Annotated in this window: 53 protein-coding genes (1 of these 53 only partly in view); 26 read left to right on the top strand and 27 right to left on the bottom strand. The window is 67.4% G+C overall.

All coding sequences use genetic code 11. The features are described from left to right. Positions 1–601 carry the 5' portion of an endonuclease V gene (locus ASE86_RS02980; protein ID WP_056422144.1) on the bottom strand. It extends 119 nt beyond the left edge of the window, so the window shows 601 of its 720 coding nt (coding positions 1–601); its start codon is at positions 599–601; its stop codon lies off the left edge, out of view. 161 nt (positions 602–762) lie between these two features. Here ASE86_RS02980 and ASE86_RS02975 point away from each other — a divergent pair, with 161 nt between their 5' ends. Both ASE86_RS02975 and glnA read left to right on the top strand, forming a co-directional pair. Then, positions 763–1,101 carry a P-II family nitrogen regulator gene (locus ASE86_RS02975; protein ID WP_056422141.1) on the top strand — a complete coding sequence of 113 codons (339 nt, stop codon included), beginning with the start codon at positions 763–765 and terminating at the stop codon, positions 1,099–1,101. A 96-nt stretch (positions 1,102–1,197) separates the two neighbouring features. Then, positions 1,198–2,610, top strand: a complete 1,413-nt coding sequence (gene glnA / locus ASE86_RS02970) for a type I glutamate--ammonia ligase (RefSeq protein ID WP_056422139.1) — start codon at positions 1,198–1,200, stop codon at positions 2,608–2,610. A gap of 134 nt (positions 2,611–2,744) precedes the next feature. Here glnA and ASE86_RS02965 read toward each other — a convergent pair whose 3' ends face one another. Together ASE86_RS02965 and ASE86_RS02960 are read right to left on the bottom strand one after the other, a co-directional pair. Then, entirely contained in the window at positions 2,745–4,040 is a 1,296-nt protein-coding gene (locus ASE86_RS02965; RefSeq protein ID WP_056422133.1) for a type II toxin-antitoxin system HipA family toxin, read from the bottom strand. Between the two features lie 4 nt (positions 4,041–4,044). Next, complete coding sequence (locus ASE86_RS02960) at positions 4,045–4,314, bottom strand: type II toxin-antitoxin system Y4mF family antitoxin (RefSeq protein WP_056422131.1); 270 nt, start codon at positions 4,312–4,314, stop codon at positions 4,045–4,047. 125 nt (positions 4,315–4,439) lie between these two features. Here ASE86_RS02960 and ASE86_RS02955 point away from each other — a divergent pair, with 125 nt between their 5' ends. Then, positions 4,440–5,738 (top strand): M20/M25/M40 family metallo-hydrolase, encoded by a 1,299-nt coding sequence (locus tag ASE86_RS02955; RefSeq protein WP_056422127.1) that lies wholly within the window; start codon positions 4,440–4,442, stop codon positions 5,736–5,738. A gap of 36 nt (positions 5,739–5,774) precedes the next feature. Continuing rightward, positions 5,775–6,386, top strand: coding sequence for a flavodoxin family protein (locus ASE86_RS02950; protein ID WP_056422124.1), 612 nt, complete (start codon positions 5,775–5,777; stop codon positions 6,384–6,386). Between the two features lie 126 nt (positions 6,387–6,512). On the opposite strand, the gene ASE86_RS02945 is transcribed toward ASE86_RS02950, so the two are convergent. From ASE86_RS02945 to ASE86_RS02925, 5 genes are all read right to left on the bottom strand, one after another. Next, positions 6,513–7,493 carry a quinone oxidoreductase family protein gene (locus tag ASE86_RS02945; protein WP_056422122.1) on the bottom strand — a complete coding sequence of 327 codons (981 nt, stop codon included), beginning with the start codon at positions 7,491–7,493 and terminating at the stop codon, positions 6,513–6,515. A 4-nt stretch (positions 7,494–7,497) separates the two neighbouring features. Then, positions 7,498–8,223 (bottom strand): hypothetical protein, encoded by a 726-nt coding sequence (locus ASE86_RS02940; protein WP_156347007.1) that lies wholly within the window; start codon positions 8,221–8,223, stop codon positions 7,498–7,500. Positions 8,224–8,381: 158 nt separating this feature from the next. Next, entirely contained in the window at positions 8,382–12,545 is a 4,164-nt protein-coding gene (locus ASE86_RS02935; protein WP_235523970.1) for a translocation/assembly module TamB domain-containing protein, read from the bottom strand. Further along, positions 12,542–14,512 carry an autotransporter assembly complex protein TamA gene (locus tag ASE86_RS02930; protein ID WP_056422116.1) on the bottom strand — a complete coding sequence of 657 codons (1,971 nt, stop codon included), beginning with the start codon at positions 14,510–14,512 and terminating at the stop codon, positions 12,542–12,544. The genes ASE86_RS02935 and ASE86_RS02930 overlap by 4 nt, the downstream gene beginning before the upstream one ends. A 40-nt stretch (positions 14,513–14,552) precedes the next feature. Then, a complete protein-coding gene (locus tag ASE86_RS02925; protein WP_235523969.1) occupies positions 14,553–14,786 on the bottom strand; it encodes a hypothetical protein in 234 nt (77 codons plus the stop codon). Between the two features lie 162 nt (positions 14,787–14,948). On the opposite strand from ASE86_RS02925, the gene ASE86_RS02920 reads away from it, so the two are divergent. Continuing rightward, positions 14,949–15,131 carry a hypothetical protein gene (locus tag ASE86_RS02920; RefSeq protein ID WP_056422113.1) on the top strand — a complete coding sequence of 61 codons (183 nt, stop codon included), beginning with the start codon at positions 14,949–14,951 and terminating at the stop codon, positions 15,129–15,131. Between the two features lie 37 nt (positions 15,132–15,168). Here the strand turns inward: ASE86_RS02920 and ASE86_RS02915 are convergent, their stop codons facing one another. After that, entirely contained in the window at positions 15,169–15,783 is a 615-nt protein-coding gene (locus ASE86_RS02915) for a helix-turn-helix transcriptional regulator (RefSeq protein WP_056422109.1), read from the bottom strand. A gap of 137 nt (positions 15,784–15,920) precedes the next feature. On the opposite strand from ASE86_RS02915, the gene ASE86_RS02910 reads away from it, so the two are divergent. Further along, a complete protein-coding gene (locus ASE86_RS02910; protein WP_235523968.1) occupies positions 15,921–16,061 on the top strand; it encodes a hypothetical protein in 141 nt (46 codons plus the stop codon). Then, entirely contained in the window at positions 16,058–16,372 is a 315-nt protein-coding gene (locus ASE86_RS02905) for a hypothetical protein (protein ID WP_056422102.1), read from the top strand. Before ASE86_RS02910 ends, ASE86_RS02905 begins: the two co-directional genes overlap by 4 nt. A 15-nt stretch (positions 16,373–16,387) precedes the next feature. On the opposite strand, the gene ASE86_RS02900 is transcribed toward ASE86_RS02905, so the two are convergent. Then, positions 16,388–17,179 carry a hypothetical protein gene (locus ASE86_RS02900; protein WP_156347006.1) on the bottom strand — a complete coding sequence of 264 codons (792 nt, stop codon included), beginning with the start codon at positions 17,177–17,179 and terminating at the stop codon, positions 16,388–16,390. Beyond that, complete coding sequence (locus ASE86_RS02895) at positions 17,149–18,387, bottom strand: TIGR04063 family PEP-CTERM/XrtA system glycosyltransferase (RefSeq protein ID WP_056422097.1); 1,239 nt, start codon at positions 18,385–18,387, stop codon at positions 17,149–17,151. The genes ASE86_RS02900 and ASE86_RS02895 overlap by 31 nt, the downstream gene beginning before the upstream one ends. A 179-nt stretch (positions 18,388–18,566) precedes the next feature. Here ASE86_RS02895 and ASE86_RS16280 point away from each other — a divergent pair, with 179 nt between their 5' ends. Genes ASE86_RS16280 through ASE86_RS02885 form a run of 3 tightly spaced genes read left to right on the top strand, consistent with a single transcriptional unit; the run spans position 18,567 to position 21,146 of the window. Beyond that, positions 18,567–18,722 (top strand): hypothetical protein, encoded by a 156-nt coding sequence (locus tag ASE86_RS16280; RefSeq protein WP_200911475.1) that lies wholly within the window; start codon positions 18,567–18,569, stop codon positions 18,720–18,722. Then, positions 18,715–20,070, top strand: coding sequence for a putative O-glycosylation ligase, exosortase A system-associated (locus tag ASE86_RS02890; protein WP_056422094.1), 1,356 nt, complete (start codon positions 18,715–18,717; stop codon positions 20,068–20,070). The genes ASE86_RS16280 and ASE86_RS02890 overlap by 8 nt, the downstream gene beginning before the upstream one ends. Continuing rightward, on the top strand, positions 20,067–21,146 hold the full coding sequence (locus ASE86_RS02885; protein WP_056422091.1) for an acyltransferase family protein: 1,080 nt from the start codon (positions 20,067–20,069) through the stop codon (positions 21,144–21,146). The genes ASE86_RS02890 and ASE86_RS02885 overlap by 4 nt, the downstream gene beginning before the upstream one ends. 71 nt (positions 21,147–21,217) lie before the next feature. Here ASE86_RS02885 and ASE86_RS02880 read toward each other — a convergent pair whose 3' ends face one another. Continuing rightward, positions 21,218–21,766, bottom strand: coding sequence for a type 1 glutamine amidotransferase domain-containing protein (locus tag ASE86_RS02880; protein WP_056422088.1), 549 nt, complete (start codon positions 21,764–21,766; stop codon positions 21,218–21,220). Positions 21,767–21,882: 116 nt separating this feature from the next. On the opposite strand from ASE86_RS02880, the gene ASE86_RS02875 reads away from it, so the two are divergent. Together ASE86_RS02875 and ASE86_RS02870 are read left to right on the top strand one after the other, a co-directional pair. Continuing rightward, on the top strand, positions 21,883–22,893 hold the full coding sequence (locus ASE86_RS02875) for a DNA topoisomerase IB (protein ID WP_056422086.1): 1,011 nt from the start codon (positions 21,883–21,885) through the stop codon (positions 22,891–22,893). Between the two features lie 4 nt (positions 22,894–22,897). After that, a complete protein-coding gene (locus tag ASE86_RS02870; RefSeq protein ID WP_056422084.1) occupies positions 22,898–24,142 on the top strand; it encodes a mechanosensitive ion channel family protein in 1,245 nt (414 codons plus the stop codon). Between the two features lie 282 nt (positions 24,143–24,424). Here ASE86_RS02870 and ASE86_RS02865 read toward each other — a convergent pair whose 3' ends face one another. Next, positions 24,425–25,336, bottom strand: a complete 912-nt coding sequence (locus tag ASE86_RS02865; protein WP_162233296.1) for a DUF2167 domain-containing protein — start codon at positions 25,334–25,336, stop codon at positions 24,425–24,427. 298 nt (positions 25,337–25,634) lie between these two features. Here ASE86_RS02865 and ASE86_RS02860 point away from each other — a divergent pair, with 298 nt between their 5' ends. From ASE86_RS02860 to ASE86_RS02840, 5 genes are all read left to right on the top strand, one after another. Continuing rightward, on the top strand, positions 25,635–26,090 hold the full coding sequence (locus tag ASE86_RS02860; RefSeq protein WP_056422082.1) for a MaoC family dehydratase: 456 nt from the start codon (positions 25,635–25,637) through the stop codon (positions 26,088–26,090). A gap of 14 nt (positions 26,091–26,104) precedes the next feature. After that, positions 26,105–27,280: an acetyl-CoA C-acyltransferase gene (locus ASE86_RS02855; RefSeq protein ID WP_056422079.1), complete on the top strand. Its 1,176-nt coding sequence runs from the start codon at positions 26,105–26,107 to the stop codon at positions 27,278–27,280. Between the two features lie 359 nt (positions 27,281–27,639). Then, a complete protein-coding gene (locus ASE86_RS02850) occupies positions 27,640–28,125 on the top strand; it encodes a pyridoxamine 5'-phosphate oxidase family protein (RefSeq protein WP_056422076.1) in 486 nt (161 codons plus the stop codon). A 63-nt stretch (positions 28,126–28,188) separates the two neighbouring features. Then, positions 28,189–28,662 carry a GreA/GreB family elongation factor gene (locus ASE86_RS02845; protein ID WP_056422072.1) on the top strand — a complete coding sequence of 158 codons (474 nt, stop codon included), beginning with the start codon at positions 28,189–28,191 and terminating at the stop codon, positions 28,660–28,662. Between the two features lie 36 nt (positions 28,663–28,698). After that, on the top strand, positions 28,699–29,859 hold the full coding sequence (locus tag ASE86_RS02840; RefSeq protein ID WP_056422071.1) for an alpha-hydroxy-acid oxidizing protein: 1,161 nt from the start codon (positions 28,699–28,701) through the stop codon (positions 29,857–29,859). On the opposite strand, the gene ASE86_RS02835 is transcribed toward ASE86_RS02840, so the two are convergent. Next, on the bottom strand, positions 29,846–31,300 hold the full coding sequence (locus ASE86_RS02835) for a GGDEF domain-containing protein (RefSeq protein ID WP_056422069.1): 1,455 nt from the start codon (positions 31,298–31,300) through the stop codon (positions 29,846–29,848). The two genes, ASE86_RS02840 and ASE86_RS02835, sit on opposite strands and share 14 nt — an antisense overlap. Positions 31,301–31,400: 100 nt before the next feature. Between ASE86_RS02835 and fsa the strand changes: the two genes are divergently transcribed. Next, positions 31,401–32,054: a fructose-6-phosphate aldolase gene (gene fsa, locus ASE86_RS02830; RefSeq protein WP_056422067.1), complete on the top strand. Its 654-nt coding sequence runs from the start codon at positions 31,401–31,403 to the stop codon at positions 32,052–32,054. Positions 32,055–32,257: 203 nt separating this feature from the next. Here fsa and ASE86_RS02825 read toward each other — a convergent pair whose 3' ends face one another. Then, positions 32,258–32,626: a hypothetical protein gene (locus tag ASE86_RS02825; protein WP_056426508.1), complete on the bottom strand. Its 369-nt coding sequence runs from the start codon at positions 32,624–32,626 to the stop codon at positions 32,258–32,260. Positions 32,627–32,689: 63 nt separating this feature from the next. On the opposite strand from ASE86_RS02825, the gene ASE86_RS02820 reads away from it, so the two are divergent. Next, positions 32,690–33,568, top strand: a complete 879-nt coding sequence (locus tag ASE86_RS02820) for a tyrosine recombinase XerC (RefSeq protein WP_056422065.1) — start codon at positions 32,690–32,692, stop codon at positions 33,566–33,568. A 3-nt stretch (positions 33,569–33,571) separates the two neighbouring features. On the opposite strand, the gene ASE86_RS02815 is transcribed toward ASE86_RS02820, so the two are convergent. The 4 genes from ASE86_RS02815 to rsmI are packed head-to-tail and all read right to left on the bottom strand — an operon-like array spanning position 33,572 to position 36,399. After that, complete coding sequence (locus ASE86_RS02815) at positions 33,572–34,177, bottom strand: DedA family protein (RefSeq protein WP_056422063.1); 606 nt, start codon at positions 34,175–34,177, stop codon at positions 33,572–33,574. Between the two features lie 40 nt (positions 34,178–34,217). Then, positions 34,218–35,183, bottom strand: a complete 966-nt coding sequence (gene gshB / locus ASE86_RS02810) for a glutathione synthase (protein WP_056422061.1) — start codon at positions 35,181–35,183, stop codon at positions 34,218–34,220. Positions 35,184–35,215: 32 nt separating this feature from the next. Beyond that, a complete protein-coding gene (locus ASE86_RS02805) occupies positions 35,216–35,569 on the bottom strand; it encodes a YraN family protein (protein WP_056422059.1) in 354 nt (117 codons plus the stop codon). Then, positions 35,566–36,399, bottom strand: coding sequence for a 16S rRNA (cytidine(1402)-2'-O)-methyltransferase (gene rsmI / locus ASE86_RS02800; protein ID WP_056422057.1), 834 nt, complete (start codon positions 36,397–36,399; stop codon positions 35,566–35,568). Before rsmI ends, ASE86_RS02805 begins: the two co-directional genes overlap by 4 nt. Positions 36,400–36,412: 13 nt before the next feature. On the opposite strand from rsmI, the gene ASE86_RS02795 reads away from it, so the two are divergent. Beyond that, positions 36,413–37,612: a penicillin-binding protein activator gene (locus ASE86_RS02795; protein ID WP_056422055.1), complete on the top strand. Its 1,200-nt coding sequence runs from the start codon at positions 36,413–36,415 to the stop codon at positions 37,610–37,612. Positions 37,613–37,744: 132 nt separating this feature from the next. Here ASE86_RS02795 and hemW read toward each other — a convergent pair whose 3' ends face one another. Next, positions 37,745–38,893, bottom strand: a complete 1,149-nt coding sequence (hemW, locus tag ASE86_RS02790) for a radical SAM family heme chaperone HemW (protein ID WP_056422053.1) — start codon at positions 38,891–38,893, stop codon at positions 37,745–37,747. 25 nt (positions 38,894–38,918) lie between these two features. On the opposite strand from hemW, the gene ASE86_RS02785 reads away from it, so the two are divergent. The 4 genes from ASE86_RS02785 (at position 38,919) to ASE86_RS02770 (ending at position 42,097) form a co-directional block, all read left to right on the top strand. Continuing rightward, entirely contained in the window at positions 38,919–39,476 is a 558-nt protein-coding gene (locus ASE86_RS02785) for a CAP domain-containing protein (RefSeq protein ID WP_056422050.1), read from the top strand. Between the two features lie 148 nt (positions 39,477–39,624). After that, complete coding sequence (gene purE, locus ASE86_RS02780; RefSeq protein WP_056422048.1) at positions 39,625–40,101, top strand: 5-(carboxyamino)imidazole ribonucleotide mutase; 477 nt, start codon at positions 39,625–39,627, stop codon at positions 40,099–40,101. A 39-nt stretch (positions 40,102–40,140) separates the two neighbouring features. Continuing rightward, on the top strand, positions 40,141–41,211 hold the full coding sequence (locus ASE86_RS02775) for a 5-(carboxyamino)imidazole ribonucleotide synthase (RefSeq protein WP_056422046.1): 1,071 nt from the start codon (positions 40,141–40,143) through the stop codon (positions 41,209–41,211). 37 nt (positions 41,212–41,248) lie between these two features. Next, complete coding sequence (locus tag ASE86_RS02770; protein WP_056422044.1) at positions 41,249–42,097, top strand: NYN domain-containing protein; 849 nt, start codon at positions 41,249–41,251, stop codon at positions 42,095–42,097. 182 nt (positions 42,098–42,279) lie between these two features. Here the strand turns inward: ASE86_RS02770 and ASE86_RS02765 are convergent, their stop codons facing one another. Together ASE86_RS02765 and ASE86_RS02760 are read right to left on the bottom strand one after the other, a co-directional pair. Next, positions 42,280–42,582, bottom strand: a complete 303-nt coding sequence (locus ASE86_RS02765) for a hypothetical protein (protein WP_056422042.1) — start codon at positions 42,580–42,582, stop codon at positions 42,280–42,282. A 9-nt stretch (positions 42,583–42,591) separates the two neighbouring features. Beyond that, positions 42,592–45,471, bottom strand: coding sequence for a M16 family metallopeptidase (locus ASE86_RS02760; RefSeq protein ID WP_056422040.1), 2,880 nt, complete (start codon positions 45,469–45,471; stop codon positions 42,592–42,594). Positions 45,472–45,632: 161 nt separating this feature from the next. On the opposite strand from ASE86_RS02760, the gene ASE86_RS02755 reads away from it, so the two are divergent. Together ASE86_RS02755 and clpB are read left to right on the top strand one after the other, a co-directional pair. After that, positions 45,633–47,264 (top strand): M28 family metallopeptidase, encoded by a 1,632-nt coding sequence (locus tag ASE86_RS02755; RefSeq protein WP_235523967.1) that lies wholly within the window; start codon positions 45,633–45,635, stop codon positions 47,262–47,264. Positions 47,265–47,349: 85 nt separating this feature from the next. Then, positions 47,350–49,929, top strand: a complete 2,580-nt coding sequence (clpB, locus tag ASE86_RS02750) for an ATP-dependent chaperone ClpB (RefSeq protein WP_056422039.1) — start codon at positions 47,350–47,352, stop codon at positions 49,927–49,929. On the opposite strand, the gene ASE86_RS02745 is transcribed toward clpB, so the two are convergent. The 5 genes from ASE86_RS02745 to ASE86_RS16410 form a co-directional block, all read right to left on the bottom strand. Beyond that, the gene (locus ASE86_RS02745) at positions 49,926–51,395 is read right to left on the bottom strand and encodes a tetratricopeptide repeat-containing sulfotransferase family protein (RefSeq protein ID WP_056422036.1); all 1,470 of its coding nucleotides are present in this window, start codon (positions 51,393–51,395) and stop codon (positions 49,926–49,928) included. The two genes, clpB and ASE86_RS02745, sit on opposite strands and share 4 nt — an antisense overlap. Before the next feature lie 134 nt (positions 51,396–51,529). Continuing rightward, the gene (locus ASE86_RS02740) at positions 51,530–54,691 is read right to left on the bottom strand and encodes a TonB-dependent receptor domain-containing protein (protein WP_056422034.1); all 3,162 of its coding nucleotides are present in this window, start codon (positions 54,689–54,691) and stop codon (positions 51,530–51,532) included. A 251-nt stretch (positions 54,692–54,942) separates the two neighbouring features. Further along, on the bottom strand, positions 54,943–55,773 hold the full coding sequence (locus tag ASE86_RS02735) for a M23 family metallopeptidase (RefSeq protein WP_056422032.1): 831 nt from the start codon (positions 55,771–55,773) through the stop codon (positions 54,943–54,945). Further along, a complete protein-coding gene (locus ASE86_RS02730; RefSeq protein ID WP_056422030.1) occupies positions 55,770–55,970 on the bottom strand; it encodes a DUF2093 domain-containing protein in 201 nt (66 codons plus the stop codon). Before ASE86_RS02730 ends, ASE86_RS02735 begins: the two co-directional genes overlap by 4 nt. 18 nt (positions 55,971–55,988) lie before the next feature. Next, positions 55,989–56,289 (bottom strand): exodeoxyribonuclease VII large subunit (locus ASE86_RS16410; RefSeq protein WP_414881250.1); only part of this gene is annotated, 301 nt, incomplete at its 5' end.

Genomic DNA, 56,289 nt, shown 5'->3' with positions numbered 1-56,289 from the left:
CGAGCGAAATGCGGTGGCCGCTGCCGATGTAGACGGGCGTGGTCTTCGGTCGCGTGCGCACCGCGTAGCCGACCAGTTCGCCACGATCGACTATGGGCGCGCGGTCACCGACGTTGGGGCCCAGTTCACCCTCGACCTCACCGCACAGGATCGACTTCGCACAGCCGATGCTGGGGATGTCCAGCAGCACGCCGACATGCACCGCGATGCCGCAGCGGCGCGGGTGCGGGCGGCCGTGGCCATCGACGATCAGCAGGTCGGGGCGGCGCTCCAGTCGATCGACCGCCTGGATGATCGCCGGGGCTTCGCGGAAGCCCAGATAGCCGGGGATGTACGGGATCGCCGGGATCATCGACACGCTCGCTGCCGGCCGTGGCGCCGCGCGGGGCCAGCCGATCGGCGCGGCGGCGGCGTGGATCGGCCCGCGGCTGTCACGCCATTTCATCGACGTATCGACGCCGGCGATCGTCGCGATCGTGCCGAATCGGTCGGCGTCCTCCGCCGCCTCGGCGATCTCGCGCTGCGCGACACCCGCCGCGCGCAGATCGTGCGGCGCGAGCCAATGGTCGGGACGGTCGATCACATGGTTACGGTGCCGCATATTCGGGCATGTGCGGGTGTATTGCCCGTTTTCAAGGCACGGCCGCGCGCGATCATCCCGGCAACATCCAGGGAATCGACCATTCGGCGTCTGGCACGCTTGCTGCAACGCGCGGGATCGGAGAGATTGGCGCCGGTCCGGCAGCCGGGGGTAGAATTCACGTGAAAAAGATCGAAGCCATCATCAAGCCGTTCAAGCTCGATGAAGTGAAGGAAGCGCTGCACGACGTGGGCGTCAGCGGCATCACCGTGACCGAGGCCAAGGGCTTTGGTCGGCAGAAGGGTCACACCGAACTGTATCGCGGCGCCGAATACGTCGTCGATTTCCTGCCGAAGGTGAAGCTGGAAGTCGTCGTCGAGGACGCGCTGGCCGACCGCGTGGTCGAAGCGATCGCCGCCGCCGCCCAGACCGGCCGCATCGGCGACGGCAAGATCTTCGTGATCCCGATCGAGACGGCGTTGCGCATCCGCACCGGCGAGCGCAACGAGAACGCGATTTGACGGCCAGCAACTTTCGGTGAAAAGCGCGGCGCTGCGGCGCAACATGATTCTGCCGTCCCGGCGGGCGGCGTTCCATCCAGAACGAAGGGCATAACCATGGCGAATACGGCCAGCGACGTACTGCAGAAGATCAAGGACGAAGAGATCGAGTGGGTCGATCTGCGCTTCACCGATCCCAAGGGCAAGTGGCAGCACCTGACCATGGTCGCGAGCGTGATGGGCGAGGACGAGTGGACCGACGGCCTGATGTTCGACGGTTCGTCGATCGAGGGCTGGAAGGCGATCAACGAATCCGACATGATCCTGAAGCCGGATCTGGACGCGGTCTACACCGATCCGTTCTCGGCCACCCCGATGCTGATCGTGTTCTGCGACATCCTGGAGCCGTCGACCGGCGAGGGCTATACCCGCGATCCGCGCACGACTGCCAAGCGCGCCGAGGCGTACGTCAAGACTCTGGGCATCGGCGACACCGTGTACGTTGGCCCCGAAGCCGAATTCTTCATGTTCGACGACGTGCGGTTCGAGAACACCTATTCGTCCAGCTACTACAAGCTCGACGACATCGAACTGCCGGGCAATTCGGGCCGCGAATATGAAGGCGGCAACATGGCGCACCGTCCGCGCGCCAAGGGCGGCTACTTCCCCGTCGCGCCGGTCGATAGCGCCGTCGACATCCGCGGCGAGATGGTGTCGACCATGCTCGAAATGGGTCTGCCCTGCGACAAGCACCACCACGAGGTCGCCGCCGCGCAGCACGAGCTGGGCCTGACCTTCGGCACGCTGACGACGACTGCCGACCGCATGCAGATCTACAAGTACGTCGTCCACCAGGTCGCGCACGCCTATGGCAAGACGGCGACGTTCATGCCGAAGCCGATCAAGGAAGATAACGGCTCGGGGATGCACACGCACTTCTCGATCTGGGAAGGCAAGACCCCGCTGTTCGCTGGCAACGGCTATGCGGGCCTCAGCGACATGTGCCTGTACTTCATCGGCGGCATCATCAAGCACGCGAAGGCGGTCAACGCCTTCACCAACCCGACGACCAACAGCTACAAGCGGCTGGTCCCGGGCTATGAAGCGCCGGTGCTGCTTGCCTATTCGAGCCGCAACCGCTCGGCATCGTGCCGTATCCCGTACGGCACGGGCGCCAAGGCGAAGCGCGTCGAAGTGCGCTTCCCCGACGCGCTGGCCAACCCGTACCTCGCCTATGCCGCGCTGCTGATGGCAGGCCTGGACGGCATCCAGAACAAGATCCATCCGGGCGAGGCGATGGACAAGAACCTGTACGACCTGCCGCCGGCCGAACTGGCCGAAGTGCCGACCGTCGCGGGGTCGCTGCGCGAGGCGCTCGACTGCCTGGAAGCCGACATGGACTTCCTGCTGAAGGGCGACGTGTTCACCAAGGACCAGATCGAAGCCTATGTCGAGATCAAGCGCGCCGACGTCGCCCGCTGGGAAATGACGCCGAGCCCGGTCGAATTCGACATGTACTACAGCGGCTAAGGTGCACGCGGATAGCGCAAGCTATCCGCGAGACACCGCCAGCCCGGCCGGCGTAGCCCAGCTACGACCGACAACGCGGCTTCGCCGCGGCGGGATTTGAAAAGGGCGTCCGGAGCGATCCGGGCGCCCTTTCTTCAACCCATCGCCGCGATCCGCTTCGCCCGATCCGTCAGGATCGTCGCCAGACGGTCGATCACCGGGTGATCCAACCCCTCGCCGCGCATCTCCGCAGCCACCCTATCGATTGCCGCCGGCAGAGATTCGGCCATGGCGAACAATCGGTTGAGCACCTCCCAGCTTTCCAGTCCCACCCGCTCCGACCATTCCTGCCAATGATGCGGCAGGACGCGCGCGACGGGATAGTCGTTGATCTTCATCGCCAGCTTCATCTTCTGCGGCGCGATGTCGGCAAGCCCGAAGGCGCTGGCGATATCATATAGCGGCGCCAGGACGACGGTGCCGAGCCCGCCGATCAACAGGCTGTAGTTCTTGGCATGGGCGTCGGTGCCGGCGATCAGCCAGTTGAACATCAGCGCATCGACGAAGCGATCGACATCGGCATCCGCCATGTCCCCGCCGTCCACAGCCATGGAGCCCTGCTCCCGCAGCAGCGCCACGATCGCCTCGGGACCGGGTCCGCCTTCATTCTGGTATTTCTTCTGCGGCAGCACGCCGAGCGCCTGGCACATATCCTCCTGATGGAGCCGCACCCAGGATTCGCCGGGAAGCCGTACGCGATCGTAGCGGGTAACGACGATGGCAAGTTGATCCTCGAACCCGCGAACCTGCGACCGCGCGGCCCGCAAGCCCATCCTGCGCGCAAGGTTAAGGCAGAAATGCTCGTTTTCGGCATGCCCGGGCAGCGCCCGTGCCGGGGGTTTCAGGATGTGCGTCGTCGGGATTCGTCCAGACGGGATGCCCCACCGGCCGTCTTCGAACAGCAGGGCGGTCTTCGGCTGGGCGCCGGCAAGGCTGAATTGCCCATTGTCACCCGCCGTCCGGCCACTGGCGGCATCGTCGAGGACCGAGCGCAGCCGTCGGGCGACCTCGGCTTCGTCGATCCAGGCAACGTCGCCGCTGTCCGGCCCCTCGGCTATCAGAACGTCGGCGCGCTCGGGCATCACGAACTGGACCGCCCCCGCACAATCCTCCCCTACCGCGGCGATCAGTCGGAAGGGATTTCGGGCAGAGACGTGAAACTGCCGCGCCCAGCGGTCGAGCGTCCGATCATTGTCGGGCAGCAGGTTCCAGATGAAGGCGCGGATCGGCAGATCATCATGATCGCGCAGCGCCAGTGGCATCGACAGGGACAACGGGTAGGCGTCAGGGTCGGCGCGCCAAGCGTCGTCATACGAAAACGACAGGCGATCGTTGGCGTAGCGGACAACCCCTGCGCGCTTCGCATCCAGCAGAACGACGAGTTCGTTCATCGCATCACAGATCCGACAGCGCGCGGCGGATAAGCGTGGCCGATCGACTCTCCTCCATCACCGGGCGGACACTGCCGATATCGACCGGCAGGTCGAGCACTGCCAGCGCCCGGAGGACGAGGTCGAGCTGAACGCGCGGCTTGCCATTCTCGACCTCGCTGATCCACAGCCGACTGACGCCGACCCGGTCGGCCAGCATCTGCTGATCCCAGCCCAGGGTCCGACGGCGATCGCGGATCAGGAGTCCGATGTCCTTGACGGTCTTCACCCGCATCACAGTCGCTCATCATGCCAGCGTTCGCTGTCATCAATGTCAATGTATGCGCTCGCTTGCAAGAAAAATCGTGAAAGCGATCGCTTTCATGTCGACAAGCGCTGTGATCGTGATAGCCTGTCGCCATGAAACACGCCGCCGCTTTCTTCGCTCTGGTCCTGACCGCCTCCCCTGCCGCCGCCCAGACCCCTGCGCAGGTCGCAACGATGCGCAAGACCATCGCTGCGGAGGACACCCGCACGATCGACCTGCTGACGCGCCTCGTGAAGCAGAACTCCGGCTCGTTGAACCTGGATGGCGTGACGAAGGTCGGGGCGATGATGCGCGCCGAGCTGGAGCCGCTGGGCTTCGCCGTCACCTGGGAGGACCAGTCGGCTGCCGGCCGTGCGGGACATCTGGTTGCGACCAAGCCCGGCAAGGGCGCGAAACTCCTGCTGATCGGACACCTCGACACCGTGTTCGAGCCATCATCGCCGTTCCAGAAGGCCGTGCGCGCGGGGACCAGGCTGACCGGACCGGGATCGGGCGACGACAAGGGCGGCCTGGTCGTCATCGTCGCGGCGCTGCGGGCGATGCAGGCGGCAGGCACGCTGAAGGATGCCGCCATCACCGTGTACCTGACCGGTGACGAGGAGAAGACCGGGACACCGCTCAGCGTTGCGCGCGGTGGCTTGGTCGCGGCGGGCAAGGCGGCCGACTATGCGCTGGAATATGAAGGGCTGTACGTCGAGGACGGCAAGGAATGGGGCACGATCGCCCGGCGGAGCGCGGCAAGCTGGGAACTGCGCACGAAGGGCAAGACCGGCCATTCGGCCGGCATCTTCAACGAGAAGATGGGATATGGCGCGATCTACGAGATGGCGCGCATCCTCGATCAGTTTCGCCGTGACCTGCCAGAGCCCAATCTGACCTATAATGTCGGCGTGCTGGCCGGCGGCACGCCGGCGACGATCGACGCGGCCGGGGTCGACGTGACCGCGACGGGCAAGACCAACGTCATCGCAGCCGACGCGATCGCCCGCGGCGACCTGCGCACGCTGACGCCCGAACAGGATGCGGGCGTGCGGGCCAAGATGGCGGGCATCGTCGGGCAACACCTGCCGCTCACGTCGGCGACGCTCAGCTTCTCCGACAGCTACCCGCCGATGGCGCCGACCGATGCCAACACCGCGCTGCTGGCCAAGCTGAACGCGGTCAACCGCGACCTGGGCCTGCCCGAGACGCCGCCGCTCGACCCGCTGAAGCGCGGCGCGGCGGATTCGGGCTTCGTCGCGGCCGATGTCGCGACGATCGGCGGACTGGGTGCCGCCGGCACCGGTGCCCATGCGGAGGGCGAATGGGTGGACCTCGCCTCGATCCCCCGCCAGGCACTGCGTTCGGCAGCGCTCCTTAGCCGGCTATCGAAGGAACGCTCGCGGCGGTGACGCGTCTGTCCGGGACCCTGCTCCCGGAGACATGACATGGCCAAGCTGAAGGCGATCGCTCTCAACTGTACCCTGAAGGCAAACGCCGCCGACAAGAGCTCGACCGACGCGATGATCGCGGTGCTGGAAAGCGCGTTCGCCGAACATGACGTCGAACTGACCGAGACGATCCGCGTCGCCGCCTGCGACGTGAAGCCCGGCGTCACCAGCAACGAAGGCCCGGGCGACGACTGGCCGCTGATGCGCAAGAAGATCCTCGACCACGACATCCTGATCTTCGGTGGCCCGATCTGGATGGGCCAGATCGGCAGCATCGCGAAACGCGTGCTGGAGCGGATGGACGCCTTCATCGGCGAAACCGACGACCAGGGTCGGATGCCGTCGTACGGGAAGGTTGCCGTCGCAGCGATCGTCGGCAACGAGGACGGCGCACATTTCAGCTCGGCGCAACTGTTCCAGTCGCTGAACGACACCGGCTGGACCATCCCGGCGGTCGCCGCGTGCTACTGGGTCGGCGAGGCGATGGGATCGGTCGATTTCCAGGACCTGCCGGAAACACCCGAAAAGGTGACGAAGACCGCGAAGATGGTCGCGTCGAATGCCGCGCATCTGGCGGGGTTGCTCAAGGGCGCGAATTACCCGGGTTGAGTGAAGGGCACACCAAAATCCGTTCGTGCTGAGCGTGTCGAAGCACTGCCCTTCTTTCTATCCGCAAGCACAGGGCGCGAAGAAAACGGGCAGCCCTTCGACAAGCTCAGGGCGAATGGACGGGGGTCAAGCCGGGATCAGCAGCGTACTCCCGCGCGTCTCGCCCGCCTCCATCGCGCGGTGGGCATCGGCGGCATCCTCCAGCGCAAAGGTCTGGCCGATCTCCGGCCGGATGTGGCCGTCGCGGACCATGCCGAATACCGCGTCGAACCCGGCCGCGCGTTCGTCCGGCGTGACATAATAATCGAACAACGTCGGGCGCGTGACGAACAACGATCCGTGCGCCGAGAGCGTGCCGAGGTTCACGCCGTCCACCGCGCCCGATGCGTTACCGAAGCTGACGATCAGCCCGCGACGCCTTGCCGACTTCAGCGATGTCTCCCAACTCGCCTTGCCAACGCCATCGAACACGACATCGACGCCGGCGCCACCGGTGATCTCGCGCACGCGCGCGGTGATATCGTCGCTGCGGTGGTCGAGCACATGGTCGGCGCCGGCACGCTTGGCGTCCGCGCCCTTTTCGGCCCCGCCGGCGATGCCGATGACGGTGGCGCCGCGCGCCTTCAGCCAGCCGACCAGCAGATGCCCGACGCCGCCCGCCGCGGCCCAGACCAGGGCGCTCTGGCCCGGCTGGACGTTTGCACAGCGGTCGACCAGGAATTCGGTCGTCCCGCCCTTCAACAGCAGCGCCGCTGCGGTGCGATCGTCGATGTCTTGCGGAAGCGGCACGAGGGCAGCGTCCTTCACAATCCGCGCCGTCGCATAGGCGCCGCGGGTCGGGCCGAACGTGCCGACGCGGTCGCCGGGCTTCACCGCGGTCACGCCCGGCCCGACCGCCTCGACCACACCCGCCGCTTCGCTGCCCAGGCCCGTGGGCAGGTCGACCGGATACAGCCCGCTGCGGTAATAGGCGTCGATGTAGTTCAGCCCGACAGCGGTGTGGCGCAGCATCACCTCGCCTTCGCCGGGTTCGGGCAGATCGACATCGACCCACTGGATCACGTCCGGTCCGCCGGTGCGCTCGATCCGTGCCGCGCGTGCCTTCATGTGTTCAGTCTCCGTTGCGCGCGGCAATGGCGAAGGCGCCGGCCGCTGCCAGCCATAACGTCGTGATGACCAGGGTGGCTCCGATGATGTCACGCGGATATATGCGGCTGCCCTCGCCCCAGCCCATCGCAAGCGCCAGGGCGCCGATCGCAAGCTGCACCGCGGCGGCGAGCGCGAAGGTACGGGCCATGCCCTTCGGGCGCGCATGGCTGACGATCGCCCCGCCAACCGCGATCGCGATGACCAGGGCGTAGAGCTGGTTGGCGGGATTATCCTCGCTGCCGATGATACCGACCGCCAGATTGACCCAGATGAGAAAGAAGCCTGCGAAAACGCCGATCGCGGCGCCGATCCGGTACGGCCATCCGCCCGCCATTCGCGTGAGCAGGTCGAAGGCGCCGCCCGCGACCAGCAGCATCGCGCCGAAGACGACGAAATCGAGCGCGGTCCATTGCACCTCGCGAGTGAACTGCATGGCGACGAACGGCAGCGCCAGCAGCGCGACGGCGCCGCTCCACGCGGCGATGCGTAGGCGTCGGCCGAGCGGATCTTGGGTGAGAATGGTCATGTCGGTTCTCCTGTTATCGGGATGACCCGGTGTGACAGGTGCCGGGGTGAGCGGCATGAGGCGGAGGTGAGGAAGTGGTGAAATCGTCGCGACACCTGTCCCGAAACTCTCCCCGTTCGTGGTGAGCTTGTCGAAGCACCCTTCTTCGTGCTGCGAGGACATGGCGTGCGTATCGCAGAGCGGTGCTTCGACAGGCTCAGCACGAACGGAAGAGAGATAGACGCCACGCTGTCAGACGGAGCCGGCTGCGCCGGCACCGCTGCCCGACGTGGCGAGTCCGCGATTTGCTTGGCGCAGATCGCTGGCCGCCCGCACTCCGCTCAGTAATCCTTGGTCACCCTCACGTTCACGCTCTGCCGCCCGATCGTCGACACCGACGACAGCAGCGACAGCCAGCGCGTGACCTGGAATTCCAGTCGCGTCGCCGAATAGCCCTGCCCGTCCGAGATGATCTCGGCATAGATCCGCCGCGTCAGGAACTTGCCCGCGGCGATCGATGTCGCCGCTCCCGTCTGCGGGTCCGCAGGCAGGATGCGCAGCCGGTCCAGGCCCGCGGCCCGGCGCACCGCGTTGATCGGGTTCAGCCCGTTGCCGCCGTTCTGCAACGCCGATACCGCGGCGGCGAGTTGCAACGCCTCGGGCGCCGACAGGCTGGTGATCGATGTGCCGAACAGCAGCCGCGACAGCAGTTCGTCCTCGGGCAGCGCGGGCACGCTGGTGAAGCCGATCTCGGGCCGCTCGGACGTGCCGGTCACGCGGATCGTCGCGTTCAGCCCTTGCGTGTTCGCGTTCGCTGCGATGTCGAGCGCGGGGTTGGCGGGGACGCTGCCGTCGAAGCGGATGTTGCCGCGGTCGATCTCGAATTCGCGGCCGGCGAATTCGTAATCGCCGCGGACCAGGTCCAGGCGACCGGTGATCTTCGGATTGGTCGGCTCGCCGGCGATCTCGAGATTGCCTGACCACAGGCTGTCGAGACCCAGCCCGCGCACGACGAACCCCTCGCCGATCCGCGCGTCGAGATCGAGCTGCCACGGCACGCTAGGTAAGTCGTCCTCGTCCCCGCCGCCGGGCACGTTGATCTCGCGGATGTTGAGCCGCGGGATCGGCACCGCCTGCGCCGCCTGCCCCAGCCGGTAGCGACCGCGGTCGACGACGACCTGGCCCGAAATCATCCCGCCCGCCCCATCGGAGCTGAAGCGCAGCGGACCGGTCACGGTCGCCGAGATATCGTCGCGACCGATCAGGCGCGCGCCGTCCGCCTGGACCGACAGGTCGATGCCCAGACCACGCGCCGCGGCGAAGTCGAATGTGCCGCTGCCCGACACGCGCCCCGTCCCGCTGTCCTGCGCGGTGAACTGGTCGATGACAAGGCGCGATCCGCCGAACCGGCCGCTCGCCGCCAGATTGCGCAGCACGGTGCCGGTCGTGCTGCTTTCGATCCGCGCGGTCTGGGTCCGCAGCGAACCCCGGATCTGCGGGCTCGCCAGCCGTCCGCTGACGTCCGCGCCGATCGCGACCGGCCCGGACAGGTCGAACAGCTCGATGCCGGTCAGGCGCCACAGCGTGTCGGCCGGTCCGGAATAGCGGATCTGCCCGAACAGCGGCGCATTGGTCAGCCGCGTCATCAGGTCGCCAGGGCCCAGCGGCGACAGCAGCATCTGCGCCCGGCCGATCGTCTGCCCGCCGCTCGCCATCACCGCGCGCACGCCCGCACGGGTGGCATCCAGCGTGCCGGCGATCCCGACGTCGATCGGACGCGACGACAGCACCAGGCCCGAGCGGGTGAGGCCGCGCACGGTCATGTCGATCCGGCCGGTCGGCGCGGCGCCGTCACGCGTGACATAGGCCATCGTCCCCGTCGCGCTGCCGCCAAGCCCCAGCCCCGGATAGCCGATGTCGAGCACCGACAGCGGCATCCGCGCGAGACTGGCATCGATCGCGGTCTCGGCACTGGAGAACCGCCCGCCGATCTGCGCCTCGCCGCCGGCAAAGGTCAGTTTCGCCGGCGCCAGCCGCCAGCCGTCGCCATCGCGCACGATCACGGCAGGCGTCGTCAGCGCGATCGGTCGGCGATCGACGGTCCCCTGCGCCTGCACCGTGTAGCGATCCGGCGCGACGGCGATCACCGACTGGATGGCAAAGGCGCGGCCGCGACTGCCGGCGATCGACGCGCGGATCTCACCCACCCCGCCGACCAGCTTCACGTTCGCTGCGGCCCGCGCGAGCGACAGCGTGCCCCGGCGCAACCCCTGCACGGTCATGGTCGCCTCGATCGACGTGCCGGCGGGATCGAGCAGGACCGCCGCCTCGACCCGCCCGCGACGGATGCGCAGGCCGTTCAGGTCGGCGGCGTCCGCATCGAGCAGGACGTCGATCCGCTGGACATCGCCCTGCGGCCGGAAGGCAAGCGACCCGGCCAGCCCGCGCCCAGCGACATCGAGCTTGCCGCTCAATCCGCCCTCCACCACGTCCAGCGCGCCCGTCGATCGCGTACCGGCGACATCCAGCCGCGCGACCTGGATACGCGCGTCGCCGCCCGCCGGCAGCAGAATGGCGCCTGCCGCCTGGAACGCGCCCAGCCGCGATCCGCCCGCCGCGGTGAAGTCGAATCCCTGCGGCGTCGGATCGAGATGCGCGCGCACGTCGCTCAGACCCAGCGCATCGGCGGGACGACGCAGCAGCAGGTCGATCGTCGGCCGCTCGATCCGCCCGTCGAGCTTGAGCGTCAGCGCCCCGTATTTCGCTTGGGCGCCCGATCCTTCGAAAAAGAACGTTCCATCCCGCCGGCGATACCCGTTGCCGCTGAGCGTCAGCCCCGGCGACGTGAGCGTCAGCCCGCGCAGGTAGAGGATACCGTCGTTGCCGCGCTCCAGCCCGGTCGTGATTCGCGGCAGGCCGTTCGTCAGGCCGGCGAAGAACGCGTTGTCGAGCCGCACGACGCTCGCCTGGCCCCGCCCGACGACCCGCGTGCCCTTGCCGCCCGGCCCCGGCACGACGCTTAATCGCGATTCGACATCGACCAGCCCGATGCCAGGGATCAGATACCGGCGCAGCCCGCCGCTCAGGCCCACGTCATACCGCCCGGTGCGCAGGTCGAGGAACAGCGTGATGCGGCCGTTCAGCTTGTCGGATCGCAGGACCAGCCCGTCGCCGGTCAGATCGCGCGGGGTCACCCTGAGCGGTCCGGTGACGTGCAGGTTGCGCAGGATGCCGCCCGCTACGTCGCCGACCCCGGTCACCCGCGCGGCGGTCAGGTCGACGGGGACGATCACCGGTGGGTCGGACAGGCGGAAGCGTCCGGCGACGCGAACGGAATCGAAGCCGGTGTCGTCGAACTGCACACGCGCGGCGGTCAGGCGATAGTCGATGCCGGCTGTCGCGAACGCTCCGTCCAGGATCGCGCGCAACTGGATGTCTCGCCCGGACGTGTCCGGGAACAGCGCGGCCGGGCGAAGCAGGCGCCCGGCGATCCGCACGTTGCGGAAGACGCTGGCGGCGAGATCGACTTCGCCGGTCGCTTCCAGGCTGAGCGCGCCCGAGCGCAGCGACAGCGTGCCGTCCAGTCGCCGCCGATCGAGCGTCGCCGCACCGTTGACCAGGATGCGCGGGGCACTCAGCCGCTGGAGCTTGCCGCCGACCAGGCTCGCCGGGGCCAGCGTACCGCTCAGGGCGTAACGGCCCGCATCATTGGCCAGCGCCAGATCGACGATCCGCGCCTGCCCGGCGTTCATCCGCGCGTTGCCGCGCCATTGCCGCCAGTCGCCGGTGCCATGAACTTCGGCGGCAAGCGGCCGGGCGATCCCGGTCAGCTTGGCCAGCACCCCCCGCGCACCACCGCGCGCCGATACGTCGACATCGAAGCGATTGCGGTCCGGCTCGGCATCCAGGAACAGCCGCAGCCGGTCGCTGCCCTGCACCACGGCGTCCAGCCGGACCATCGCCCGCCCCGACCGGATGACCGCATTGCCGCTCAGCGACCCCGTCCGCGCGATGCCGGTGACCGCAGGCGCGATATCCAGCCGATCGATGCGCAGTTGGCCGATCGCGATGTCGATCCGCGGCAGGATCGGGCCCTTGCGCCCCGTCTTCAGCGGACGCGGCAGCTTCAGCAGTGTCGCCTGGGGGATCGTCAGCGTGCGGATATCCAGCTGATCGGCGACCAGCGCGAAGGGTCGCCAGTCGAGCTCGGCACGCGGCACCTGCAGCACCAGCCCGTCGGGATCGCGCAGGCGCACGTCGATCAGCCGTGCCTTGCCGTACAGCGACCCTTCGATCCGCCCGACCGAATAGCGCAGTCCGTTGGTCGGACGCTGCGCGGCGATGCGGTCGGCGACGAACCGATGCCCCATCTGCGTATCGAGCAGCGCGGCGGCCGCCAGCAGCACCGCGACGACCAGCAGCGCGGCGACCAGGAAACGCCCGATCCACAACCGGTGCGCCGGGCGCGGCGGCGGCGTGTGATCCTCGGTCGGCGCTTCGCTCAAAACGCCTGCCCCAGCGATACGTAGACGCCGATCCGAGGATCGCCCGGCTGCGGGTTCAGCGGCGTGCCGACATCGATGCGGATCGGCCCGAAGTTCGAATAATAGCGCAAGCCAAGGCCCGCGCCGTAGCGGAAGCGCGAGAATTGCGGCAGCGGCGAGGTGTAGATGTTGCCGGCATCGAAGAACGGCACGACGCCGAAATTGCCGAACGCCTTGACCCGCGCCTCGATCGAGAACTCGGTGATGCTGCGCCCGCCGATCGGGTCGTTGTTCGGGTCGCGCGGGCCGATCGACTGGAAGCCGTAACCGCGCACCGACGCGCCACCGCCGGCGTAGAAGCGCCGCGACGGCGCGATGGCATCGCGCGGTGCGCCGGCGATGGTGCCCAGCCGCACCCGCCCGGCCAGCACGACACTGTCGGTGACCGGGCGGTACACGCTGCCGTCGACCTGGATGCGGGCATAGCCGAACACGCTGCCGACCAGCGACAGTTCGGGGCTGAACCGTCCGCTCAGGCGGAAACCGTTGGTCGGATTGAGCAGGTCGTCGGACCCGTCATAGGTCAGGCTGGTCGGCGATGCGGCGATGAAATAGGTTTGTCGCCGCGGCTGGCCGGTATCCAGTATGACATCGCGTTCGTCCGTCGCGACCAGCTCCGTGCCCAGCGACCATGTCCAGGTCTTCTGGAAGAAGATGTTGGTCTGGCGCTCCAGCGAGCCCGACAATTGCAGCGTATCGGCTTGATACGCGTCGCGTTCGGTATGCGCGGCGCTCAGCTGCGCGGTCAGGACGCGGTCGCGACCCTGGAAATTGTTGCGGCGGAAGACCAGCGCGCCGAGTTGCTCGCGCGTGCCCAGCACCCCGCGCACGGTCAGTGCGCCTTCGGGCGGGAACAGGTTGCGATGTGTCCAGCTGAGCTCCGCGCGCGCGCCTTCGCCGGTGCCGTAGCCGAGCTCGCCCGCGATCGTCCGCGGAGGCGCAGGTTCCAGCGCCACCGCGACATCGACCGTGCCGGGCGTCGCTCCCTCGACCGTCTCGACCTTCGCCGACGAGACGAGTCCCGTCTGGATCAGCGCGCGGCGCAGATCGACCAGCGCGCTTTCGGTAAAAGCCTGTCCCGGCACGAACCGCGCGATGTCCTGGACGTGATCGGGGCCGAAGATGCGCGTGTCGGTCATCGTCACGCGGCCGAAGCGGCGTTCGGTGCCCGGGGCGACGGCCAGGTCCAGCGTCGCGGTGCGTGCCGCGCGATCGACGACGATCTCGGGCTCGCCGACCTTGGCGAAGGCGAATCCCTCCTCGCCGACCGCGGTCTTCAGCCGGTCGGTGGCGGCGGCGATCTGGTCGCTGTTGACCGGCGCCTGCGGCGTCAAGCCGAAGGCGGCACGCAGGTCGTCGGCTTTGGGCCCGGCCTGCTCGACCCCGGCCAGGGTCACGCCGCCGAAGCGGTACAGCGGCCCGGCATCGACATCGAGCGTCACGGCGACCGCGCCGCCGCTCGGCTCGACCCGCGTCGCGATGCGCGCGTCGTAATAGCCCTCCGCCTTCAACAGCGTTTCCAGCAGCCCCGCGTCCTCTCGCGCGCGCCGGTCGATCTGCGCGGCGTTGGCCGGGTCGCCGCGGTTGGCGCGCAGGACGGATGCGGCGTCGAACCGCTCGCGCAGCAACGGACTCACGACCGCATCGATGCCGGTGATCGTGTAGCTGTAGCGCGTCTCGGCCGCGAGATCGGCGCGTGCGTCCGATGCCGGATCGGTCGCCGCCGGCGCTTTCGACAGATCGGGCCAGTCGACGCCGATGCCGGGGATGTCGGTCATCGGCGACATCGGGTCGAGCGTATCGCTTCCCCCCTGCGGTGCAGGCGCGGGGGTCTGCGGCGCGGGCGACACGCTCTGGGCAAGGGCGGGAAACGGCACGAACGCCAGGCAACAGGCCAGCGCGCGGTGCCGGCGGACGGGCCCGGTCATCCCCCGTCTCTAGCGCGGGCGTGTCAGGGCAGACAATCGATTAGTGGACGGTGCCGACCACGTCCCCGCTCGCCAGCAGCACGATCAGCCGCTCGATCTGGCGCCAGTGGCAGAATTGCACGGCATTGCCCTGGTCGCGGCTGTGCTCGGCGCGCGCCGCGGCTTCCATCCCGGCGTCGTCGCCATGTTCGGCCAGCAGCGCGTCCGCATCGGCAATGGCCTGGGGGCCCGCCAGATACGGCAGGGGCATATCGAGGATTTCGTCGAAGTACATCGCCCGCACACGTTCCAATGGGCGTGCCAGATACAGGGTTTGCCCCGCCGGCCGCGGGATACGAGGGTTAATGCCCCTGCCCGGACACGTCCGGCGGCGTCCCGGACATCCCGTAACGGGACGGTGGCGTCCGGAAGCGGGACATGGCACAGCGCATTCACCATGGCCGACACACCCCCTACCCGCGAGCCCGTTGGCGCCGGCGCGCCGTTCATCCTGCTGCTGGTCGCAGGCGTCGTGATCGGGCTGGCGACGGGGCAGGTGACGCTGGGGTTCATTGGCGGCGCGCTCGCGGGAATCGCCGTCGGCGTGCTGCTGTACCTGCGCGACAGACGTAGAAGCTGATCCCGCTGCGCGCCCGCCGACGCGGAACCGCGACAGGCTATAGCCGCCGCACCAGTTCGACGACGCGACCCAGCACCGCGACCTGCGCCAGCGGCATCCGGCGCTCGGGCGCATTGTCGCTCAGGATGCGCCACTGGTCGCCATCGCGCACCAGCCGCTTGACCAGCAACTCGTCCTCGCAGCGCAGCACCCAGATCGCGGTCTTGCGCCCCGGCACGCGCTGGCCGCGATCGACCAGGATGCGATCGCCATCGATCAGCGTCGGCTGCATCGATTCGCCGCGCACGTCCAGGATAGCGGCATCGCTTGCCCGGATGCCCAGCCGCGCTAGATCCTCGGCGGCATAGCCCGCACTCGCGACCGTCGCTTCGCTCGTCACCAGCCGCCCCGGCCCCGCCGACACCGACACCGCCAGGCGCGGCACGCGGACGATCGTCGGCAGCGTCGCGCCACCCAGCACCGCCTCGTCCACCCCGAAGAACCCGGCGATCAGACCGCGTTCGCGCTCGGGCAACAGGCGCGGCGTCCCCCGCCGCAGATACTGCTGCATCCACGCCGCGTTGCGCCCGACCATGCGTGACAGCGTCGACAGGCTGACACCGTCACGGGCGATCAGGCCGTCCAGCACGGCGCGTTGGTCGATTGGGTCCATAGCGGCACAATATCTGTAGGAAATATCCTAGACAAGTTGGAAATTCATCGAGAACATTAGTGGAACATTGAGGTTGCGAGTCTTTGGAGGACAGGATGTTGGTGAACACGGTTCGGCGTTATCTGCGATGCACGGGGATGCGACCGACATCCTTCGGGCGCCGCACGATCAACGATCCCCGGCTGGTCGACGACCTGATCGCCGGGCGTCAGCCGCGGGCGGAGACGGTGGCGCGGATCGAAGCCTTCATCGCCGCGCATCCGGAGGGGATGCGATGACCGGCCGCGCAACCGCCGCGACACGGCTGGAACGCGCGCTGGTGAAGGATGCCGGCATGGCGGGCGTCACCCTGACGATCGCGACGATCCGGTCGACCCGCTGGGCAAGCGCGACCTTTGCCGGGGCGCGGCATCGGCTGGAGGTGATGGTGGCCGGCGCGGGCGCGCGGGACTGGCTGGCGGGACTCGCGGAGGCCGACCTGCCGATGCCGGCGCATCTGGTCGCCGACGTGGTCCTGGTCGAGCAGCATCATGCATCCGGCGAATCCCGCGCCGTGGTGGAAATCCTGACGGTCGAGGATGGAGTGTAAGCCCCGTCCGTTTCGCTACCGCCGCGCCAGCTGGCGCAGTTCGTCGAGCGCGCCGACGACCGACGGTCGCGCCGGATCGGCCTGGCGACGGGCGGCGACGCCCCGTTCCAGCCGGTCGAGCAGCGCGTGGATCGTCGCATCGGTCCGCGGCGCCGCGATCGGGGCGGTGTCGGTGCGGACCGCAGGCCGCGCCAGTTCGAACGCGTCGATCCGCTCGCCGGGTTCGAGGTCGGCGGCGGCGATCGGCCGCGGCTGCAAGGACGCGAGTGCCGGTTGCGGCTCGGCAGGAACCGCGGGGATCGCGGCGGGATCGAAGGCGGCCAGCGGGGCGTCGAGATCCCTGGGCAGCGCACGCTCGGCCGGCGGACGTTTCGAGGCGTCCTGAAACCACGCGCCCAGTTCCTGCGTCGCATTGAGCGGCGCGCGCGCAGGCGCATCGGGATGCGCATCGGCGCGGCGCAGCACCGGGGCGGGCGACGCCGAATCGACGGTCGATACCGGCTTGGGGCTCCGCACGCGCGGCTTCAGCGTGACGATGCCGTCGCCGCCGAACGCCAGATACGCCGCCAGCCAGACGACGGCGCCGGCTGCGCCGCCCAGGATCATCGCCAGCGCGACGCGCGCAGTGTAGCCGAGCGGCGGTTCGGCCGCGGGCAGGATTGCGGGGATGCCGCTGTTCAGCACGATCGTCTCGAGTACGGCCGAGGGCAGCACCAGGCAGATCGTCGCGGCACACGCCGCAGCAGCGACGCCCAGCGACGGGGTCAGCGCCAGCGTTACAGGCCGGTGAATCGGTAACGTAACCATGGTTTGGTCCTTACACCGGCGCGCGTCACCTTTTGGTAAACGGGGTCGTAGCCAGCGACATTGGTCGCCCAGTCGCGCTCGGCTTCGACAAAGGCGCGGCCGGCCTCGCGGCGGGCATCCCACCCTGAGCGATCCGCGAATACGCCGGCGACCGCGGCGGCCAATGCGGCAGGATCGTCGGGGGCGAACAGCGTGCCGGTCAGCCCCTCGCGAATCAGCTCGCGGTGCCCGCCGACATCGGATGCGGCGACCAGCCGGCGTTGCGCCATCGCCTCCAGCGGTTTCAGCGGCGTGACCAGGTCGGTCAGCCGCATGTGACGGCGCGGATAGACCAGCAGGTCGATGACGCCGTAATAGCGCTCGACCTCGCTATGCGCGACACGGCCGACGAAGCGGATCGCGTGCCCCGCGCTCGACGCCGCGGCCTGCGCGCGCAAGGCCCCTTCCATCGGCCCCCCGCCGACCAGCACCAGTTTCAGCTTCGGGCGTCGCGCGACCAGGTCGGGCATCGCCGCGATCAGATGGTCGAGGCCTTCGTAGTCGTAGAAGCTGCCGACGAAGCCGATGGTCTCGTCGGACAGGCCCAGCTCGCTCGCCAGCGCATCGTCGCGCGCGGGCGGTTCGCCGAACAGGGTCAGGTCGACGCCGTTGGGCGACACCATGATCTTGGTCCCGTCGATGCCGCGCGCGATCAGGTCGCCGCGCAGCCCTTCGCAGATCACCGCGACGGCATCGGCGCGCTTGACCGCGAACGTCTCCAGCGCGCGAGTCGCGCGGTACTTCGCCGATCCCTCGCGCCCGGTCCCGTTGCCGACCGCGGCATCCTCCCAGAAGGCACGGATTTCATAGACCAGCGGAATGCCGCGCCGCGTCGACACGGCCAGCCCCGCCAGCGCATCGAGCACCGGCGAATGCGCGTGGAGCACGTCGGGGCGGAAGTCGTCGACGACCTGCCCGATGCGTCTGGCGAACGCAGCGATTTCGGCCAGCTCACCGATGGGCGCGGGCAGGTGCGGCGTATAGGCGGTGCGGTAGAAATCGATGCCGTCGATTGTCTCGCGGGCTACGCGGGCGTCGCCGTGGCGCGGGCCGGTGACCGCCGCGACGCTGTGCCCGCGCCGCATCTGCGCCGACAGGATCGCGCGCGTGCGAAAGGTGTAGCCGCTGTGCAGCGGCAGGCCGTGGTCGAGGAGGTGGAGGATGCGCATATCGACCCGCGTCCTGCCACGCGGGTGTTTAACGTCGCGCTAACCGGGTCCGCGCTATCCCCAGCCCGTTCGTGCTGAGCCTGTCGAAGCACTGCCCTTCTTGACCGCGCGGATCGCCGAAGAAGGACAGGACTTCGACAAGCTCAGTCCGAACGGATTTTGAGGCAGCGTTCGGGCTTATGATCGACAATTTCTCGCTCGGCCTGACGCATGGCCTGATGCTGCTGGCGGTCTGGTACCTGCTGCGCCGGCCCGACCTCGATCGTGAAGCCGGCCCGCGCGACGAGGCCCCCGCCCCCAGGAAGCGATCGACATGGGGCCGCCGCGATGCGTGACCTGATCTTCGTCGCGTTCCTGGGCGCGTTCTTCGCCGCGGGCTTCCGCCGGCCGTTCGTCTTCGTGCTGGCCTATGTCTACATCGACATCGTCTCGCCGCAGCGGCTGACCTATTACCTGCTGAACGCGGTGCCCATTTCCGCGATGGCGGTCGCGTTGGCGATCGGGGCGTGGCTCGCGGTCGACGACAAGTCCGACACCCGCCTTGCCCCGCGGCAGGGCCTGCTCGCCGTCCTGCTGCTCTATTGCTGGTACACGACGATCAACGCCGATTTCGCGCTGGAGGCGCTGTCGAAATGGGAATGGGTGTGGAAGGCGCTGGCGTTCGCGATCTTCCTGCCGTTGACGCTACGCACCAAGCTCCGGATCGAGGCGCTGCTGCTGTTCATGATCCTGTCGGCGGCGTCGATCATCATCGTCGGCGGCATCAAGACGCTGGGCTCGGGCGGCGGTTACGGCCAGCTGAACCTGATGGTCGACAATAACTCGGGGCTGTACGAAGGCTCTACGATCTCGATGGTCGCGATCGCGATCATCCCCATCATCCTGTGGTTCACCCGCTTCGGCACGATCTTCGTCCCCGACTGGCGGGTGAAGGCATTCAGCTTCGCGCTGATCTTCGCCTGCCTGCTGATCCCGATCGGCACCTCGACGCGCACCGGCCTGCTGTGCATCGGCCTGCTCGCGGTCCTGCTGCTGCGCGATACGAAGCGGCGGTTTCTCTACCTCAGCCTGATGGCCGCGGTCGGTATCGCCGCCGTCCCGTTCCTGCCGTCGTCGTTCACCGAGCGGATGGGGACGATCAAGACCTACCAGGCTGACGCGTCAGCCTCGACCCGCCTGGCGGTGTGGCAGTGGACGATGGATTACGCGAAATCGCACCCGATGGGCGGCGGGTTCGAGGCGTATCGCCAGAACAAGATCCGCTACGACAAGGTGAAGGTCGAAGGCGCGCCCGCCAATGCGACGGTCGACACGCAGCTGGAGGTCGATTCGGGTCGCGCCTACCACAGCGCCTATTTCGAGATGCTGGGCGAACAGGGCTATTTCGGGCTGGGCCTGTGGATCGTCATCCAGCTGATCGGCCTGCTCCGGATGGAAATCCTGCGCCGCCGCTATGCCAGGGAAACCGGCGACCTCGCCTGGGTCGCGCCGCTCGCCGCCGCGCTGCAGAACGCGCATTTCGTCTATCTGCTGGGTGCCGCCTTCATCGCCATCGCCTTCCAGCCGTTCGTCTACATGCTGATCGGTGCGCAGATCGGGCTCGACACCTATGCCGCGCGCAAGAGCCGAGAGACGGCGTGGACCGGGTTTGGCCAGCGCCGCGCGGTGCCGGTCGCCGCATGACCGATCGTGCCGAGCTGCGCGCGCTGACCAGCGTCCGCGGACTCGCGGCGTGGCTGGTCGTGTTCTATCACATCCGTGGCAGCATCGCCGGGCTGTGGCCACCCGTCGTCCACGCGCTGTCCTACGGCTATCTCGCAGTCGATTTCTTCTTCCTGCTGTCGGGTTTCGTCATCTGGCTGGCATGGGGCACGCGGCTGCGCGAGGGCGGCCTGGCCACGACGACCGAGTTCCTGCGCCGCCGCATCGCCCGCATCTGGCCGCTGCACGGCGTCGTGTTGACCGGGACGGCGCTCATGGCGCTGGCGCTCGCCGCGACCGGCCGGTCGAACCCGGAGCAATATCCGTTCGCCGAGCTCCCGCTGCATTATCTGCTGATCCAGAACTGGGGGCTGGCCTATCTCGCCTGGAACGACCCGGCATGGTCGATCAGTTGCGAACTGTTCGCCTATCTGCTGTTCGCCGCAGTTATCGGAATAGTCGACCTGCGACGTCTGACGAGCGTGGCGCTGTTCGGAATCGCGGCAGGGTTGCTGCTGGCCCTTCATGCGGTATTCCGAATGCGCGGCCTCGTCCATCTGGGCGACGCCATCCCCCAGATGGGACTGATCCGCTGCACCCTGCTGTTCGGCTGCGGCACGATACTCGCTGCGCTGTGGGTCCGCTGGCGCGGCCGACGGAGCGCCTCGGCGATCGCGGCGATCGCGGCGTGCGTCGCGGCTACGGCACTAACGCTGACGACGATCGGTTGGGTGCCCGAAACACTGGGCATTCCGACCGGCTTTGCCGCACTGCTATTGCTGCTCGCCCTGACCGCCGGCACGCGACGCAACCCGCTCGAAGGGCGCGCGATCCATTATCTGGGCGACGTGAGCTTCGCGACCTATCTCGTCCATTATCCGCTGTGGACCGCGTTCAAGCTGGCATTCGTGCGGGACGCCGACGCGGTCCCGCCGCTGGCGATCGCGCTGTACGTGGGGATGGTGATGATCGCGTCGGTGATGCTGTACCACGGCGTGGAGCGGCCGGCGCAGCGGGCGATCAACGGCTGGCGATGGCGCCAGCCGCTTGCAACCTGAACCCTCCCGCCACCCGGTGAAGGAGGGGGCAGGCCGGCCGCGCGGCTATCACCACGCGGCCGACCCGTCATTTACGCCTCGACCTTGCCCAGCGCCTTCAGCAGCGCGTCGTTGAACGCGGGGATGTCGTCCGGATTGCGGCTGGTGATCAGGTTGCCGTCGATCACGACCTCCTCGTCCACCACATCCGCGCCGGCGTTGGCCAGGTCGGTGCGGATCGACGGCCAGGACGTCATCGTCTTGCCCTCGATCACATCGGCTTCAGCCAGCAGCCACGGGCCGTGGCAGATCGATGCGACGATCTTGTGGTCGTCCATGAACTCGCCGACGATTTCCACCGTGCGGTCGTTCATCCGCAGCGTGTCGGGGTTGGCGACGCCGCCGGGCAGCAGCAGCGCGTCGTAATCGTCGCTGTTCACGTCATCGACGGTCAGGTCGGGCGTGATCTCGTCACCCTTGTCGCCGTCGTTGATGACACCCTGGATCGGGTCGGTCTTCAGGCTGGCGAGCGTTACGGTGGCACCGGCGTCGAGCAATGCCTGGCGCGGCTTGAACAGTTCGCTGTTCTCGAAACCGTCGGTCGCCAGGATCAGCACTTTGGTCTGTGAAAGGTCGGGCATATCCGGAAACTCCTGATGGGGATCAGGGTCTTGAACCCCCCGCGCGGCCGATGTGTCCGGAACGGAATCGACAGGCCGAGCATTGGTTGGGCCGTTACGAAAAGGGAACGAACGCCATGGGTCGGATCGTCTATTGCGATGACAGCATGGCCGGGATCACCCGGAAGAAGATCGGCCGCGCGTGGGGTTATTTCGACACGCACGGCAAACGCATCACCGACCGCGATGAGATCGACCGGCTGAACGCGATCGGCCTGCCCCCCGCGTATCGCGACGCCTGGTTCTGCCCGAAGCCCAACGGCCATATCCAGGCGATCGGCTGGGACGAGAAGGGCCGCAAGCAGTACCGCTATCACACCGACTTCCGCGCCAAGCAGGAACTGGCGAAGTACGAGGGCTGCGCGCGCTTCGGCGAGAAACTGCCCAAGCTGCGCGCGCGGGTCGAGGCCGACCTGAAACTGCGCAAGCTGAGCCGCGAACGCGCGGTCGCCGCGGTCGTCCGTTTGCTCGACCTGGGCCACATCCGCGTCGGCAACGAAGGCTATGCGCGTACGAACAAGAGCTTCGGCGCGACCACGCTGCGCTGCCGCCACGCCAAGGTCGAGGGGGCGAAGCTGAAGCTGAAATTCCGCGCCAAGTCGGGCAAGGAAAAGGTGATGACCGTCACCGACCGTTCGCTCAGCCGGTTCGTGAAGACGTGCCACGACCTGCCCGGCCAGCACCTGTTCCAGTGGCTGGACGAGGAGGGTGAGGCGCATCCCGTATCGTCGAGCGACGTGAACGAATATATCCGCGAGGCGATGGCGGGCGAATTCACCGCCAAGCATTTCCGCACCTGGGGTGCCAGCGTGCTCGCGTTCGAGGCGCTGGTCGGCGCGGACAAGGACATCGGCATCAAGACGATGCTGGAGCCGGTGACCGACGCGCTGGGCAACACGCCCGCCATCGCCCGCAAATCCTATGTCCATCCGATGCTGGTCGACCTTGCCAAGTCGGGCGACCAGGCGGCACTGCGCGCGCGGAGCCTGCCCCGCGCGACCCAGCATCTCAGCCGGGTCGAACGCGGCCTGATCGCGCTGCTCGACAGCGACACCAAGGAGAAGCGCGAGCTGAAGCTCGCCGCGTGAGTTTATGAGCAATACGACCAAGGCCGTCGAAAAGGCGGCGATCAACAAGGATGTCGCGCAGGCGCACGTCCGGACCCTGTGGACCGACGGCACCGCCTGGCTGACCAACAACTGGCTGCAGATCGCCATCGCGGTCGGCATCGGCGTGGCGATCGCGCTGCTGCTGATGCTGGCGCGGCGGATGGGGCGCAAGCTGTGCGACCGGCCGAACTGGGTCGGCGGCTGGGGCGTCGTCTTCGGACGGACCGTGTCGAAGACCGGCAATTTCTTCATCGTCACGGTCGCCGCCAAGCTGGTCGAAGGCTATGCCCAGACGCCGCCCGCGGTCACCACCACCATCACCTTCCTGTTCACCATCGCCGCGGTCATCCAGGCCGCGATCTGGGCGCGCGAACTGATCCTGGGCGGGATCGAACACCGTATGACCGGCCAGGATCACGCGACGCTCGGCAGCGCGTTCGGCCTGATCCGCCTGCTCGTCACCTTCGCGCTGTTCTCGATCGCGCTGATCGTCGTGCTCGACAATCTGGGCGTCAACGTCACCGGCCTGGTCGCCGGGCTGGGCGTCGGCGGCATCGCGATCGGTCTGGCCGCGCAGGGCATCTTCGCCGACCTGTTCGCCGCCCTTGCCATCATCTTCGACAAGCCGTTCCGCGTGGGCGACGCGATCACCTATTCGGGATCGTCGGGCACCGTCGAAGCGATCGGGCTGAAATCGACCCGCGTGCGGAGTGCCACCGGCGAGTTGAAAGTCATCAGCAACAAGAAGCTGCTCGACAACGAAATCCTCAACAACACCCGCCGGGACTATCGCCGCATCCAGTTCACGCTGGGCCTGGTCCAGTGGACCGCGATCGACGTGATGGAATCGCTGCCGGGCATGATGAAAGACGTGGTCGAGGACCACGGCATGAAGTTCGTCCGCGCCGGCTTCACCAATTTCGGCGCGTCGTCCTACGACTTCGGCGTCGAATTCGATTCGCCGGGGCCCAATTTCCAGGACGCGTTCGATGCGCGCCACGTCGTCGGCCTGGCCGTCATCCGCCGCCTGAACGACGAAGGGATCGAGCTCGCCTATCCGACCCAGACCGACTTCACCGCCTCGCCCGACGGCGGCCTGATCTACCCCTACCCGCGCAAGCTGGCGAACGACCGCCCGGCCCAGCTCAGCACCATTTCCGACCCTATCCGTGCGCAGGATACGCACGGCACGGCGGAGGGGACGGCATCGGCGGTCGATCAGGATTAGGGTCTGTACTCGATCAGGACGGGGATCGTGATCGCCCGCAGGAAGACGCTGGCGAGAAGTGCAGCGCAGCAGGTAGCAGCGCTACCTGCAAGCAAGTGACGACGACCAGCGCCTTCCTGCGGACCCCTGTCGCCGCGGGCCGATTTTGGCCCAGGGCGGCGTCGCGAGCCAAGAAAGCCCTGGGGGCACGATGCATCAGCATCGCTCCACGCCTTACTTCTTGCCCCGAACCAAAACCGGCTCCGTCGCGACCCGTCTTGATCGAGTACAGACCCTCACCCGTCAGATCAGGTCGGGATCCTTCGGCTTGCCGATCCGCCCGAACAGATAGCGCCCACCGGCAGCGACGGCAGCGATGACGAGCACGAAGAATTTCTTGCCGAACGCCAGGATGATCGCGAGCAGCCCGAGCTTCTTCACCGCCGCTGCGCCGACGCCGGCGGCGACCAGCCCGGCCAAGCCATATTCGGCCGTCTTGTCGATCGATGCGTCGTAGTCGGCATAGGTGGCACCGGGAACGAAGGCCACGCGCTCGCTCAGCGTCTTCGCCGCCGTCCGCACCTTAGGCAGGCTGTTCATGTCGGACACCATGTTGAGGCTGAGCGCCCCGGTTCGGCCGAGCGTACGCACGTCGTAGTTCAGCGAATTCACCTTGCCGCCGTCGAACGCCAGGTTGCGCGCCCAGATCAGCGCATGGTGCGTGCCGTCGTAGGATGGCGGCTGCGCCCAGCCGACCAGATGGACCGCGGGATAGCCGGCCTCGCGCCGGGCAGCGTTGCTCGCCTCGGCACCGTCCTGCGCGTTCTTCAGGACTGCGGCGTAATCCTGGCTGCCGGCGTCCGCATCGGAGACGTGGCCGGTATCCTCGAACGTGACGACCGCGCCCCAGACGTTATCGAACGCGGTCTTGCCTGCCGGCAGGATCAGCCCCAGCACGTCGCTCACGCTGTCGGGCGGATTGCCCCAGACCTGCGTCAGCACGCGCTTCGCATCATCGGCCGGCAGGAAATAATAGTCCTTGCCCAGGTGCAGCACCGCCCGCGCGTCTGACACCGAAATATCGCCGCTCTGTGGATGCAGCGATGCCTCGAACGATGCCTGCGTGGTTTCGGGCGCCCTGGACGGCGCCGCGACAACGGGCACCGATGCAGACAGGGCAAGCGCCAATCCGCTCGCGACCAGAAGACCTCTCACGATATTTTCCCCTTTGGTCGAGCCCCCCCGGCGTCGACGACCCAGGCTTTCGCAAAAGCCGGGGGTCGTCAAGCCGGTGGGGCGCGTTACGACCGATCTGGTTGCGATATCGCGCTCTGCCCGCCATGACGCGATCGGTCGCGATCCACGACTTTTGAATATCGGGTTCGCCTGGTTACAGGGACCATTGTCTCGGACAGCTGCCGTCTCTTCGAATTTTCGGTCTTGCCCGTCTTGCGGCCGCACCCCCTCCCCGGCTAAGGATATGGCGAGACTGCGCGCCGGGGAGAGGAATGCCATGCCGACTATCAGCATAGCCGAGCGCGCCGGCCAGGTCGGGTCGACCAATGTGTCCCAGTGGATCGACGTCACACAGGCAATGATCGATAAGTTTGCCGACGCGACCGGCGATCATCAGTTCATCCACATCGATCCGGTTCGCGCCGCGCAGACGCCGTTCGGCGGCACCATCGCCCACGGTTTCCTGACGCTGTCGCTGATGCCGCTGCTGGCGTCGAAGACCGACCAGCCGGAGATCGAGGGCGTCCGGATGGGCGTCAACTACGGCGGCAACAAGGTCCGCTTCCTGACACCCGTCCGCTCGGGCGCACGCGTCCGCGGGCATTTCAAGTTGCTGGAACTGGCCGAGAAGCGGCCCGGCCAGTGGCAGCAGACAACCGAATTCACGGTCGAGATCGAGGGGCAGGACAAGCCCGCGCTCATCGCCGAATGGATCAGCCAGATTTTCGTTTGAGAGGATAAAGCCCCATGCGTTCCGCCGTCATCGTCTCCACCGCCCGCACGCCGATCGGCCGCGCCTATCGCGGTGCGTTCAACAACCTGCCGTCGCCGACGCTGGCCTCCCACGCGATCAAGGCTGCGGTCGAGCGGGCGAAGATCGACGGCGCGGAAGTCGACGATGTCGTGTTCGGCTCGGCGCTTCAGCAGGGCAGCCAGGCCGGCAACATCGCGCGCAACGCGTTGCTGCGCGCGGGCCTCCCCAACACGGTCGCGGGCATGTCGCTCGACCGCCAGTGCGCCTCCGGCCTGATGGCGATCGCGACCGCGGCCAAGGAAATCATCGTCGACAACATGGACATCGCGATCGGCGGCGGCGTGGAGAGCATCAGCCTCGTCCAGACCCCACAGATGCGCGTCAATCCGGACCCCGAACTGTTGGCGATGGTGCCCGACATCTACATGCCGATGCTCCAGACCGCCGAGATCGTCGGCAAGCGCTACGGCATCAGCCGCGATCGCTGCGACGAATACGGCCTCCAGTCGCAGCAGCGCACCGTCGCCGCGCAGGCCGCCGGCAAGTTCGATGACGAGATCGTGCCCGTCACCGCGACGATGAACGTGGTCAACAAGGAGACGAAGGAAGTCTCGACCAAGGAAGTCACGCTGTCGAAGGACGAGGGCAACCGCGCCGACACGACGCTGGAGGGGCTGAAGTCGCTCAATCCGGTGCTGCCGGACGGCTCGGTGACGGCGGGCAACGCGTCGCAGCTGTCGGACGGCGCCTCGGCCAGCGTGCTGATGGAGGAATCGCTTGCCGCCAGGCGCGGCCTCACCCCGCTCGGCCGCTATGTCGGCATGACGGTGGCGGGCACCAAGCCCGACGAGATGGGCATCGGCCCGGTCTATGCGATCCCCAAGCTGCTCGAGCGCTTCAACCTGAAGATGGACGACATCGGTCTCTGGGAACTGAACGAGGCGTTCGCGGTGCAGGTGCTGTACTGCGCCGACAAGCTCGGCATCCCGAATGAATTGCTGAACGTCAACGGCGGCTCGATCTCGATCGGCCACCCCTACGGCATGACCGGCGCGCGCTGCACCGGCCACGCGCTGATCGAGGGCAAGCGTCGTGGTGCGAAGTACGTCGTCGTGACGATGTGCGTCGGCGGCGGCATGGGCGCGGCCGGGCTATTCGAGGTTCTGTGAGGTTGAAATTCTTGGCCGGACGGGGTATCTAAGATACCGCAAACGGACATCGTCCTTGTTGATGAGCCTCGATCGTGCCAGCGGTCGGGGCTCAAAACATTTTGGGGCCCGATTGCCAGGTCGAGCCCCGCCTTCACCTCACTTGGGACGCCGCGCCTCGATCACCTTGATGATCAAGGTGCCGAAGGCAAACAGCACGCCCAGGAAAAGGCAACGGTCTGCAAACGTGATCATCGCATCTCCTTGCTGATCGACGGCTCCATTGCCGCCGCACTCATCATGACACGCCGCGCGCTCTTCGCAACCAACCCCCGCCCCCCTCGTTTCGCTCTCTAATCCCGCCACCCAAGGAGCAGACGATGGCCGAGAAGAGCGACGATCAGATCAAGCGCGACATGTGGAAGAAGATGGCCGACAGCCCCTTCCTGATGGTCGGGTTGACCGACAGCCACGAACACAGTGAACCGCTGACCGCGCAGCTCGACGAGGATCAGGTCGACACGCTCTGGTTCTTCGTCGGCAAGTCCAATCGCGTCGCCCAGGGCGGCAAGGCGATGGCGCAGTTCGTGTCGAAGGGGCATGACTTCTTTGCCTGCCTGTCGGGCACGATCACGCAGGACACCGATCCCGCGATGGTCGACAAATTGTGGAACAACCAGGTCGAGGCCTGGTTCGAAGGCGGCAAGGACGACCCAAATCTGGCGCTCGTACGCCTCGACATCGACAGCGCCGAGCTGTGGGAAACCGACCTGTCGCTCAGCGGACGCGTGAAGATGCTGTTCGGCGGGTCGATCAAGGCGGGCGAAGCGGGTAGTCACGCAAAGGTCGAGACGACCGCGGCCTGATCGCTTCAGCGGGCTCGCGACCACGGCGACGGCACGCGAGCCCGCCAATCTGGGACATGCAGAATGAGTGTCGCCTTCCGGCGTGAAAATGACGACGAGCATCTCGAACCCAAGTTCGAAATCCCCATCGCCCCCGGCCCCAACCTCGTCACCCCGCGCGGACGCCGTCTAATCGAAGCGCGCCTCGCCGACCTCGATACGCAGATCGCAGGTGCGACCAACGAGGACGCGGCGAAGGCCCTTAAGCGCGACCATCGATACTGGGGGACGCGACTGACGACCGCCGAGGTCGTGGCGATGCCCGATGACGCCGAAGTCGCGATCGGATCGCGCGTGGCTTTCACGCTGGAGGGCAAGCATCGCACGATCGACATCACCGGCGGGGACGAAGCCGATGCTGCGCAAAACCGCATCGCCTTTTCCGCGCCGCTCGCGCGCGCGCTGATCGGGCTCGCGCCGGGTGAAACCGCCGACTTCGCCGGGCGGCCCGACGCGATCGAAGTGCTTGAAACCGGCCCCGCCCCCGACGCAGACTGACGGGCGGGCGAACGAACCGGCCCATCGGAGAGGATCATGGGCCACTACGGCGATTTCCAGAACGCGATCTACATGGCAGGCACGCAAGGGATCGTGCCGAAGCTGCCGGTCGACTTCGCGACGCTGGAGGCCCGCGCGAGAGACGCGATGCCGCCCCATGTCAGGGACTATGTGATGGGCGGCTGCGGCGATGAATTCACGCAGGACGAGAACGCCCGCGCCTTCCATTGCTACGGCATGGTCCCGCGAATGCTGGTCGACTGCACGACGCGCGACCTGTCGATCGAGCTGTTCGGCCGCCGGCTGCCCAGCCCCATCTTCATGAGCCCGATCGGCGTCGCCGGCATCGCGACGCCCGACGGCCACGGCGACCTCGCCGCCGCCCGTGCATCGGCGCTGACCGGCGTACCCATGATGGCATCGACGCTGTCGAACGACCCGCTGGAGGCGGTCCATGCCGCGACCGGAGACACGGCCGCGTGGTTCCAGCTCTACACCCCGCGCGACCTTGACCTGGCGGCCAGCCTGGTCTCGCGCGCAGAGGCGGCGGGATACGAGGCGATCGTGGTGACGCTCGACACCTGGGTCACCGGCTGGCGCCCGCGCGACCTGAACACCGGCAGTTTCCCGCAGCTGAAGGGCGCGGTTCTTGAGAATTACTTCAGCGATCCGGTCTTTCGGAAGCGTCTGGGATGCTCCCCCGCCGACAATCTGGCGGCGGCGATCGGGCTGTGGGTGCAGTCGTTCGGCAAGGTGCTGACATGGGCCGACCTGCCGTGGCTGCGATCGCTGACGACGCTGCCGATCGTGCTGAAAGGCATCTGCCACCCCGACGATGCGCGTCGCGCGGTGGATGCGGGCGCCGACGCGGTCTTCTGCTCGAATCACGGCGGGCGTCAGGCCAACGGCGGGATCGCCGCGATCGATATGCTGGCGGATGTCGTGGCGGCGGCGGGCGACGTGCCGGTGCTGTTCGATTCGGGCATACGATCGGGCAGCGATGTCGTGAAGGCGCTGGCGATGGGCGCGCGGGCGGTCGGCGTCGGGCGACCATGGCTCTATGGCCTGGCCCTCGACGGGGCGGAGGGCGCGGCGCACGTGCTGCGCTGCATCCTGGCGGAGGCGGACCTGCTGATGGCGGTCAACGGCTGTCCGACGATCGACGCCGTCCGCGCAGAAGGCGTCAGGCGGCTCTGACCCCCCCGCGGCGAACGTCTTCTCGCAACTGCCCCCAGGCGCGCGCCGTGCCGCGTTTCGTTCGTTTTGCCTCGTAGAGTGCAGTGTCGGCGCGGTGAACGAAGGGATGGACGCCGGTCTCGGCCGGGTCGAACGCGGCATGGCCGATCGTCCCCGACACCGGGATGACGCCGGTCGCGGCATGGACCGGCATCCGGAAATCGATCAGCAGCTTTGCGATCAACGACGGCGCGTCGCGGGCGGCCTGCCCCCGCAGCAGCAGCGCGAATTCGTCGCCGCCGACGCGGGCGGCATAGGCATCGCTCGGGTGGACCCGGCGCAGGCGGCGTCCGAAGGCGCGCAGCACCTCGTCTCCGACCAGATGGCCGTGGACATCGTTGATCTGCTTGAACTGGTCGAGATCGACAAGCGCGAGTTCCAGCGCGCTACCATCGGCGCGGGCAACGCCGACCCAGCGCTCCAGCTCGACATTGAACGCGGCGCGGTTGGCGATACGGGTCAGGTCGTCGATGCTGGCCGAGCGCCGCAGCGTCTGTTCCAGCGCGTGGCGCGCGGTCACGTCCTGGAACATCCCGACGACGGCGACCGCGCGACCGCCCTGCAACTCGAGCTCGCCCATCGATCGCACCCGGCGGCGCACACCACGGGCGCTGACGAAATCGACTTCGATGTCGAACGGCGCGCCGGTCTCGATCGTCGTCGCCAGTGAGGATGCGACGGTCGCCCGCGCGTGTTCGGGAAAGAAATCCATTGCCCCCGCCAGTGCCGGCGAGATCGACGGATCGAGATCGTAGATGCGGTACACGCCATCCGACCACGTCACCGTCTCGTCCGCCAGTTCCAGCCGCCACGATCCCATTTCGGCCAGGCGTTCGGCCTGGCGGAACGTCCGGTCGCTACGTCGCAGTGCCTGCGACTGGATTTCCGCGTCGACCCGCAGCGCGCGCGCATCGAACAGCGCTTCCGCCAGCGCCTTCAGATGACCGAGCGCGGCGTGTTGTTCGGGGCCGAACGCCCGTGGCCGTGTGTCGAGCGCACACACCGCCCCTATCGGCACACGGGGGCCGCCATCGGGATCGGGCGCGGAAATCGCGATACCGGCATAGCTGCGGATATGCGGAGCGTCAGCAACGAGCGGGCTGGTGGAAAACTCGACGTCGTGCGCGGCGTCGGCAATCGTCACCGCATCGCTCCGCGCGATCGTGCGGTTGCAGAAGACCTGCTCCCGCGGTGCAGGGCTTGCAGCGATGCCGGATGCAGCGAGCGGATGGAACCGGTCGTCATCGATCAGTGATACGACACCCATCGGACACGCGAGCAGCTCTGCGGCAAGCGCAGCCAGCGCCTCGAACGCGCGCTCGGGCGGGGCATCGATCAGGTCGAGCGCCTTGAGCGCGCGGACACGGTGGCTGGTAACGGACGAAGACTCAGGACGCGACATGCCCGAAAATTAGCCGGCCGGACGTTAATTTTGTGGGTGCCGGGCCCGGCCCGAACGCCCTAAGGACCATACGAAAATCACGCGAGGGAGCGAACCCGCCATGAAGTTCTTCGTCGACACCGCAGACACGGCGGACATCCGCGACCTGGCCGAATCGGGCCTGGTCGACGGCGTCACCACCAACCCGTCGCTGATCCACAAGTCGGGCCGCGATTTCCTGGAAGTCGTGCGCGAGATCTGCACGATCACGAGCGGACCGGTGTCGGCGGAGGTCGTCGCGCTGGACCACGCCGGCATGATGCGCGAGGCCGAAATCCTGCGGAAGATCGCCGACAATGTCGCGGTCAAGGTGCCGCTGACGATCGACGGCCTCAAAACCTGCAAGGCGCTGACCGACGACGGCACGATGGTGAACGTCACGCTGTGCTTCTCGGCCAACCAGGCGCTGCTGGCGGCAAAGGCCGGCGCGAGCTTCATTTCGCCGTTCGTCGGCCGCCACGACGACAACGGCTTCGACGGGATGCAGCTGATCAGCGACATCCGCCTGATCTACGACAACTATGATTTCGCGACCGAAATTCTGGTCGCCAGCGTCCGCCACCCGATCCATGTGCTCGAAAGCGCAAGGCTCGGCGCCGACGTGATGACCGCCCCGCCGGCGGTGATCCGCCAGTTGGTCAAGCACCCGCTGACCGACAAGGGGATCGAGGGCTTCATGGCGGACTGGGCGAAGAGCGGGCAAAGCATCGCGTAAGCGGCGTCGGCCGTAGGCGACGGCCGCGGTGCGCGAAGCGCCTACGCGATGCCGGCCGGCGGGAGCGGCCAGCCGCTCCCGACCGACGACGCGGAATTCACTTCCGCGTCGGCCCTTGCGGCTCTTTCCCGCTCTGCGGCCCGAAGAAGGACAGCCCTTCGACAAGCTCAGGGCGAACGGAGGTGGGGTCAGCCCGCCCATGTTTATCGCACCACCCCACGCACCGCGTCCCAGTTGAACAGAAACCCGCGGTGCTCTGCCCAGGTCTGGCCGCTGACCCGGTCCCCCGTCGAGCACGCCGCGGTGTGATACGGCCCTGCCCCATCGGTCGTGCGAAAGCTGACGCAGGTCCGCCCCCGCGCGGTCTTCCACCGCCCCGCCTGGATCTCGCTGCGATAGAAGCTGCCCGTCACCGTCCCATCTGGCTTCAGCGCCAGCCGCATCGGCTGGCGGTAGGGCGGGTCGCCGGGCCTGGCGGTCAGGTCGACGATCCAGTCGCCGGCAAGCGCGGGCGTGGCGGGCGTCGCGGGCGTGGCGACTTGGACGAGCGCGAGAAGCAGGGGCGCGAACATGCGGTCACGCTGCGCCGTGACGGGCATTCCGTCAATCGCCCTGCGCGTCTAGAGTCGCGCACCATGCAACCGCTACCCGCCGCCTATGCCGCGCACCTGACCCGCGACCGCCGCCGTTCGGCGCATACCGTGCGCGCGTATCAGGCGACGGCGGAGCGGTTGATGAGATTCCTGGAACAGCATCGCGGCGAGGGCATCGCGCGCGACGCGCTGGGGAGCGTGACCGCCAGCGACCTGCGCGCGTTTCTCGCCCAGCGTCGCAGCGACGGCCTGGGTAATGCGTCCGCCGCCCGAGAGCTGTCGGCCGTTCGCGGCTTCCTCGCCTGGGCGGGCGTGGAGGCGCCGCGCTTGAAGGGTCCGCGCGTCAAGACGGGGGTGCCGCGCCCGATCGCGCCGGACGAAGTCGTTGCGCTGGCCGAGGAGGTCGCCGACGATGCCCGCGCGCCGTGGATCGCCGCGCGCGACTGGGCGCTGCTGCTGCTGCTGTACGGCGCCGGCCTGCGCATCGGCGAGGCGCTGTCGCTGACCGGCGCGGCGCTGCCGATGGGGGAAACGCTGGTCGTCACCGGCAAGCGCAGCAAGACGCGGGTTGTCCCGATCCTGCCGGCGGTCGCCGAGGCGATCGCGCGCTATGCCGACCTCCAGCCCTGGCCGATACCGCGTGATGCACCGCTGTTCCGGGGAGCTAAGGGCGGACCATTGGCGGGGGGCGTCATCCGCCGGTCGGTGCAAGGCGCGCGCGGGCGGCTGGGACTGGGCGAGCGCACCACACCACACGCGCTACGGCACAGTTTCGCGACGCATCTGCTGGGCCGCGGGGCGGATTTGCGCGCGTTGCAGGAGTTATTGGGGCACGCCAGCCTGAGTTCGACGCAAGTCTATACCGCCGTCGATGCCGCGCATCTGCTCGACGTCTACCGCAACGCCCACCCGCGGGCATAACGCCTACCGCTTCGCGCGCGGCTTCCAGGTGATGACGCGGTAGAGGTAGCCGATCACGATTGCGACGCTGAAAGCGATGGCGACCGGGCCGACATAATGATCGAGCCGGTCGAAATTCGATCCCAGATAGTAGCCTGCACCCGCCAGCACCGTGTTCCAGATCGCGCTGCCGAAGAACGTCGCGAGCGTGAAGCGCCAGTGTGGCATACATGCCATGCCCGCGGGCAGCGAGATCATCGTGCGGAACGTCGGCAGGAAGCGGAACACGAACACGGTCTTGCCGCCGTTTTTCAGGAAGAAGCCGTGGAGCTTCTCCACATCCTCCCACTCGATCGTCAGCACGCGGCCGAAGCGGTCGACGATTGGCTTTAGTCCATTATAACCGAACCGCCGCCCGATCGCGTACCAGAAGTAGTTGCCCGCGGTCGTGCCGGCGGTGCCCCACAGGATCAGCGGCAGGATTGCCATGTCGCCGCGCGCGACCGCCATCCCGCCCAGGCCCATGATGACCTCGGACGGGACGGGCGGCACCACGTTTTCGAGCGCCATCAGCAGGAAGATGCCGATGTAGCCGCCCCACGCGATCGCATCGAGGATGAAGTCGGTCATTGCCGCGGGGTAACTCTCGGGGGACGCGAAAGGGTTCGTGTCAGCCCCGACGCGCGGCGACCCGCGCCTCGATCGCGTCCCAGATCATCGCGCCGGTGTCGGTCCCGTTGAAGCGGTCGATCGCGACGATGCCGGTCGGCGACGTCACGTTGATTTCCGTCAGCCACTCGCCGCCGATGACATCGATGCCGACGAAGATGAGTCCGCGGCGCTTCAGTTCCAGCCCGAGTACGGCGCAGATTTCCCGCTCCCGCTCGGTAAGCTCGGTCTTCACCGCCGATCCGCCGACCGCCAGGTTGGAACGGATTTCGCCCTCGCCAGGAATGCGGTTAATCGCACCGGCGATCTCGCCGTCGACCAGCACGATCCGCTTGTCGCCCTTCGCCACGCCGGGCAGAAATGCTTGGATCATGTGGGGTTCGCGATACGCTGTGTTGAACACCTCGATCAGCGAGGACAGGTTGGCGCCGTCGCGGCCGACCTTGAAGATCGCCTTGCCGCCGTTGCCGTGGAGCGGCTTGACGACGATCTCGCCGTGCACGGCCAGGAATTTGCGCGCTTCGTCGAGGCTGCGGGTGACGAGCGTCGGCGGCATGTACTGCGCATAGTCCAGCACCCAGATTTTTTCCGGCGCGTTGCGGACGCTGGCCGGATCGTTGACGACGAGCGTACGGTCCGAAATCCGTTCGAGCAGGTGGGTCGCGGTGATGTAGCCCAGGTCGAACGGCGGGTCCTGCCGCATCAGCACGACGTCGGCGTCTTCACCCAGGTCCAGGTCGACCGGACCGCCGAAGCTGAAGTGATCGCCGACGACACGCTGGACGGTGACCGGATGCGCCCGTGCCCAGACGCGGCCGGCGGAATAGCTCAGATCCTCGGCGGCGTAATGGAACAGCCGGTGCCCGCGCGCCTGCGCCGACAGCATCAGCGCAAAGCTCGAATCGCCCGCGATGTTGATCGATTCGAGCGGGTCCATCTGGACGGCGACGGTGAGGGACTGGGTCATATGGCCGGAGGTAGGATGGCCGGGCCGGAATGTCACCCGATCCAGGCATTCTCGATATGCCGCGGCACCGCGCCGCGGGCGAGTAGCAGCACGTCGACGCGAATGTCGTCCTGCGGTCCGGCGTAGCGTGGCATCAGATACTCCGCCGCCGCCGCGACGCGCGCCAGTCGCCGCTGATCGATCGCGAAGTCGAGCTCGGCGGCACTCGCGCGGGTCTTCACCTCGACGAAGGCGACCAGATTGCCACGCCGGGCGATCAGATCGACTTCGCCGGCGGGCGTGCGTACGCGGCGGTCGAGGATACGCCAGCCCTTCAATCGCAGCCACCAGCCGGCGATCCGCTCGCCCCGGCGACCGGCGGCTTCGGCGGCCTGGCGATCCCTCACCCCTTCAACTCCATTGCCCGCGCATAGAGTTCGCGCCGGTCGAGCCCAAGCTTCTTCGCCACTTCCCCCGCCGCCTTCGACACCGGCAGGCGGGTCAGCGCCTCGCGCAGGGCGGTATCGGCATCCTCCTCGCTCGCCGGCTCGGGCTCGCCGGGCGGCGCCACGATCACGACGATCTCCCCCCTGGGCGGTGCGTCGGCATACCGTGCGGCAAGGTCGGACAATGTGCCCGTCACACATTCCTCGAACCGCTTGGTGATCTCGCGTGCCACTCCCGCCTCGCGGTCGCCAAGCCCCTCGGCCAGCGCCGCCAGCGTCACCGCCAGCCGTGGACCTGATTCGTAGAGGATCAGAGTCGCGCGGACGCTCGCGACTTCGGCGATGGCGGTTGCGCGGGCGCCGGCCTTGGGCGGCAGGAAGCCGAGGAACAGGAACCGATCGGTCGGCAATCCGGCCAGCGTCAACGCCGCGACCGCCGCGCAGGGCCCCGGCACCGTCACCACATTGTGCCCCGCCGCGCGCGCATCGCGGACCAGTTTGTAGCCGGGGTCGGAGATCAGCGGCGTGCCGGCATCGCTGACCAGCGCGACGACTTCGCCGCCCATTCGCGCGACCAGGCCGGGCCGCACGGCTTCGGCATTATGATCGTGGTACGGCGTCATCGTTCGCTTGGCACCGATGTGCTGGAGCAGCTTGGCGGTGACGCGGCTGTCCTCCACCGCGATGACGTCAGCATTCGCAAGGACTTGGGCCGCGCGCGGGCTCAGGTCACCGAGATTGCCGATGGGGGTCGCGACGATGTAGAGACCTGGGGGAAGTTCGGCGTTCATAAGGGGAAAGACTATGGCGGAGGTGGCACACACACCGCAACTGCGCAAAATTCGGCAGGCAGTGGTGCTGCTCGGCGCGGCGCTGCTGAGCGCCTGCGCCGTCGTACCGCGCGACGCCGGTCCGCCGCCGCCGCCCCCGGCGACCGCTACCCCGCGCCCGACATCGCCACGTCCCATCACCCCGGCCCTGCCCGAGGATAGCGCACGCCACCGCGTCGCGCTGCTCGTGCCATTGTCGGGCGCCAACGCCGCGGTCGGACGGAGTCTGGCCAACGCGACCCAGCTTGCACTGCTCGACCTGCGCAACGAAAGGGTCCGCATCACCAATTACGATACGTCGGGCGGTGCCGCAGCGGCCGCGCAGCGCGCGATCGACGAAGGTGCACAGTTGATCCTGGGACCGCTGCTGGCCGAGGATGTCCGCGCCGTCACGCCGATCGCCCGCGCCGCGCGGGTGCCGGTACTGAGCTTCTCCAACGACACCTCGGTTGCCGGCAACGGTGCCTATCTGCTCGGCTACGCCCCGACCCAGTCGATCGAGCGCGTGGTCGATTACGCGCGCGGCACCGGCATCACCGACTTCGCCGGGCTGGTCCCGGCGGGTACCTATGGCGAACGCGCGTCGACCGCGTTCCTGCGCGCGGTCGAAGGGGCCGGCGGGCGCGTGACGGGGATGCAGACCTATGACCGGTCGGCCGGGTCGATCACCGCTGCGGTCGGTCGCCTGACCCGCGCATCGCCGTTCCAGGCGGTGCTGATCGCCGACAGCGCCGGCACCGCGAGCCTGGCCGTACCGGCATTGAAGCGGTCTGCCGGCGCGAGCGCCCGCGTCCTCGGCACCGAATTGTGGAATGCCGACACCGGTATCGGCGGCAATGCGGCGTTGAACGGCGCTTGGTTCGCCAGCGTCTCCAACACGCTCTACCGCCAGTATGCGGGCAAGTATCGCGCCCGCTTCGGTACCGCGCCGTATCGCCTGTCGAGTCTCGGCTATGACGCGGTCCTGCTGACGGTCCGCATCGCGCGCGACTGGCGGGTGGGGGATCGTTTCCCCGAGAATCGCCTGACCGATCGCGATGGGTTCGCAGGGCTGGACGGCGCGTTCCGCTTCGGCCGCGACGGCATCGCAGAGCGTGCGTTGGAGGTGCAGGAGATCCGCAGCGGCGCGACGGTGACGGTGTCGCCGGCACCGGCCGGCTTCGGGGGGCGGTAAGTGTCATCCTCCCCCGCAAGGGGAGGTGGCAGGCCGCGGGCCTGACGGGGGGGAGTGTCCCACTATTCGAGAGGGCGACACCCCCCCGACGCACTTCGCGCGCCACCTCCCCTGCCAGGAAGGGTTGAGTGGTCAGGCCTTCGCGATCGCCGGCAGGATCGAATCGAGCAGCAGGATGCCCGCCTCGGTCGTTGCGATGTGGTTGCCGTCCCGCGTCAGCAGGCCGTGCCCGACCAGCCGGTCGACCGCCGCCATGTCCACCCACGCCGGATCGACCGTAATCCCCTCGCGCATCCTGAGGCCCATCACCAGCGTCTCGGATGCGCGATCGCGCAGGTCGAGCGGATCTTCGCTCTGCATCCCGTGCGCATTGCGGTCGATCGCGCCCAGCCAGTTCTCGGGCTTCTTGTGGCGCACCGTCGCATAACCGCCCCGCCGGCCATGCGCGCCGGGGCCGATGCCGGCATAGTCGCGGTAGCGCCAATAGGTCAGGTTGTGCCGGCTTTCCGCGCCGGGGCGGGCGTGGTTCGACACTTCGTAGCGCGGCAGCCCGGCCGCGCGAGTCATCGCTTGCGTCGTCTCGAACAGCTCGGCCGCGGCGTCGCCGTCGGGAATGGTCAGTTCGCCTTTGGCGGCCAGTGTGGCGAAGCGGGTGCCGGGTTCGATGGTCAATTGATAGAGCGACAGATGCTCGGTGCCGAAGCCGAGCGCGCGCGCCAGTTCGGCCTCCCACGCGGCCAGCGATTGGCCAGGTCGTGCGTAGATAAGGTCGAAGCTGACCCGCGCGAATTCGCGTTGCGCGATGTCGAGCGCGCCCAGCCCCTCGCGCACGTCATGCGCACGCCCCAGAAACGCGAGCGCCGGATCGTCGAGCGCCTGGAGCCCCAGCGACACGCGGTTCACGCCCGCTGCGGCGATGTCGGCGAACCGCGCCGCCTCCACCGACGACGGGTTCGCCTCCAGCGTTATCTCGATATCGTCGGTGAAGCCCCACGCGCGCTCCGCGGCATCGAGCAATGCCGCGACCGTCTCCGGCGGCATCAGCGACGGCGTGCCGCCGCCAAAGAAGATCGACCCCAGCCGCCGCCCCGGCAAAACCGCGGCCTCGTGGCGCAAATCGGCGAGCAGGGCATCCCGCCACCTTGCCTGGTCGACACCCTCGCGGACGTGACTGTTGAAGTCGCAGTACGGGCATTTGCTGACGCAGAACGGCCAGTGGATGTACAATGCCAAAGGGTGTTGGGCCAAAGGATGTTGGGCCAGGGAATGTTGGGCATTCATGTGTGGCGCGCTATGCCCTGTGTCCATGCGAAAGTCATGGCTGATCCCGCTCCTGCTGCTCACCGCCTGCGCCGGGGAGGATGCGCCGAACCGGGTCGTCGAGCCTCGCCCCTTCTCCGGCCCCGCGCCGCGCGGCGCGGCGATGTTGCAACAGGCGATGACGACGATGCACAATGCCGCGCGGGCGAGCGTGCGGCAGGCACCGCTGGTCTGGGATCCGGCGCTCGCCGACGATGCCGGTGCCTACGCCCGCGACATGGCGCGGACCGGGCGGTTCGAACATTCGAAGCAGCCCCGCGGCACGCCGAACCAGGGTGAAAATCTGTGGACCGGCACGCGCGGCGCGTACCGTTACGACGAGATGGCGCAGCACTGGATCGACGAACGCCGCGTGTTCGTGAACCGCCCGTCGCCCGATTTCAGCACGACCGGCGACTACCGCGACGCGGGGCATTACACGCAGATCGTGTGGGCGAAGACGCGGCGGTTCGGGTGTGCGATCGCGGTCGGGCCGCGTGACGAGTATCTGGTGTGCCGATACGTCCCCGCCGGCAATGTCGTGGGCGAACGCGCGCTGCCGTAGGCCGGGCGGTGCTTCCGCCTGCGCGGGCATGCGGATCAACGCTGCGGTCGCTCGGGACTGTGTCGAAACGACCGCTGCGGTCGCTTGGCGCCGCCCACGCGCTAATCGGGGTTGGTCTGGCGCGCGGCTTGCGCTAGGCGGCCGGGCCATGACGCGCATTGGCATCATCATGGGATCGACGTCCGATTGGGACACGATGCGCCATGCCGCAGACATCCTCGACACGCTGGGCGTCGCTTACGAAACCCGCGTGGTTTCCGCCCACCGCACGCCCGAGCGGTTGTACGATTATGCAAGGGGCGCCGCGGATCGCGGGCTGAAGGTGATCGTCGCGGGCGCCGGCGGTGCCGCCCACCTGCCCGGCATGGCGGCGGCGATGACGCACCTGCCCGTGCTGGGCGTGCCGGTGGAATCGAAGGCGTTGAAGGGCATGGACAGCCTGCTCTCCATCGCCCAGATGCCCGGCGGTATCCCGGTGGGGACGCTGGCGATCGGCAAGGCGGGCGCGATCAACGCCGGCCTGCTGGCTGCCGCAATCCTGGCGGGCAGCGATGCGGAACTGGAAACGCGACTGATCGCATGGCGCGCGCAGCAGACCGAGGGCGTTGCGGAAACGCCGGAGTAACGGACACCCGCTGCCGTTCGTCCTGAGCTTGGAGGATCTATGACTGCCCCCCTTCCCCCCGGTTCGACGATCGGCATCCTCGGTTCCGGCCAGCTCGGGCGGATGCTGGCCATTGCGGCAGCGCAGCTCGGCTATCGCACGCACATCTATGCGCCGGAGACGGGACCGGCGAACGATGTCTCGCCGCTGATGACCCGCGCGCGCTATGACGATGCGGGCGCGCTGTCGGCCTTCGCGCGCAGTGTCGATGTCGTCACCTACGAGTTCGAGAACGTCGCCTTCGCGCCCATCGCCGCGCTATCGCCGATCGCGCCCGTCCGACCGCCGGCGATGAGCCTTGCCACCGCGCAGGACCGGGTGAACGAAAAGAGCTTCGTGGAGGGTCTGGGCGGTCGCCCGGCGCCGTGGCGCGAGGTGAAGTCGTTCGCCGACCTGGAAGCCGCGATCGCCGCGATCGGCTGCCCTGCGATCCTGAAGACCGCACGCTTCGGCTATGACGGCCGCGGCCAGGCGCGGATCACCGCACCCGATCAGGCGCAGGCGGCATGGGACGCGATCGGCGCGGCGCCCGCGGTGCTCGAAGGCTTCATCGAGTTCGAGCAGGAGTTCTCGATCGTCCTCGCCCGCGGGCTGGACGGGCAAATCGTCAGCTATGCGCCGCCGCTCAATGCCCACACGGACGGCATTCTCGCGACCTCGACCATACCCGCCCCACCGCAGGTCGCCGCGCAGTGGACCGAGGCCGCCACGCTCGCCGGCCGCGTCGCCGCCGCGCTGGACCATGTCGGCATCCTGACGCTGGAGTTCTTCGTCGGTGCCGATGGCCCCGTGTTCAACGAAATGGCGCCGCGCGTCCACAATTCGGGGCACTGGACGATCGAAGGCGCGGTCACCAGCCAGTTCGAAAACCACATCCGCGCGATCTGCGGCCTGCCGCTCGGCTCGACCGATGTCGTCGGCCACGGCGCGGTGATGGAGAACCTGATCGGCGACGACTGGCACCGCTGGAGCGACGTTCTCGCCGAACACGACGCGCACCTGCACCTCTATGGCAAGCACGAAGCGCGCCCAGGCCGCAAGATGGGGCATGTCACGCGGGTGAAGCGGTAAGTTGCATCCTGGCCGCGCGCCGCCCACAGTCGCGCGCATGAGTACCGACCACCCATCCGCCCCCGCATCGGGCCGCCACATCGCGTTGCTGATCGATGCGGACAATGTCTCGCATACCAAGATCGCCGCGATCCTGTCGGAGCTGTCGAAATACGGCACCGCCAACATCCGCCGCGCGTACGGCGACTGGGGTGCGGCAGGACTGAAGGGCTGGCGCGACAAGCTGCACGCCTTTGCCATCCGGCCGATCCAGCAGTTCAGCTATTCGGCCGGCAAGAACGCGACCGATATCGCGCTGGTCATCGACGCGATGGAACTGCTCTACACCCAGAAGCTCGACGGCTTCTGCATCGCATCCAGCGACGCCGATTTCACGCCTCTGGTCATGCAGCTGAAGGCCAATGGCCACGACGTCTACGGCTTCGGTGAGCGCAAGACGCCCGAACCGTTCGTCAACGCGTGCACGACGTTCCTGTATCTCGACAGCCTGGTCGTACCCGATGCGCCGGCGGCCGCAACCCCTGCACCGGCGGCGGCGGCGGCAAAGCGTACCAAGGCAACGGCGAAGCCTGCGCCGGCTGCGCCCGCGCCGACCGCCGTCGTCGCACCACCGGAGCCGCGATCGCTGGCGCAGGATGCCAAGCTGGTGACCGCGCTGCGCGGCGGCGTCGAGGCGGCCGAGCGCGACGACGGGTGGGCGGTGCTCTCGACCGCCGGCAGCCGGGTGAAGCGGCAGGCACCGATCGACCCGCGCAACTACGGCGTCCGCAACTTCCCTGCGCTGTTCGAAGCGGTCGGGCTGTTCGACATCGTCAAGGGCGCCGACGGCCACGCCTACATCGCCGACAAACGCAACCGCGAGCGCACGGCCGTGCCGACGGTCTAGCGTTCCGGCCCCGCCCGTTCGCCCTGAGCTTGTCGAAGGGCCGCTCTTCGTGCCGCCAACGATAGGGTCGGCAGGAAGGGCTGTGTTTCGACAAGCGCGGTACGAACGGCGAGTGTGCGCACAAAAGAAAAGGGCGCACCGCCCGGTCAGCGACACGCCCCTTTCGTAACCCGACGCTTGGATCAGCCGATCCGGCTGCCCGTCATGGGGAAGCTGCCGAAGGCGCCGGCGGTGACCTGGCCGTTCAGGGTGTCGCCGTCGACCGTCGCCTCGGCGGTCAGCGTCATCGGCATCGGCACCGAGATGTCGAGCGACCACGACAGCTTGTCGCCGTCCACGCGCCCGTTCTTGATCTCGGTATTGCCCATCGCGCCCGAATATTGCCCGGTGAAGCTATCGCCCGACGAGGTGATCGTCAGCGTCGCCTTCTGGTCGCCCATCGGCGACTTCACGAGCGTATCCCAGCTACCGTCGATATTGGCCATGGTCTCTCCTCACTTCGCCGCAGGGGCCACCGCGGACATCGCGGGGGCGGGAGCGGCGCTTGGCACCACCTCGACAGGGATGCCGAGCGTGTCAAGCTGCGGCTTGACGCTCTTCGCGTCGCCGACGACGACCCAGGTCAGCTTCGACGGATCGATCGCACCGCGCGCCGCCTGGTCGATCGCGGCCGGGGTCAGCGCGCGGTAGCGCGCCGGCAGCCTGACGTAGTAATCGTCGGGACGGTCGTACTGCTCCATGCGGATCAGCGCGCCCATCAGCGCGCCGCCGGTTTCGAAGCTGCCCGGCAACGAGCGCACCGAATTGACGATGGCATTGTTCGCCTCCGCCGCGGTCGTGCCCTGCGCGCCCAGCCAGCCGGTCAGGTCGGCGCGGGCAGCCTTGATCGAATCGCCGGTCTTGTCGGCCTGCACCGGCGCGATGATGAAGAACGGCATGCGTTCCTTCACGCTCTGGAACGTCGTGCCGGCGTAATAGGCCCAGCCCTTGGTTTCGCGCAGATCGGTAATCAGCCGTGCGCTTGCCATGCCGCCGAACACGTCGTTCGCGGTGTTGAGCGCGAGCGGGTCGTCAGTGCCCTTCACCGGCGTGACCTGCCCGGCGATGATCATCGACTGCGGGCTCTGCGGCTTGTCGATCAGCAGGATGCGCTCGGCCCCGGCTGCCGCCGGCGCGCCGAAGGTCTTGGTGCCCTTCGGTGCAGCCGGTGCGCGCCATGATCCGAGCTTGGCTTCCAGCAGCGGCTTGATCTCGGCCAGCGTCGTGTCGCCGACCACGAAGACCGTGCCGTTGTCCGGGCGGATCCAGCGCGCATGGTACGCAACCAGATCGTCGCGCGTCGTCGCCGTCACACCCGCCGGCGTACCCGACCCGGTGAACGGGATGCCATAGGGGTGGTTCTGGCCGTAGATGATCGGCGGCAGCGTGCGGAATGCGATGTTCTGCGGCTGAGTGTTCTCCGCCGCGATCCGCGCGAGCTGCGTTCCACGCAGGCGATCGACGTCGGCCGGCTTGAAGGCGGGGTTCCGCAATATGTCGGCGAACAGATCGAGCGAGGGCGCAAGGTTCGCCTTCAGCGCCGATACGCTGACCGTCGTCGCATCCATGCCGGTCGATGCGTTGACCGACGCGCCCAGGCGCTCCTCCTCCTCGGCGATCTGCGCCGCGGTACGCGTGGCGGTGCCTTCGTCGAGCAGCGAGGTCATCAGGGTGCCCGACCCCAGCTTCGCGCGGTCGTCGGCAGCGGAACCCGCATCGAACGACGCGGCGATGTTGACCACCGGCACCGTCGTGCGGCGGGCGAAGACCACCTTCATGCCGTTCGACAACGTCGTCCGCTCGATCGCCGGGAACTGGAGCGCGGTCACCTCGCCCACCGCAGGCTCCTTGCGCGTCGCGGCGGCGGGCGGCGCGTTCGGCGTCTGCGCCTTCACCGCCGGCGCTTCCTTGGCGGCGACATCGCTGCCGGCCAGCGCCTGGTCGGCGGCCGATCGCTCGCCCTTCTCCAGCGTCAGCTTGAAGACGGGGCGGCTCAGCCACTTGCGCACGACCGCACCGACGTTGGCGGGCGTGGCCGACGCGACGGTCTGCAGGTCCTTCTTATATTCGCCCGGATCGTTGGCGTAGACAGCGCCTTCGGCCAGCGCGACCGCCTTGCCGCCGAAGCCGCCGACCTGTTCCAGGCCCTTCACGCGGCTGGAGAGCGCGGTGGTCGCAGCGCGGCGGACTTCGTCCTCGGTCGGACCGTTCTTCACGAAATCGGCGATGATCTCGTCCATCCGCTTCGCGACCAACGCGGGATCGACACCCGGGCGCACGCGCGTGCTGACTTCGACGAACGACAGCTTCTCGTGGCTCTGCAGGCCCGCCGAAACGCCGACCGCCAGGTTTTCCTTGCGCACCAGCGCGTCGTACAACCGCGAGCTGCCCAGCCCACCGAGGATGTCGAGGCCCAGGTCCAGCGTCGGGTTCTCCGGATCGGTCAGCCCCGGGCCGGTCCATTCCCGCGACAGGCGGGTCTGCGCGACATTGTCCTTCATCACCTTTTCGACCGGCGCGGCGAGCGTCGGCACGGCGACCGCGGGATGCGTCGTCTGCGGACCGCGCTTGATGTCGCCGAAATACTGCGCGACCTTCTTCTTGGCGGTCGCCAGGTCGATGTCGCCGGCCAGCACCAGCACGGCATTGTTCGGGCCGTAATGGTCGCGGAACCAGCCCTTCACGTCCTCCAGGCTGGCGGCGTTCAGGTCGGCCATCGACCCGATCGTCGAGTGCCGGTACGGGTGCCCTTCCGGCAGCAAGGCGGCGAGTTCGGCATATTCGACCAGCCCGCCGGGCTCGTTCTCGCCCATGCGCTTTTCGTTCTGAACGACGCCGCGCTGGTTATCGAGCTTCTCCTGCGTGACGGCGCCAAGCAGGTGGCCCATGCGGTCGCTTTCCAGGAACAGCACGCGGTCAAGCGCGCCGGTCGGGACCGTTTCGAAATAGTTGGTGCGATCGAACCAGGTCGTGCCGTTCCAGTCGGTCGCGCCGATGTCCTCCAGCCGGCCGAAGAAGCCGCCCGGCGCATTTTCCGAGCCGTAGAACATCATATGCTCGAACAGGTGCGCGAAGCCGGTCTTGCCCTTGGGCTCGTCCTTCGACCCGATGTGATACCAGACCGAAACCGCAACGACCGGCGCCTTGCGGTCGGTGTGCACGATGACGCGCAGGCCGTTGGGCAGCGTGAACGTCTCGTACGGAATGTCGACTTGGGCAACGAGGCTCTGAAGCGACGCGGACGACGCAGCAGGCTTGCCGGCAGGCGCCTGCGCCAACGCCGGAGTGGCAAGCGCGACGAGCGAGACAGCGGCCAGGGCAGTGACTTTGCGCATGGAGGGGAGGCATCCACAGTTAGGGAAAGATAACCTCGATCTACCTTTTGCGACCCTGTCACGGCAAGCGCGAGACGTGCAGTTCGTGGGACGCTGCTTGCGCCCGACGGATTCTTCGCGATCATCGCTGCGCAAAGCATCGTCTTGAGAGGATATACCCGTTGCGCCACCTGACCGCCCTGCTGCTCGCATCGACCATCGCCGGTTCCGCCGCCGCGCAGGATGCCGCTCCCGCCATCTCGCCCGCGGCGATGCGCGCGCACGTCGAGTTCCTGGCCGACGATGCGCTGGAGGGCCGCGATGCGGGAACGCGCGGCTATGACATCGCCGCGCGCTATGTCGCGTCGCGGTTCGATGCGCTGGGGTTGAAGCCGGGGACGCTCGGGGGCTGGTACCAGACCGTGCGCTTCCAGACCGCACGGGTCGATTCGGCGAAGCCGGCCGCAATCACCATCGGCGGCACGCGGTTCGACAATGGCGGCGACGTCGCGATGGCACCCGATGGCCGCTTTCCCGACCAGAAGGTCGACGGCGCCGCGGTGTTCGTCGGCTACGGTTTGGAAGCGCCGGGCCAGGGCTATGACGACTATCGCGGACTCGACCTGAAGGGCAAGTTCGCGGTCATGCTGGGGGGCGTGCCCGAGGGGCTGCCGAGCGAGCTTGCCGCGAGCCTGGGCGCCGAAAAGGTCAAGGTGGCGATGGCCAAGGGCGCGATCGGCGTACTGACCATCCCGACCGAGGCTATGCTGAAGCGCTACCCCTGGGCGCGCGCGAAGGCGTCGGTCGGCACGCCGCGCCAGCGTGTCATCGAGCCCGACGGCCAGCCCAACCTGCCCGCACCGGGCATTCGCGCCAGCGGCTTCGTGACCGGCGCCGCGCTCGATGCACTGTTCGCGGGCAGCGGCACGACACCGGCTGACGTGCTGGCCGCCGCCGCCAAACCCGGTGCCAGGGTGCGCGGGCGCGCGCTGAAACCCGCTATCAGCTTTGCTGCCTCGAACATCGTCACGACGTTCCAGAGCCCCAATGTCATCGGCGTCCTGCCCGGCAGCGACCCGACGCTGACCAGGGAATATGTGCTGCTGACCGCGCATCTGGACCATGACGGGATCAAGCCGGACGCCAAGGGCGACGACAAGATCATGAACGGCGCAATGGACAATGCCGCCGGCGTCGCGACGATGCTGGAGGCCGCGCGCGCCTTTATCGACAGCGGCAAGCCACCGAAGCGCAGCGTCATGTTCGTCGCGCTGACGAGCGAGGAGGACGGGCTGCTCGGTTCCGATTACCTCGCGCGGCATCCGGCCGTCCCGACAGGCGCGCGGGTGGTCGCCGACGTCAATCTCGACATGCCGGTGCTGCTCTACAAGCTCGACGACGTGGTCGCGTTCGGCGCTGAGCATTCGACCGTGGGCGAGGCGGCGGCCCGCGCGGCGGCGAAGGTCGGGCTGACACTGTCGCCCGACTTCATGCCGGAAGAGAATGTCTTCGTCCGGTCCGACCACTACAGCTTCGTGAAACAGGGCGTGCCGTCGGTCATGCTGGCGACGGGCGTCAAGAACAACGGTGCGCAGCTGTTCAAGGACTTCCTGGCCAAGACCTACCACACCCCTGCCGACCAGCCCTCGCTGCCGTTCAACTGGGACTCGTCCGCGAGGTTTGCCGCGGTGAACTACGAGATCGCCCGCGACCTCGCCGACGCGCCGCAGGCACCACGCTGGTATGTCGGCAGCCCGTTCGGCGACCAGTTCGCCAAGGATCAGCCAAAGGCCCCGCGTCCGGTGGCGAAGTAGTTGTCCTTACCCCCTCCGTGGGGAGGGGGCCTTGTGTTGCCCAAAAGCAACACCATCTTCGCCGGCGTAACGAACAGGGGATACCATGAACCTCGAGAAATTCACCGACCGCGCGAAGGGTTTTCTGCAATCCGCGCAGACCGTCGCGATCCGCATGTCGCACCAGCAGATCGCGCCTGAGCATCTGCTGAAGGCGTTGCTGGAGGACGAGCAGGGTATGGCCGCCGGGCTGATCCAGGCTGCGGGCGGTGACGCGAAGAAGGCTGTCGCCGAAACCGATCTGGCGCTCAGCAAGGTGCCGGTCGTTTCGGGCGGCGGCGCACAACAGACGCCCGGACTGAACAACGACGCCGTCCGCGTCCTCGACCAGGCCGAGCAGATCGCGCAGAAGGTGGGCGACAGCTACGTCACCGTCGAACGGCTGCTGGTCGCGCTGGCGCTCAGCCTCACTACGCCGGCGGGCAAGGCCTTGCAGGCTGCGGGCGCGTCGGCCGACAAGCTCAACGCTTCGATCGTCCAGATGCGCGGCGGCCGCACCGCCGACACGGCGGGTGCCGAGGACCGCTACGATGCACTGAAGAAGTTCGCGCGCGACCTGACGCAGGCGGCGCGTGACGGCAAGCTCGACCCCGTGATCGGCCGCGACGAGGAAATCCGCCGCACGATCCAGATCCTTGCGCGCCGCACCAAGAACAACCCCGTCCTGATCGGTGAACCCGGCGTCGGCAAGACCGCCATTGCCGAGGGCTTGGCGCTGCGCATCGCCAACGGCGACGTCCCCGACACGCTGAAGGACCGCAAGTTGATGGCGCTCGACATGGGCAGCCTGATCGCCGGCGCGAAGTATCGCGGCGAATTCGAGGAGCGGCTGAAGGGCGTGCTCGACGAGGTGAAGGCCGGCGAAGGCGACATCATCCTGTTCATCGACGAGATGCACACGCTGGTGGGTGCCGGAAAGACCGACGGCGCGATGGACGCGTCGAACCTGCTGAAGCCCGCGCTGGCGCGTGGCGAACTCCACTGCATCGGCGCGACCACGCTCGACGAATATCGCAAATATGTCGAAAAGGACCCCGCGCTCCAGCGGCGGTTCCAGCCGGTCTATGCCGACGAACCGACCGTCGAGGACACGATCAGCATCCTGCGTGGCCTGAAGGAAAAGTACGAGCTGCACCACGGCGTGCGCATCACCGATGGCGCGATCGTTGCCGCAGCGACGCTCAGCAACCGCTACATCACCGACCGCTTCCTGCCGGACAAGGCGATCGACCTGATGGACGAGGCGGCGTCGCGCATTCGCATGGAGGTCGAGTCGAAACCCGAGGAGATCGAGAACCTCGACCGTCGCATCATCCAGCTGAAGATCGAGCGCGAGGCGCTGAAGCGCGAGAGCGACCAGGCGTCGCGCGACCGGCTGGCGACGCTGGAGGGCGACCTCGCCAATCTCGAGCAGCAGTCGGCCGAGCTGACCACGCGCTGGCAGGGCGAAAAGGACAAGATCGCATCCGAGGCCAAGCTGAAGGAGACGATCGAGGCGGCCAAGCTGGAACTTGAACAGGCACAGCGCTCTGGCGACCTCGCGAAGATGTCGGAGCTCAGCTACGGTACCCTGCCCGCACTCCAGAAGCAGCTCGACGATGCGCAGGCGCAGACCGGTGCCGCGATGCTGCGCGAAGAAGTCACCGCCGACGACATCGCCGGCGTGGTCGGCCGCTGGACCGGCATCCCGGTCGAGCGGATGCTGACCGGCGAGCGCGAGAAGCTGCTCAGGATGGAAGAAGTGATCGGCAAGCGCGTGATCGGCCAGGCCGACGCGGTGCGCGCCGTCTCCACCGCGGTTCGCCGGTCGCGTGCGGGCCTACAGGATCCGAACCGGCCGCTCGGCAGCTTCCTGTTCCTGGGGCCGACCGGCGTCGGCAAGACCGAGCTGACCAAGGCGCTGGCCGAATTCCTGTTCGACGACGCGAGCGCCATGGTGCGCATCGACATGAGCGAGTTCATGGAGAAGCACGCCGTCGCCCGGCTGATCGGCGCGCCACCGGGTTATGTCGGCTATGAGGAAGGCGGCGTGCTAACCGAAGCCGTTCGGCGCCGACCCTATCAGGTCGTGCTGTTCGACGAGGTGGAAAAGGCGCACGGCGACGTGTTCAACGTGCTGCTTCAGGTCCTCGACGACGGGCGGCTGACCGATGGCCAGGGTCGCACGGTCGATTTCTCGAACACGCTCGTCATCCTGACCAGCAATCTCGGCAGCCAGTATCTGGCGAACCTGGAGGACGGGCAGGACGTCGCAAGCGTCGAACCGCAGGTGATGGATATCGTCCGTAGCCATTTCCGCCCGGAGTTTCTCAACCGGCTGGACGAGATCATCCTGTTCCACCGCCTGGCCGCCGACCACATGGCGCCGATCGTCGACATCCAGATCGCGCGTCTCGGGAAGCTGTTGGCTGACCGCAAGGTGACGGTCGAGCTGTCGGAGGCGGCAAAGGCGTGGCTGGGCCGCGTCGGCTACGACCCTGTCTACGGCGCGCGCCCGCTGAAGCGCGCAGTGCAGCGCTACCTGCAGGATCCGCTCGCGGACCTGATCCTGCGCGGCGACGTCAGGGATGGCGCGACCGTGCGGGCCGATGAAGGGGATGGGAAACTGGTGTTGAGCGTCGGCTAGTCGATCGTGCCGCCGGCCGCGCGGTAGGCGTCGATAAATGGGCGGAGGTGTGTGCGATACGCCTCCGCTGCATCGACCCGCGCAGTGGTGATCGGTGCGCGAACCTGCGCAACACTGGCGGTTCGAACCAGTCGCCGGGTCATTTCCGGCGTCTGCGTTTGCGGCTCCGGGGTCAACCCAGCATGCGCCAGCAACCGGGGAATCTGAACGGCCTTGTCGGAAACAAGGGCCTCGTAGTCGACGATCTGCAGCCGCTCCCCAAGAATTTCCTGCCACCGATCGAGCAGGTGATCCTCCAGTCGGAAATGTGCTGCAATCGCCCGCTGATCGAACGTCCAGGCCAGATCTGACATGAAATAGGTGCTGAAACACGACCACGCCTGCGCCAAGGGCTGTCGTCGAACGTACAGGATAGGCGTGTTCGGCAAGAGGGCGGCCAGCGTGCCGAGGTACCGGGTCGCTTCCAACGTCTTGTCGACGACGCGCCCCGTCTTCCCGAAGCGATTATCGAGCAGGTGAAGATAATCCCGAACGAACTCGTCGGGACGCGAGGTCTGCGCCAATCGCGTCGCCCGTTCAGCCGTGGCACTACCCAAGTCGTTCACCAGCATCGCGAAATAGCCGAGCTCGTCGCCCTCGCTCACGTCGCTGTGGCTGACGAGAATCTGCTCGACCAGCGTCGAGCCGGACCGCGGCATCCCGGTTACGACGATCGGCCGATCCGTGGGCACGGAGACACGTCCTGAAATCGCCGCGAGAACCGCGCGGCTCCAGCCTTGCGTCGCCTCGGCCGCGCTGATGCGATCGGCACTCGCATCATAGCGGCGAATTGTCGCGACTTCAGCCGCTCCTCGGGCATATCGGTCGAAAGCCCGATCAGGATCTCCGCGGTCCGCATGTATCTTGCCAAGCGCATAGAGATACATCGCGCGCTCCTCGCGCGGTGCCTGATCCAGCGCAGCTTCACCTCGCAGCAGATGCTCGGCAACATCTGCGTCCGTCGCCATCGATGCGGACGCCGCCAGGGCATAGGCCGCTTGTCCGGACAGCGGGCGGATGCGCAGCGTCTCCAGCATCCATTCGCGCGCGCCGGCAAAGTCGCCGAGGTTGAGCGCCAGCGCGCCGCGTAAAAAGGTTTGGGATTCGCGATCTGTCGACTCGGGCCCGATCCGTTCGAGGATGGCAGCCGCACGGGCGTGACGCCCCGTTCGCGCATATGTTGTTGCTTGATCGAGCAGCGCCGCCGGCGTCGCACGCGCCCACACGACGTGCCGATCGATCGCCGCGATGGCGAGATCGAACTCGCCGTAGCCGATCAGGGGTTCGACCAGCTTTCGCCAATTGTGGCGCAGGTCGGCGTTGGTCGACACGAGTTGCGCCATGGCGGATCGAAACCCACGACGATCGCCGTGGGTAAGCGCCTGCGTCATCTGCTGGACGAGTGCTGCGGTGTCGAAAGCCATCATGTCATCCGCCTAAAGCACCCAGGCGGCGACGTGCAACGTCGCCAGACACGAAAAATGGGCCGGCGTACGAAACGCCGACCCAATTCTCCGTTCGATGCTGCTGCAGGACAACAGCGTCTCTACATGGCCATCGCTTAGAGCGCGATGTCCAGACCCAGACGGACGAAACGGCGAGCCTGATAGCCCGACGGCAGACCGTAGTTCGGATCCGGAATATAGCTCGTCGGCAGACCGTTCGCACCCGTAACGACATCGAGATCGCCGAACTCGTTGCGCTCAGTGATGTTTTGCGAGTTCAGCAGGTTGAAGACGTCGGCACGGAGCGAGAACGTACGATCAGCAAACTTCGCGTTGTAGCGGAGCTGCAGGTTGATCGTCTGATACCAATTGGTCTTCTGCGCCGTACCACGCGGGCTCAGCTTGCCGCCGCAATAGTGCGATGCCGCACCGTAGACGTTGGCAAACGCATCCGTCGGGTTGAAGCCGAAGCAGCTCAGCGGACGCGGCGACTGGACGAGCGTGTTCAGACCGATCGAGAATGCCTCGGTCGGTGCGATCGTGCCGAACAGCTTGAAGGTATGACGGCGATCGTTCGGCAGATAGCCGTACGAACCCGGCACGAAGCCCGGCTGATCGAAGTCCTGCGTGATGCCGGCATCGACCTGACCGAAGTCCGACTGGACATAGCCTTCGGAGTTACCGCGCGCCTTTGCCCACGTGTAGCTGCCGCCGATCGAGTACAGACCGTTGAACCGCTTGTCGAAGTCGAACGTCACCGCGTCGTACTTGCGAATAGCCTTGCCATAACCCAGCTGCTGCGCCGTCAGCGTGACGGTGCGGTTGTTGATGTCATAGCCATTGGCCAGCAGGTTGACCGTGATGTCCTTGCCCGGATTGTTGATCACATACTGGTGGAAGCCAGTGAAGATCTGCGAGCACGGAACAGACGCACCACCGTTCGTCGGGCGAGCACGGATATTGTTCGCCGTGCAGAACGCGTTGACCGCGGCGTCGATCGCCGAGTCTTCGGCAGTCCGGTCGAGATTACGATGCGTGTAGCTCAGACCGAACGTCCAGTCGTTCCACTTCTGCTGATACCCGAGGGTCCATTCGCTTTCGCGCGTGGCCTTCAGGTTCGCCGAAATCGCCTGGGTCGTGTTGATGTCCGAACCGTCGCCAGTCACGCTGCAGTTCGTCGTCGGTCCGTTCGGGATCAGCGCGAACGGGCAGGCGGTCTGGTATGCACCCTGATTGGTAACCAGGTTACCCAGGATCGGCAGACCGTTGTTCGTCACGCCATTCAGCTGGAAACGCTGACGGAAGAAATACGACGGCGCACCCTGGCGGAACGACGTGTTGCTGGCGATCGGCAGATAGTACCAGTTGTACGATCCGAAGATCTTGCCCGACTTGTCACCCCACAGCTTGTACTCGGCACCCAGACGCGGCGCGTAGTTCTTCTTCAGGATCGCGATCGGATTGCCGCTGGGCTTGTTGACCCGGAAATCGTCGCGACGTGCGCCAAGCAACAGAGTGATACGGTCAGTCGGCGTCCATTCATCCTGCACGTAATAGGCGCGGTTGGTCGACTTGAACGCGCCGCCGGTGTTGAAGTAGTTCAACTCCACAACCGGTCCAACGGTGTTCGGAGCGCGAACGATGTACTGGATACCGGCGTTGCCGAGGATCGCATTATAGGCGGTGTTCGAAATCAGGTTGTTCGAAAGCTCGAACGCACCACCATTACGCACGGTGACGTGATTCAGCGTCAGCTTTTCCTGGTCGAAACCGCCACGTATGTGATGGTTGCCGAGCAGTTCGAAGCGAATATCGGCATCGGCGCGGAGCATCTTGCGCTCCGTGTCGTACGGGCTGCCGAGGCTCGCGATCCGCTGCGCATTGTAGAAACCACCGTTCGGCACGCCGAAGACGGTGACGCCCGACGCGTTCGAGAACGCCGGCAGGTTACCCGAACCGGCGATCGGGAACTGGTCGAAGTTGTCGCGAACACGACCGTAGGCAGCCGACAGCGTCAGGAAGTCGGTGAACCGGCCGGTGTACTTGCCGACATAGTTCAGGCCGCCACCGCGGAATCCGGTCACAGCCGTCGCTGCGCCGTAGACCGGCTGACCGTTGTTCACACTGAAGGTCTGGTCCGCGCGCTCGTTCACGTTGCGGGTGTCGAAGATCGTGAATTCGAGGTGCTGGCTGTCGATCGGATACGCATCGACCTTGACGCCCCAGAAAGGATCGTCGTTGGTCGTCTGAGTCGCCGTGCCGCCACGCGGGTTCACCGTGGTGGTCGAGTTCTTCGTGAACTGGACGAGGCCGTAGACGAACAGCCGATCCTTGATGATCGGACCGCCGGCTTCGAGGATGCCCTGCAGGCTGCTCGCGCGGTCGAACTCGCGCGCGGTGTTGTTCGTGTAAGCGGTGCCGTCGAACGACTGCGTGTTCTTCGCACGCGAGCGGAGGAAGTTCGGCGCCCAGTCGATATGGGCCTCCGCCTTGAACTCGTTCGTACCGGCCTTCGAGACCGCGTTGACGATGCCGCCCGTCGCGCGACCGAATTCGGCCGGATACCCACCGATCTTCGTTTCGACGCTCTTGTAGAAGTAGAACGGAACGGTGGCACTGCCGATGTAGGTGTCGAAGTTGGTGAGGTTCAGACCGTTCAGGTAGTAGGCGTTTTCAGCAACCGACGAACCACCGATCGACGCGACGTTACCGAAGGTCGAATCGCCCGGCGTGGTGCCCGGCGCCAGCAGGATGATCGAGGTCAGATCGCGGCCGAGCGGCTTGGTCTGGATAAAGTCGGCAACGTCGACGTTCAGACCGGTCGTGGTGCCGGAGAACGACGTCACGGCGCGCGATGCGGTCACGACGATGTCGCCGCCAGCCGAACCCGATGCAGCCAGTTCTGCCTTAAGCTGCGCGGTCTGCGATGCCAGGATGTTGACACCGTCCGTGCGCCAGCCGGGACGTCCCGCAGCCTCGACGGCCACGTTGTAGCTGCCGATCGGCAGGCCGTTGACGAGGAACGAGCCCGACGAAGTCGTGGTCGCGGTGCGGGTCGTACCCTGGCTCACCGACGTGATCGTGACCGTGGCGCCGCCGACGGGAGCGCCGGCCTCGTCAGTCACCTGTCCGCCGATTGCACCCGACGTGTAGTCCTGCGCCGCCGCCGGCGCGCTGACGATCGCGGTGCCGGTGAGGCCCGCACCGAGCAGCGCCAGCGCCTGCACGGCCGCGCCGCCGCGCAGCGCCTTGCGCTTGTTGAACACATTGCTGATCACGATTTTTTCCCTCGCATATTGGTCTCGTTCATCGGCGTGTCGCCACACCGCCCCTTGACCGCATTTTTCCAGACTCGCTTGCGCCATGCGCGAACGTGTCCATGTGCTTGGGTTAATCACCGTCAAAAAACTGTAAAGCAGCCAGTCGTGCCGCCAGAGCGTTTCCGGCGGGCTGTGCTGCAAAAGCCACAGTCTCAAGAGATCATTTTCGATAGCCAGCTTGGTATCTGCCGGGTCCGGCCGATACCGTCTCAACTGCCCGGCATCGCCCCCGCCACCAGCAGCGGGTCGATCCGGCTACCCCGCCACGTCATCCCCCAGTGCAGGTGCGGTCCCGTGGCGCGCCCCGTCGCGCCGATGGCGCCGACGACCTGGCCCTGACGGACGCGGTCGCCTGGGCCTACGTCGATGCGGCTGAGGTGGAGGAAGGCGCTGACCAGGCCCATGCCGTGGTCGATCATCAGCAGGTTTCCCTCCAGCGTGAAAGGTGCGGCGGCCGCCAGCGCGACGATGCCGTCTGCGGGCGCGACGACGGGCGTACCGGTCGGGCGGGCGACATCGACGCCGCCATGATAGGCGCCGGGCTCGCCCTTGTAGATGCGCTGGCTGCCGAACAGGCCGGAGATACGCCCCGTGGCGGGCCAGACGAAGCGCTGGCGCCAGCCATCGGACGCGCGGTCGACGGCGCGGGCGGCGGCGATCTGTGCGAGTTCGGGGGCACGGCGGCGGGTGAAGTCCTCGGTCGGCGCGGTACCGCGCGGGAGGGTGTCGAGGCGCTCGATCCGCCAGGCCCGCGGCGCGACGGTCAGCGTCTGGCGAACGGCGCGGCCATCAGCAAGCGTCGCGACGAGGTCGACCGTGGGCGCGGCATCGCGGTCGAAGGCGATCAGGAAGCGGCCGTCCGGCGAGACTGGCACCGGCAGCGCGCCGAGGGTCAGCGTCCGCGTGCCGGCCGGCGCGACGCCGCGGGCCAGTCCGCCTTGCACGGGCGCAGCGTCGAGCGCGAAGGGAGCAGCCGCCGGCACCTGCGCGACCGCGGCAGCGGGAGCAAGCAGGGCGGCGACGACGGCCAGGCCCCTCATTTCGGCGCGAGTGCCTCGCTGGCGAGTTCGGCGCTGGCGAACGGCTGCTGGCCGGCGACGTCCCAGTAGCGCAGTTCCTCGATCGGGATGCGCACGCCCGACGCCGCGCACACGACATGATCGCCGGTGCTCAGTACGCGAAAGCCGTTGGCCATATAGTGGAGCTTGGCGGCGCGGTCGGCCTTGGACATCAGCATGGCAGGATCGCCTTTCTCTCAGAACAGTTCGGGCTGCGTCGGCTTGGCAGCGGGCGGCATGGCAGGATTATGGGATTTGGCACCCGCGCGCTCAAGCCGCACATCGACCGTGCCGTCGCGGAAATGGAGCGTCATCGCAGCCGCCGTGCGAGCGGCATCGGCGGTGCCGACGACCTCCCCTCCCGGCCGGGTCGCGACCCAGGCATAGCCGCGCTCAAGCGGTTTCTCCGGGTTCACGCTTTCGAGCAGGCGACCCATGTCGCTCGCCCGGTCACGCGCCCGCGCCAACCGTGCATCGAGCACCGAGGGCCGGAGCGCG

Source organism: Sphingomonas sp. Leaf33 (assembly GCF_001421785.1).
Lineage (GTDB): Bacteria > Pseudomonadota > Alphaproteobacteria > Sphingomonadales > Sphingomonadaceae > Sphingomonas.
The sequence above is the reverse complement of the archived record's forward strand: the minus strand, read 5'-3'. Positions and strand labels throughout refer to the sequence as shown.

Coding starts and splice junctions, on each gene's coding strand:
- glnA (WP_056422139.1), top strand. CDS start 1,198: ATGGCGAATACGGCCAGCGACGTACTGCAGAAGATCAAGGACGAAGAG.
- ASE86_RS02965 (WP_056422133.1), bottom strand. CDS start 4,040: ATGAACGAACTCGTCGTTCTGCTGGATGCGAAGCGCGCAGGGGTTGTC.
- ASE86_RS02960 (WP_056422131.1), bottom strand. CDS start 4,314: ATGCGGGTGAAGACCGTCAAGGACATCGGACTCCTGATCCGCGATCGC.
- ASE86_RS02955 (WP_056422127.1), top strand. CDS start 4,440: ATGAAACACGCCGCCGCTTTCTTCGCTCTGGTCCTGACCGCCTCCCCT.
- ASE86_RS02950 (WP_056422124.1), top strand. CDS start 5,775: ATGGCCAAGCTGAAGGCGATCGCTCTCAACTGTACCCTGAAGGCAAAC.
- ASE86_RS02945 (WP_056422122.1), bottom strand. CDS start 7,493: ATGAAGGCACGCGCGGCACGGATCGAGCGCACCGGCGGACCGGACGTG.
- ASE86_RS02940 (WP_156347007.1), bottom strand. CDS start 8,223: ATGTCCTCGCAGCACGAAGAAGGGTGCTTCGACAAGCTCACCACGAAC.
- ASE86_RS02930 (WP_056422116.1), bottom strand. CDS start 14,512: ATGACCGGGCCCGTCCGCCGGCACCGCGCGCTGGCCTGTTGCCTGGCG.
- ASE86_RS02925 (WP_235523969.1), bottom strand. CDS start 14,786: ATGTACTTCGACGAAATCCTCGATATGCCCCTGCCGTATCTGGCGGGC.
- ASE86_RS02920 (WP_056422113.1), top strand. CDS start 14,949: ATGGCCGACACACCCCCTACCCGCGAGCCCGTTGGCGCCGGCGCGCCG.
- ASE86_RS02915 (WP_056422109.1), bottom strand. CDS start 15,783: ATGGACCCAATCGACCAACGCGCCGTGCTGGACGGCCTGATCGCCCGT.
- ASE86_RS02910 (WP_235523968.1), top strand. CDS start 15,921: ATGCGACCGACATCCTTCGGGCGCCGCACGATCAACGATCCCCGGCTG.
- ASE86_RS02905 (WP_056422102.1), top strand. CDS start 16,058: ATGACCGGCCGCGCAACCGCCGCGACACGGCTGGAACGCGCGCTGGTG.
- ASE86_RS02900 (WP_156347006.1), bottom strand. CDS start 17,179: ATGGTTACGTTACCGATTCACCGGCCTGTAACGCTGGCGCTGACCCCG.
- ASE86_RS02895 (WP_056422097.1), bottom strand. CDS start 18,387: ATGCGCATCCTCCACCTCCTCGACCACGGCCTGCCGCTGCACAGCGGC.
- ASE86_RS16280 (WP_200911475.1), top strand. CDS start 18,567: ATGATCGACAATTTCTCGCTCGGCCTGACGCATGGCCTGATGCTGCTG.
- ASE86_RS02890 (WP_056422094.1), top strand. CDS start 18,715: ATGCGTGACCTGATCTTCGTCGCGTTCCTGGGCGCGTTCTTCGCCGCG.
- ASE86_RS02885 (WP_056422091.1), top strand. CDS start 20,067: ATGACCGATCGTGCCGAGCTGCGCGCGCTGACCAGCGTCCGCGGACTC.
- ASE86_RS02880 (WP_056422088.1), bottom strand. CDS start 21,766: ATGCCCGACCTTTCACAGACCAAAGTGCTGATCCTGGCGACCGACGGT.
- ASE86_RS02875 (WP_056422086.1), top strand. CDS start 21,883: ATGGGTCGGATCGTCTATTGCGATGACAGCATGGCCGGGATCACCCGG.
- ASE86_RS02870 (WP_056422084.1), top strand. CDS start 22,898: ATGAGCAATACGACCAAGGCCGTCGAAAAGGCGGCGATCAACAAGGAT.
- ASE86_RS02860 (WP_056422082.1), top strand. CDS start 25,635: ATGCCGACTATCAGCATAGCCGAGCGCGCCGGCCAGGTCGGGTCGACC.
- ASE86_RS02855 (WP_056422079.1), top strand. CDS start 26,105: ATGCGTTCCGCCGTCATCGTCTCCACCGCCCGCACGCCGATCGGCCGC.
- ASE86_RS02850 (WP_056422076.1), top strand. CDS start 27,640: ATGGCCGAGAAGAGCGACGATCAGATCAAGCGCGACATGTGGAAGAAG.
- ASE86_RS02845 (WP_056422072.1), top strand. CDS start 28,189: ATGAGTGTCGCCTTCCGGCGTGAAAATGACGACGAGCATCTCGAACCC.
- ASE86_RS02840 (WP_056422071.1), top strand. CDS start 28,699: ATGGGCCACTACGGCGATTTCCAGAACGCGATCTACATGGCAGGCACG.
- ASE86_RS02835 (WP_056422069.1), bottom strand. CDS start 31,300: ATGTCGCGTCCTGAGTCTTCGTCCGTTACCAGCCACCGTGTCCGCGCG.
- fsa (WP_056422067.1), top strand. CDS start 31,401: ATGAAGTTCTTCGTCGACACCGCAGACACGGCGGACATCCGCGACCTG.
- ASE86_RS02825 (WP_056426508.1), bottom strand. CDS start 32,626: ATGTTCGCGCCCCTGCTTCTCGCGCTCGTCCAAGTCGCCACGCCCGCG.
- ASE86_RS02820 (WP_056422065.1), top strand. CDS start 32,690: ATGCAACCGCTACCCGCCGCCTATGCCGCGCACCTGACCCGCGACCGC.
- ASE86_RS02815 (WP_056422063.1), bottom strand. CDS start 34,177: ATGACCGACTTCATCCTCGATGCGATCGCGTGGGGCGGCTACATCGGC.
- gshB (WP_056422061.1), bottom strand. CDS start 35,183: ATGACCCAGTCCCTCACCGTCGCCGTCCAGATGGACCCGCTCGAATCG.
- rsmI (WP_056422057.1), bottom strand. CDS start 36,399: ATGAACGCCGAACTTCCCCCAGGTCTCTACATCGTCGCGACCCCCATC.
- ASE86_RS02795 (WP_056422055.1), top strand. CDS start 36,413: ATGGCGGAGGTGGCACACACACCGCAACTGCGCAAAATTCGGCAGGCA.
- hemW (WP_056422053.1), bottom strand. CDS start 38,893: ATGAATGCCCAACATTCCCTGGCCCAACATCCTTTGGCCCAACACCCT.
- ASE86_RS02785 (WP_056422050.1), top strand. CDS start 38,919: ATGCGAAAGTCATGGCTGATCCCGCTCCTGCTGCTCACCGCCTGCGCC.
- purE (WP_056422048.1), top strand. CDS start 39,625: ATGACGCGCATTGGCATCATCATGGGATCGACGTCCGATTGGGACACG.
- ASE86_RS02775 (WP_056422046.1), top strand. CDS start 40,141: ATGACTGCCCCCCTTCCCCCCGGTTCGACGATCGGCATCCTCGGTTCC.
- ASE86_RS02770 (WP_056422044.1), top strand. CDS start 41,249: ATGAGTACCGACCACCCATCCGCCCCCGCATCGGGCCGCCACATCGCG.
- ASE86_RS02765 (WP_056422042.1), bottom strand. CDS start 42,582: ATGGCCAATATCGACGGTAGCTGGGATACGCTCGTGAAGTCGCCGATG.
- ASE86_RS02760 (WP_056422040.1), bottom strand. CDS start 45,471: ATGCGCAAAGTCACTGCCCTGGCCGCTGTCTCGCTCGTCGCGCTTGCC.
- clpB (WP_056422039.1), top strand. CDS start 47,350: ATGAACCTCGAGAAATTCACCGACCGCGCGAAGGGTTTTCTGCAATCC.
- ASE86_RS02745 (WP_056422036.1), bottom strand. CDS start 51,395: ATGATGGCTTTCGACACCGCAGCACTCGTCCAGCAGATGACGCAGGCG.
- ASE86_RS02735 (WP_056422032.1), bottom strand. CDS start 55,773: ATGAGGGGCCTGGCCGTCGTCGCCGCCCTGCTTGCTCCCGCTGCCGCG.
- ASE86_RS02730 (WP_056422030.1), bottom strand. CDS start 55,970: ATGCTGATGTCCAAGGCCGACCGCGCCGCCAAGCTCCACTATATGGCC.